The following is a 57,671-nucleotide window of genomic DNA, read 5'->3' as shown; positions in this document are numbered from 1 at the left end:
TCGTCTTCGTCGCCGTCTTTGCGGTGCTGTTTCTCGGGGAAAGGCTGTCATTGCCCAATTGGCTCGGCGTGGTCCTGATCGCCTGCGGCGCAGTGCTCGTGGCCTACAGGGGATAGAACGATGCCGGCCGGATGAACCGACCGGCAATATCTGCGGGAATCTTCAGCCGCGTGCGGCCGCGACCTTGTCGAGACCACGCTTCACACCGGCAAACAGCTCATCCAGCTGCTCCGCCGTGATGATCAGCGGCGGGCAGAAGCAGATGGATTCGCCGATCGGCCGGGTGATGACACCCTCCTCCTCGATGGCGGCGGCAATGGCGAGCGTCGTATCGCCGGCCTTCAGGCCTTCCCATGGCTTCACTTCCAGCGCGCCAAGAAGACCGACGCCGCGCGAGGAATGAATGAGCGGATGATCGGCAAGCGCCTTCAGATGATCGAGAAATTTGCCCTCCAGCCGGGCGACATTGCCGACCAGATCACGCTCCTGGATGATCTTCAGGTTTTCCAGCCCCACCGCCGTCGCGACCGGATGACCGGAAGCGGTGTAACCATGGCCGAAGGAGCCGATCCGGTCGGACTCATCGGCAATCGGCTGGTAAAAACTGTCATTCATGATGATCGCCGAAAGCGGCATGTAGGACGACGAAATCTGCTTGGAAACGACAAGCACGTCCGGCTTGATGCCATAGGTCTCGCAGGCAAACATCTTGCCGGTGCGACCAAAACCGCAGATCACCTCATCCACGACAAGCAGAATGTCGTATTTCTTCAGGATCGCCTGCACGCCTTCCCAATATCCTTCCGGCGGCAGGAGAACCCCGCCGGCGCCCATCACCGGCTCGCCCCAGAACGCGGCGACGGTTTCGGGGCCTTCGCGAAGGATCAGGTCCTCCAGCTCCTTCAGGATACGCGCGGTGAAATCCGCTTCGCTTTCCCCATCCTTGCCGAAATGCACATAGGAGGGGCAAGCCGTATGCAGCATACGGTCCAGCGGCAGGTCGAAGCTCTCATGGTTGCGCGGCAGGCCGGTGATCGAGGCTGATGCGATGGTCACGCCATGGTAACCCTTGATGCGGCCGATGATCTTCTTCTTGTCTCGTCTGCCGAGCGCATTGGAGCGATACCACACCATCTTGGCGGCAAGATCATTCGCCTCGGAACCGGACGAGGTGAAGTGCACCTTCGACATCGGCACCGGCGAAAGCTCGATCAGCAATTCGGCGAGATCAACGGATGGGCCATGCGTCTTGTAGGAGAAGGTGTGGTAATAGGGCAGCTTCTGCATCTGCTTCGTTGCAGCATCCACCAGCCGCTGTTCGCCAAAACCGAGCGCCACCGACCACAGCCCCGCCATCGCCTCGATATAACGCTTGCCGCTGCTGTCGGTGACATAGATGCCCTCGCCGCTTTCGATCACCAGACCGCCGGTCTTTTCGAATTTGCGCAGGTTGACGTTCGGGTGCATCTGATAGGCGATGTCGCGTGCCTCGACGGAATTCGGCAGGATGGTCATGGGTAGGGGCTCCGTTTCGGTTGGATTGGGCTTGAGGCGTCAGACGTGCTGGCCGCCATTGATGTGAATTTCCGCGCCGTTGATGTAGCGCGACTGCTCCGAGCAGAGGAAATAGATGGTCTGCGCCACCTCCGCCGTGGTGCCCAGCCGGCCGAGCGGCACCTGGGCTTCTACCAGCTCCGCCGTTCCGGGAGAGAGGATGGCGGTGTTGATCTCGCCCGGCGCAATGGCGTTGGCGCGTACGCCGCGCGGGCCGAATTCATGCGCCAGTTCCCGCGTCAGCGCCGCAAGCGCTGCCTTCGAGGTGGCATAGGCCACGCCGGCAAAAGGATGCACGCGCGAGCCGACAATCGAGGTGACATTGACGATGGAGCCTTTCGCGGCCTCCAGTTCCGGTAAAAGCGCGCGGGCGAGCAATGCCGTTGAAACGAGGTTGACGTTGAGCACCCGCGTCCAGATGTCAGCCGTGGTATCCGCCACACCAAGTCGGCTGCCGCCTTCGCCCTTCGGTGAAATACCGGCATTGTTGACGAGAGCCGCGAGTTTTCCTTCCGACAGGCGCGAACGCACCTCGGCCGCCAGATCTTCAATGCCGGATAAATCCTCGAGATCTGCCTGGATATGGCTCTCCCGCGCCGATGGCCAGCGGCACTCCTCCGAGAATGGTTGCCGCGATACGGTGAGGATCCTCCAGCCCTTCTCCTGAAACAGCTTGACGGTGGCATGTCCTATTCCACGGCTGGCGCCGGTCAGAAGCATAAAAGGAACCGCCATTGAAAACTCCCGTGCCATGCGGATCGTTGAGCCGATCGAACATTCAGCCCGCATGTTAGAGAGTTACAACCGGTGAACAAGGGCTTTTTTGTCGCGGCGCGCCGGCGGAAAAAACGCCTGGGCTAATCCCATTTGATAGGCGCCTTTCACCCGAAGGGAATATTTGAAGCCGGCCGTTTGCCCATAAAATGAAGTTTCCCGAATTTGTGATCTGTATTGGGAGGGGGCAAGAATGCGTATCGACATCATCGACACCGACGCCGGTTTCGAGGCGATCCGGCAAAACTGGGACGCGGTGTTCATGGCCGATCCCCATGCACGGCATTTCCTCTCCTGGGGCTGGCTCAGGGATTATATGCCACGCCGCAAGCGCTGGTTCATTCTGGCCCTGCGTGAACGCCCGGAAGGTTCGCCCTATGTGGCGTTTTTCCCGCTGCGCCTCGTCACCGAGCCGGACAAGAAAACCGGCCGCTTCCACGACAGCATCGTCATGGCCGGCAATGCGGCGGCGGATTACACCGGCTTCATCACCCTGCCGGAATACGAAAATCACGCCGTCGCCGGTTTCTGTTCCTACATTCGCCAGCAGAACTGGACCGAACTGAAGCTCGACTACCTCTCCGGCCCGCCGGAACGGCATAGTGCGATGGTCCGTGCGCTGCAGGGGCCGCTCGTCATGTTCCGCGACAACATGCCGACCAACCCCTATAACATCAACAATTGCATCTGCCCGGTGGTCGCCCTGCCCGACACGTTCGACGGCTATCTCGACAGCCATATGAGCAGCCAGACCCGCCAGAAGCTCAGGCGCTTCCTGCGGAAAGTGGAGGGTGGCGATGAATATCGCATCACCTTCGCAACGAAAGAAACGATCAAACGGGACATGGATATCCTGTTCGACTTCTGGCGCATCCGCTGGGCGCCGCACAAGGGCAAGGAACGCACGGAACTGTTGATCGGCGCAACACGGCAGATGCTGATGGATGTCTATATCCGAGGCGATCTGGAAGTGCCTGTCCTGTGGTTCGGCGACCAGCCGCTCGGTGCACTCGCCAACATCATCGACCGGCAGAAAAAGTCTGTGCTGTTCTACATCACCGGCCGCGACGAAAACTGGAAGACCCCCTCGCCCGGCCTCGTGCTGCACGGGCACTGCATCCGCAGGGCCATCGAGCAGGGTTTCAAAACCTATGACTTCCTGCGCGGCAATGAGCCCTATAAATATTTCTTCGGACCGGAAGAGCAGAAGCTCAGTTGCACGCTGTTCCGCACCCGCTCGGGCGAAAATCTCGGCGGCACGCTGCATCCACGCAGTATCCGTTTCGTCTATGAACAGGGTCTCAAATTTTACAAGACCGGCAAGAAACCCGCCGCCAACATCGCCTTTGCCCAGGTGCTGGCGGCAGCACCCGACCATTCCGGCGCGCAATTCGGTCTCGCCAACCTATCTTTCGACCGGGGTGAGTTCCGGGAGGCGGAAATCGCCTTTCTGGCACTTCTCGCCAGCGGTCAGGACCCGGTTCTGCTGTGGATGCGCATCGGTGAGGCGCGGCTGGCGCAACAACATTATCACGAGGCATCAGAAGCTTTCCGGCAGGTGACCAATCGCGCGCCTTTCCACCGCGAGGCGCTTTATAAATGCGCTGTCGCCCTCATCGCCGCCGAAAGGGCGGTGGAAGGTGCCGAAATCCTCGACAGGCTGCAGCACTACCATTCGGACGACGCCGCGCATCTGGAATATGCCGAGAAGGCACGCGCGGCCCTTGCACGGCTGGAATTGGCCAAACCAAAGGCCGCTATGCCTGCCGATGTCATCACCCTCGCCGCCAAGCCCAAAACAACCGGCAAACGCTGGCACCCGCCAAAGGTTTTGCATTGAAGGCAATGATCTGTAAGTTGCGGCAGGAAAAACCGGCCGCAACCCGCAGGGATTTTTATGTTTCTGACCAATAAGGACATGCTCGATCTCATCGAGCTTCGCCATGATCTCCATCGCCATCCGGAAATCTCCGGCGAAGAAAAGGAAACAGCCCGACGCATCCGCGCTTTCCTCGAACAGGCAGAACCCGACCGGCTTTATGCCGATCTGGGTGGCCATGGCGTCGCGGCGGTCTATGACAGCGGCAAAAGCGGCCCGGCGATCCTGATCCGCTCGGAACTTGATGCCCTGCCCATCCACGAAAAAAGCGGGGCCGAATACCGTTCCGGCACCGACGGCAAGGGTCACCTTTGCGGCCATGACGGCCATTCGACCATCTTGACGGCGCTGGCGCTTGGCCTTTCCCGCAACCGACCGCAAACCGGCAGCGTCATTCTCCTTTACCAACCGGCGGAAGAAACCGGCGCTGGAGCGGCCGCCGTCATCGCCGATCCGCGCTTTGGCGAGATAAAGCCGGATTATGCCTTTTCCCTCCACAATCTTCCAGGCCTGCCATTCGGCCATGTCAGCGTGGTGGAAGGGCCGGTCAACTGCGCTTCGCGTGGTATCAAAATCCGTTTTTCCGGCAAGACGGCGCATGCCTCCTCGCCGGAACATGGCGTTTCGCCGATGGGGGCGATATCGCAGTTGATGCCGGCCTTGACCGATCTCGGCTCCGGCTTTCCGCCAGAACCCGATTTTTCGATGGTGACCATCACCCACGCCTTGATGGGCGAAGCGGCCTTCGGCATCTCGCCGGCCGACGCGGAAATCTGGGCGACGCTGCGCACACTCACCGACGACCGGATGGAAAAGCTCTGCGCGGCTGCGGAAGCGCTCGCAAAAAAGCTGGCGGACGAACAGAAACTGACGCTCGACATCACCTACGACGATATTTTCCTGCATTGCGAAAATGCGCCTGACGCGGTCGATCACATCCTGCGGGCGCTGGATGAGGAGAAAATCTCCCATAGTTCGGAAGGGCTTCCCATGCGCGCTTCCGAGGATTTCGGCCGCTTCCGTGCCGTCTCGTCATCGGCCATGTTCTTCTTGGGCGCAGGCAAGGATTATCCCAACCTGCACAATCCCGACTATGATTTTCCGGACGCGCTGATCGGCATCGGCGCAGGCATTTTCATGCGCATCATCCGCAACCTGACGGATGCGGGATAACAGCGGCCATTTTCTGGCCGCCGCCTCCTGGCCCAACGTCAGCCGCCTTGCGGACCGTTGCTCGGCCGGGCCGCGCGCACCGCCGCCAGTCCGCGGATACCGTCCTTATTGCCGATGGACGTCAGGCTTTCGAAAATCTGGGTCGCTTCGCCGTAACGGCGCATGGCGAGATAGGAATAACCGCGCAGCACCATCAGATCCGCACGCTCATCGGCAAGCCGAGAACGCTGATCGAGCAGCAGCAGCGTCTCCGCATAGCGTTTCGACTGGAAGGCGGAAACCGCCCTGTCCGCCAGGATCGAGACCTGCAATTCGGTCGCGCGAGACCGGTCCATGCCCGATTTCGTCGCCGAAACGGCCGCATGGTCCGTCAGCCCCATGCGCAGATAAGCAAGGCTCTGGCCATAGGCCGCATCGCTTTTGACCGTCGACTGGCCACCTTCAATGGCGGATTCGAAGGCTTTCAGGGCCTCCGCCGGCCGGTTTGTCTCCATCAGGCACCAGCCAAGATCGAGCGCATGCTGCGGCGGCAGTCGCTGCGGATCGGGATAGGCTGTGCAGGAACGGGGGCGCGATGCGGCGCGGGCTTCCCGTTGCGCTTGCGCCGGGCGGCGTGCCTGCTTGCGCGAAGGCTCCGGAGCCGATTGCTGAACGGCTGGCTGGCTGTACACCACCGCTGTCTCCGCCTGCGGCACATAGGGCGCGGGTGCTGTCGTCGGAGAGGCCGCGGCAACAGGCGGTGAGGTTACCGGCGCCAGCGGCTGGCCGGACTGGTCCACCATGCGTGCGGTTCCCACATCGGCGATGCGCTGCGAGCGGCTTGCCCATTGCTGCTGGATGCCGCGCAGACCGGCAAGATTGCGCAGGTCATGATAGCTGAGTGCCACGCCATAGGCCGAAGGTTCGTCATCCGGTTTCCAGCCAAGCGCCGTACTGAACCATTGCAAGGCAAGCGGCGTCTGCCGGAAAGCGAGCGAATACCAGCCGAATTGCTGCGCCGTCGCCGCGTCCTTGCGCGCCACCGTTTCGGCGGCGATGCGTTGCAGCACATCCGGCACCAGCACGACAGGCGGTTCAAGCGCCAGAAGATTGGCCGTTGCGGCAAGATAGGTGGCGAGCGCGTCATCGGAAGAGGTGCGCCATTTATACATGACGTCCTCGGCCTCACGCGGCTCGTTGCGGTCGATCAAGGCGAGCGCCAACCCCTGCGAGGCAGACGCGCTGTCTTCCTCTTCCCGCGCCTTGCGGAACCATTTTTCCGCCTCTGTCATGTTCTTCTGGCGAATATTGTACCAGCCGAGCAGCAGGGCGTCGCTGGCCAGCTTGTCAGTCTCGGCAAGTCTTTCAAGCCGCATCAGGTAAGCGGAAGGAACGGCAATGCCTTCCTTCTCCCCCGCCTTTGCCACGAACTGGCGGGCGAGATCATTCTTGACCGGTTCGAATTCCAGCTGGCCATCGGCGCCGGGCTTTTCCTTGGCCAGCAGCTCGCTCATCATCTCCGCCGGCAAAAGCGCGGATGCCTTCTGCACCGTGGCCAGCCTGTCGCTTGGCATCGTGCAATTGTTGAGAATGTAGAGATAGGCGTCCCGCGCCCGCCCCATGCGGTCGGTATTGGCAAATGCATCGGCGACCCGCCATAAAACATCGACTTCGCTGCAGGTCAGCAGGCCGGGATTGTTTGCCGCCGCATCAACCACCGTCGCATATTGCTTGAGATCAGACGCATTGACGAGGCGCTGGCGCGCTTCGGCGAGAGACAGCATGCCGGTCAGATTGTCGGGCGGCTGCCAGCCGGGTTCCGTCTGCTGGCGGTCGGCAATCGCCTTTCGCACTTCGGCATAACGGCCGTCGGTATAAAGCTGCCACATGGCATCGAGTTTGGGATCGCCATTTTCGGGAATGGCGAGCGGATCGGCCGGCGGCGTCCAGTTCGGATAAAGCGTGCGCAGCCGGGCAATCTCGGCCTGAAGGCGCTGGGTATCGCCTCTGGCCGCAAAATAACGCAGCGCGCTGAGATCGACCTCGGGCATATTGGCCGCAGCCGGCTCAGCCGCCCGGGGGGTGGGCGCCTGCGCCATTTGCGGCTGTGGTGACTGCCAACCGGTCTGTGACGGCCGGTCCATCGCCGGCACCGTTACCGGCGGCGTTGCGGCCGGCACCGTGACGGGCGGCGTGACCTGCGCCATCTCGCGATTTTTCAGGAAGGCATTGATCTGCGCGGGATTGGCCGCAGCCGGGGATGGGCGCGGCACCGCACGGTTGTCGCCAACCGCCGACGTATGCACGTCAGACACCCGCCCGAGAATGCTGTCGCGCCAGTGGAAGGCGGCAAGCGCAATCAGGAGCAGGATGAGAGCCGAGGTCGACAGTGGCTTGTTCATCGGCATTCCCCGTTATTCCTTGCCAGAAACGACAATGCCAGAAGATGCAATGTGGAAGGATAATAAAGTGTTGGCTGGAAGCTTTTAAGTTCGGCGGGAATGGCGGGACCGCCGGCAACGCAGGCCGCCAGCGCCGGGATGATGCGGTAGCCGGGGTCCGACAGGACGTCCTTGACCGCTCCGCTCTTCAGGTCGAAAGTCCCTGCGGCACCGCTTTCCAGCATCATGCCATCCTTCAGCCGCGCAAGCAGTTCCGGCGCTCCCATTTTTGCCCTTGAGAGATAAAGCGGGATGCGCACCGCATTATAACCGAATTCGGGAGGAAAACCCGAAGCCGGCTCCGGCTTCGTCTTCACCGACACCCAGTCGGCCGGCAACTTTCTGTCGCTGAAGGCAAAAGCGCCGACCTGCGCCACGCCGTCATCGGCAAGCGCTTTCCACAGCGGTGATGGCGCAACCAGATCAAGGACCGGAAACGCCTCGAAAATGAGATAGGAGGGGTTGACCACCGGGCCATCGCCTCGGTCATCCTCACCAAAACCGCTGGCGGCCGGCAAAAGCAGCGTTCGCCCGCCGCGCTGCACCACGGTCTTCCTGAGGATGGCGGATGCGATGGCTGCGGATGCCTCGGCATAATCCTGCCGGTTCCACTGGCCGGCGGCGAGCGCCAGCGCATAGGCGATCAGGATATCGCCATCGGTCGCGTTATTGATATCAGTGACGTGCGGCCTTGTGCGCGGATCCCATTTCCAGGCGGAAAGTCCGTCGTCGCGCACCAGCAGTTCGGTGCGGGTAAAGCTCCAGATCAGTTCGAAATCGGCAAGGTTGTCGGAGAGCACGGCGAGCCACATGCCGTAGCCCTGCCCTTCGCTGTGGCTGATATTGCCGTTGCCGGTATCGATGATGCGCCCGCCGGGATCAAGGAAGGCACTTTTATACGCGGACCAGGCCTCCGGCGACACCGACGCGGCGCGGGCGACGGAGATGCCGGCAACCAATGCCATCATGGACAGGCAGATGATGCGGGCAAGTTTCGAAACCCCGCCCGTCATCGATGTCGTCCCATCAGGCGCAGCATCACGAAGGTGGCAAAGCCCAGAAGCGACACGAAGCCAATGAATGCCAGCGAATAGGAAAGCACATTGGAGGACAGCCAGTTGGCAGCGATCAGTCTCCAGTTGGAGAGCGAAAACGCCCCGGTAATATAGAAATACGGCCGTTCCACCTCAACTGTTTCGACCTTTCCAGCAGCCGCATCGTAAGCGGCAACCCGTCCGGTGACGTCGCCCCAGCGGTTCTCGCGCGTCATGGCCGACATGCCGTCGAGAAGCTCTGCCGACGTTGGCGCGGTGGCAAGCGTCCAGACGCCTTCTCCGGAGGGGCTGAGCCCCTGCGCCAGCATGAAGGAGGCGTTGGCAGGCGGGGCATAGGGCTGCTCGGCGGCCGGCAGGAAACGCAGCGTATCCGAACTCAGATCGAAATTCCGCTTCATCCAGTCCTCGAAGGACGAGACCTGCCCCTCCCAGACGCCGCCATCCACCCTCTCCCGCCAGTCGTTGAACAGGGTCTCGCTGTTTTGCGCGGGTGGCTGGACGCCGGTTCCGACTTTCCAGGATATCTGGCTGGAGGGGACGAGATTGAACTGGCTGATCAATGCCTGCGGAAATTGCGAAATCGTTCCGACAAACAGCGCATCTCGATCGCCGATGACCAAAGGCGAAGCGACGGTCTCAACATTGATCGGATGTCCCGCAACACTCGCAAGCCGGCTGACGAGGGTTGCCGCCGCCGACATGGTGTCGGTATCGAACCGATCCAGCGAAAGCGCAACCGGGCTTCCGGCAGCCCTGTAAGGCTGGCCGGCACCCGCCATCGCTGCGAGATCCGGTTTGCGACCGATCCGGGCGTAATCCGGAATATGGATTTCGGTGGTGTCGAACAGGGCAAACCGCGGGGTCGTGCTGGCCGGCGCACCCGGCGCGCAGGCCTGATCCTGCGCCGTCATCAACACCGCCTCGATCGTTATCTTGTTCGGTCCCGGTTTCAGATGGCGCATCGTGACATTGATGGGCAGATGCCGGAAAATACCGCCGCCATTGTTGGAGATCGGCACCGTCGAAGCAATCTCGTTATTAACGTAGATGTCGATATGGCTGCCGGGCAAGACCTGCGAGGAATAGGCAGCGTCGAGCAGCAGCGATGCCTCACCATAGGCGGACGCATAAAAATCGGCGGGCATGCCGATGTAGAACTCGTTGCGGAAACGGCGTCCGCTAAATTCGCTGCTTTCGAGACCAAGTTCGGAAAGCGCGATGCGGCGATCCGAGGTGATGAGCGGAACGTCCGGCGCATGCCAGCTGCGGGTCGAAAAAGCCGTTCTCTGGGAGCCAGGGGCGCGCGAGATCGAGGAAAACAGTGTCTCAATGGCCGCCTGCACCGCCTGCGGAGTGGGGCCGCTGACGAAAAGCGGCGAAAAACCGCCGGGCGCGGCACTGCCAAAACCGGCAAAAGCGCCCGCCGATGCTTCCGGCGGCAACGCCCCGGCGATACCCGCAATCTCACGGGCGGTGCCTACCAGAACCGTCAGCGTTCCGGGCTTGCGCTCGGAGGAAGGTGCCGTCACGAAGCGGATAGACTGGTTCGGCATCAGGGTTCGAAGCGCCAGCGCCTGCGAAAGGCGCAGGAGTGAATCCGCAAATGCCGGATTACCGAGCGACGGCGCGACTATCTCGATCGAGGTCGTGGCTTTACCATCAGGTCCAGTTGCCTGAATGTCGTCTATGTTAGTGAAAGCGCCGGCAACATCGGCATTGAAGCCGATATAGGTGTTCGCCGGACTGACGTCGGTCCACAGATCGTAGGTGGACTGGATCGTGCAATCGGTCCTGTGTCGCTGCTGCACGCCGAGCGTCACGACATTCGAGCCGACCTGCAGCACGCCGGGCGGGATTTTCAGGGAGACATTGCCCTCACCGTCAGGCGCTTCAATGCGCGCCACATCCAATGGAACATTGTTCAGGCTGACCTGAAAATTCGAGCTTTCAGGCGCAACCACAATGGCGTTCTGATACCCGATATTAAGCGAAACGGCGGCATTGGCCTGCTCTGGCGTCAGATAGATGCCCCATTGCCGCCGGTCAGTCTCGCCGGAAAGGCTGAGCTTCTCATAGGGCAAAATGTAACGGCGGCGGCTATCCGCAGGGGACAAGGGGGTCTGCACCGTAGCTGGTCTTGCTCCCTCCTGACGCGGAGGAACGGTAACCGGCGGAACGACGGGGCGCTGCGGCGGTTGCGCCCCGGGCGCCGGCTGAATCACAAAGGGCGGCTGCGCCGGTGGTATGGCCGGGGGCTGGATGGGCGCGGCCGGAGGAGTGGCAACGGGCGGCGACACCGGTGCAGGCGCAGTCTGCGTCGGCCTTTCCGGCGACATATCAAAGGGTGAGGACTGCGCCATCGCACCGGTTGCGGCGGCACCCCACATCAATGCTGTCAGCGAACCCCTGATCTTTTTACCGCCGGTCATTTTACAGCTCCGGCAGGTTTGACGTTTTTGGCCGCGGGCCGGAGCGCCTTGACCAGATAAAAGAGACCGCGCTGCGTCTGAAACAGCGATATGGCGAGGAAGATCGCCGTACCGCGAATGAGGCCGGGGTTCCTGCGGCGCACGCGCTGAAACTCGCTCCACTGTTCGGAATTGGCGAAGATCAGGTCGGCGATCAGGCGGTGATCGACGGCGCGCTGCGGTGAGAAAGTGCAGCCGATGGAAACCATTCCTTCGCCGCGCACCGTCCGGACCACCTTGACGGGCATGGTTTCCGGCACGCCCTCGCTGTGGGGCTTCACCTTCACGATCGCCGTCGTGTTCTTTTCGACGGTCGTGGCACTGTCGAACAGATTGATCAGCAGCCCATGCACCGATACGTTGTCGATGGAGGCCGGCACCCATGCGTCACTGCCCTCGAGCTTGACCTCGCAGCGCCGCTTGACGGTGATGCGGCGCGACGCCGACTTGTCACCGCGTTCCGAGACGACACCGAGCGCGCAGCCGGCAAAGATGAGGTTGAGCAGGTTCCAGCCGCCGACGACCAGCGTCACATCGGCCTTGTAGGGCTCGCTATAGATGCGCCAGATGGCAAAGGCCATCGCAACCACCAGAAGCGCGAAAATCACGAAGAAGGGACGGCTGATTTCCGATAGCCGCGCCTCCGCAATGGATTCGTCCTTGGCCGTCACCTTGAAGGTGGGTTTGCCGGGATTGAAGATCACGGAGACGACCGCAGGCAGAAGGTGGACCGTCTGCACATATTCGTAAAGTTCAGAAATCCACGGCCAGCGGAAGCTGCCATAGAGATAGTTCTGCATCATCAGGTTCACGAGCATGTAGGCGGCCGTATAGGCGAGGAATTCGCCACCCGAAGCCACGAAAATCTGAAGGTCGAAGAACAGGTAAAACAGCGGCGCGAACAGGAAGATCGTGCGCGGGAACGGAAACAGCCAGAACAGCGTCGACGACATGTAACAGAGGCGCTGCGTGAAGGAGAGGCCACGCTTGAACAAAGGCTGACGGAAGATCAGGATCTGCATCATGCCCTGCGCCCAGCGGCTGCGCTGGCCGATGAAGCTTGCAAACGTGGCCGGCTGCAGGCCGGCGATCAGCGGTTTGTCGACATAGATGCTGTTCCAGCCGCGCGAATGCAGCGCCAGTGCCGTTTCGCAATCCTCGGTGATGCTGACACCGCTGAAGCCTTCGGTATCCTGCAGCGCCTCGCGCCGCAGCACGGCGGCGGAACCGCAGAAAAACGCGCCGTTCCACTTGTCGAGACCACGCTGGATGATGCCGTAAAACATCTCGTTTTCGCTGGGCATCGTCTCGAAGGTGCGCAGATTGCGCTCGATCGGATCGGGATTGACGAAGAAATGCGGCGTCTGCACCAGGAAGAGCCGGGGGTCTTCCTCGAAATAACCAACCGTCTCCAGAAGAAAATCGCGGGCGGGCGCATGGTCGGCATCAAACACCGTCACCAGTTCGCCGGTGGAATGGGCAAGACCATTATTGAGATTGCCGGCCTTGGCGTGGACGTTGCGCTCGCGCGTCAGATAACGCACGTCGAGATCCTCGCAGAGCTTCTTCAGTTCCTCGTGACGACGCTGCGCCGCCTGCGCCTCAACGATGTTGCTGGAATTGCGCTTCTGCACCGAGCCGCCATCATCCAGCAGCCACACCGTGAACCGGTCGGCCGGATAATCCATGTTCTTGGCCGCCGCCAGCGTGTTGGCCAGAAGCTCGGCATCCTCATTATAACTCGGCACGAAGACATCGACCGTCGGCCGATAGTCCGGTGAGCCGGGCCGCGTCTTGCGCGACGGCAGCGGCATGGAAACAATGACAAGGCTGAGGCCCAGCATCACCACGCTGTACATTTCCGCCAGATAAAGCAGAAAGCCGGGAATGAAGTTCTCGAGCTGGTTGACGGGCGGCAGCGTGCTGGTGGTGCGCCAGTAGACGTAACGCAGAACGATGGCCGTGCCGAAACCCAGCGCCACCAGACGCCAGGCCCCCTGCCCGTTGAACCCTTTGATGGTCGCAAGAAGAACCAGCGAGATCGCGGTCGCGACCAGATGCGTCTGCAGGCTGACCGGCATCGTGACGATGGCCAGAACGCAAAGCGACACAAGCAACCAGACAATGACTGTGATGGCCTTGTTCATCCAGAAACTTTCCGTTCTCTTCCCCATCCGGAATTTCGGCCCGGAATTTCCGCTTTATTCCCGGTGATCATCTGCATCCCTGGGCCGCTCCCGAACCGGCCAGACATGCTGGCGAGGGAATGGACACCTGCGGAACCTGTGATGGTTGCTGGCCGCTCCTTGCCGTTCCGCTCTCGGCGCGCTGGCCCATTGCTGCTGGTCGTGCAGGCTGAACGGGGGCGCCAGCCGATGTGGGCGACGGAATATTGACAGCAGCAACGGGCGGCAGCGGCTGTGGTTCCGGCTGCACCGGCGGGGCGGCAACCGCGCGACGGACTGGCGGCGTTGTCGGCACGCTGGCAGTCACTTCACCGCCGGGCCGCATCGGCACCTCGTTTGTCTTCAGGGGATAGACCGGATTGCCCGGCCGTCCGAGGTTTTTGTCCACCGCCTGCGGCGTGCCGTAAGGGTTCCAGCTTTCAGAAGCATAGGTGCCGGTGATCGTGTAATTATACATGACCGCCAGAAGTCGCTCGACACTCGCGCCGGACTGGCAGAGGCGCAGCCGCACCTTGATGCGGCCGAGATTGCGGAAATCCTGCCGCATGCTTTCCGGCGAGCGTATATCCTGCCAGCCATAAAGGCAGGTATCATCACCCCGGCCGCTGCCGGCGGCATAAGAAAAGGCGCCATAGCCATTCTGCAGGTAGTTCGCCGACATGGCGATGTTTTGTCCCGGAAATTCGGTGCGGATTTCACGCGCGACTGACGCAGCCCGGAAACCGCTGAAACCAAGAGCGTCGCGATCGGTATCACCGGCCTGCTGCGGGCCGAAAAACTCCGCCTTGATGTAGTTCTGTCCGGGCGTGGCAGCCTCGGATCGCAATATGACCTGTTGCGCCACCGCATTGGAATAGGTGCGGTTGACCACGGTGACGATTTCCGGACCACCAGGCGGCGGGAAAACCAGCGCTTCGGACGGAGACAACATCTGTGCGCCCCCGAACGAGCGAACGCCCGCGGGAGTATTGCAGCCCGTAAGAACCACAATGGAGAACAGCAATGAAGTATAGGCAGAAAATCTCACTGCCTTGTGCCCCTCTATTTCCCCAACGCCGCCCATATTAAAAAGAGGCCGAATCACTAATGACGAGACCATTGCTACGAAATACGTGAGGACTACGAATAAGCAATCTCAAATTTTCGTTGTAATTTCTGACACTTTGTGGATTCCGAATCACCCTGGACGCGCTATTTGCCACTGAGGACCATGGAACCAAACGCACGAATGCGGGTTGGCTCAGGGTGAGGTCGATGATTTTACGGTTGCAGCGCAATATGTCCCATGGTCTACTTGCTTCTATAATCACGTATTTTTATTGATCTATTTTTTCATTCGACTGTAAAAACAGAGAGTTAACTGATGACAGTGCAATTTCCGAGTGCCGCCCAGGCGCTTGCCGAAGAGATCGGGACATTACGGAAATGGCTGGATGAGGATGCCCTGCCGCTGTGGTGGGAGGCGGGTTCGGCCCGCCCCGATGGCGGCTTTTACGAGCGCCTCGGCCAGGATGCCAAACCGGTTTTTTCCGATGATCGTCGCGCCCGCGTGCAGCCGCGTCAGGCCTATTGTTTCGCCGCCGCCGGCCAGCACGGCTGGCAGGGGCCCTGGAAAGAGGCGCTCCTGCATGGCCTCAGCTGGTTCGAAAAGGTCTATCGTCTCGATAACGGTCTTTACGGCAACCTCGCCGACCAGACCGGCAAACTGATCGATCCGTCCTTCGATCTCTACAATCAGGCCTTTGCGCTTTTCGCCGCCGCCCAGACTGCTGCAAGCCTGCCCGAGCGCAAGGACGAGATGCGCGGCCGGGCGCTGGATATTCTTGCCATCCTCAAGCGCGACTACAAACACCCCGTCGCCGGTTTCGAGGAGGCGAACCCGCCGCGCACGCCGCTCTGTTCCAACCCGCACATGCATCTGTTCGAGGCGATGCTGGCCTGGGAGGTGCAGGACCCGGAAGGCCCATGGTCGGCGCTGGCCGACGAGATCGCCGATCTGGCGCTCACCCGCTTCATCGATGGCGGCAATGGCGGCTTGCGGGAGTTCTTCGAGCATGACTGGACGCCGCATAAGAGCGACAAGGGCCGGATCATGGAGCCGGGCCACCAGTTCGAATGGGCATGGCTTCTGGTGCGCTGGGGCAGCCTGCGCAACAACGGTGAGGCGATCGACAAGGCAAAACGCCTGTTCGAGATCGGCGAAGAGCATGGCATCTGCCCGCGCCGCAAGGTGGCGGTGATGAGCCTCTACGATGATTTTTCGGTGCATGACGGGTTGGCGCGGCTGTGGCCGCAGACGGAATGGCTGAAGGCGGCCGTACGCCTTGCCAGCGTCACCTCCGGCGAGGAACGGCAGCGTTACCTCGCCTCGGGCCTCAGGGCCATCGGCGCGCTGCAGCCTTTCCTCGACACGCCGGTGAAGGGTCTCTGGTTCGACAAATGGCCAGCCGACAGGCCGATGCTCGACGAGCCGGCACCGGCCAGCACGTTCTATCACATCGTCTGCGCCATCTATGAGGCTGAGGCCGTGCTGGCGGTCAGCGGATAATGTCCGGGCGGGCGAGCGGGCCGGGCGTCCGCTCGGCCCGCTCCGGCCTCAATCAAGCCTTGGCCGGGCGCACCACGCGCCAGTCGGGCTTGCCGAGATTGTGCGGCCAGGGGTGCACGTCCTTGTCGTTGAAATAGACGACTTCTTCCAGCTTCGGAAAATCCGCCTGTTTCAGCGTTACGTCGTTCATCCATGGACGGACATAGGAATCGCCGCCTTCATAACCGAGTTCCGCGACCCAGACCGGCCGGTTGAAGGTTTCGACAAGTCCGTATCCCTTGCGCAGCAGATCGGAGAACGTCTTCGGCCCGCCATATTCGATCTTGTCGTAATCTTCGAGACCGAAGACCGAAAGGCCGACGAGATCGGCGTAGTTATCGCCGGGATAATAAGCCCGAAGGCCATCAAGACCCTTGGGCGACCACATAACCTTGACACCGGGAACCGCCCTGCGGGTCATGTCCACCATGCGTTTATAGGCCGTGATGTAGTCCCGAGGGTTCCAGCCGGACCATGAGAAGCGGCCGGACGTGTCTTCCATTTCCTGACCCCAGCGCAGGATCAGCGGGCTCTTCATCGCCGACATGCGTGCGGCTATCGCCTGCATGTTCTTGTCGTAGTCGCCTCCCAGCACCTTGCGGCGCAACTCGTCGGAGGAAAGCCGCCAGTTGACGTCCCATGACCACGGTTCGACGGTGATCAGCACATTGCGCTTGCGCTCCAGGGCATAGGCATCCGCGAGCGCAAGACTGTCGAGATCCACGTCTTCCCAGGGCAGGAACAGATGTTCCGTCGCCACCCCGGCCTGTCCGGTGAAATCACCATGCGGATCGTAAGCACCGAAACGGATACCATCCGCATGCAATGTCGGACGTTTGTCGGCAAGCGTCTTCATGCCCGTGGCGCCCATGGGTGCAACACCCTGCGCATCCAGTTTGAACATGGGGTACATGCTGGCCGAAAAAGCCACTGCAGCCCCGCTTGCGAAGAGAAGTTTTCTTCTTGTTATCTGCATGACACTTTCCTCCCTACCGCGTCGCCGTCATCGCCTTGCCATAGGCGGCGATCTGCGGGGTGACGTCGTCCTTGCGGACAAGTTTCAGGAATTCATCGCCGGGCCTTGGCGGGTTGTGCCGGAACACGTACCACTGGCCGCCCTGCTTGCGTTGATAGAGCACCTTGCCGATGCGGCCGTGGTCGAAGCAGGTATCGGCCTTGCCGCTTCCATTCTCGGCTTTCCAGGTGGCGCGCATGCACAGCGTGCCTTTGGCATCGACGGTCCAGATGCCCTCACCGACGGATTTTTTGCCTTTTTCTTCCGTCAGGGCGATGAATTTGCGGCCATCGGCAATGAAGCGTCCGCCGCCCGCATCCCATTTCCAGGTCTTGTCGAAGTACATCTCCACGACTTCGCTGGTTCTGAGCGGTTTCGGCGTCTTCGTGCCGCCTGCGGCGTGGACGGCACTGGGCGCGATCACCGCAAGGCAGAGTACGAAAGCGGAGAATCCGCAGTTGCTTATTGTTGTTTTCATCACAGCCTCCTCCTTCTATTGTCCGACCCTATTGTCGGCCAGCATGATTTCTCCGGTTGCCACTGTCGGCGACGGTGCGACGGCCGGTTCCGCCTGCATTTCCCGATGACCGGGCAAGCCCGGCAGGGTGATGCGCAGCTTCACGCGCACCGATCTCGCGCCCTCCACACCCGCACCGGCAACCGTAAAACGCGTTTCGGTGAAGGTGACGTAGGGCTGCCCGTGCGACAGGGCTTCAAGCCCACCGATCGCATGCGAGCTGAGTTCCGCGGCGCTGCCGGCGACGAGCAACAGTGAACAGGCCGCAGCGGTTGCGCCGCCGCGCATCGCCGGCAATCGCGGCAAGCCGTTTTCCATCACGTGGCGGATGAGCAGGAACACGGAAAGTCCCGCATAAATCGCCACATTGATCGCCCCGAAAATGAAGAAGCCTTCCGCTCCGCTATCGCGTGGCGCCAGCACCATGGCGAGAAAGCTCACCGCCGCCAGAACCATGTAGGGCACGATGACCCGCAGCGGCAGCGGCGGTTTGGCCTGCGTGCCCTTGGGCGTGATGCGGAAATCGACGAAGTCACCACGGATGGTGTCGCGGATCGCCGCCAGCACACCCATCAGCGACCAGGGCCAGCGCAGGAACAGAAACACCATGGCTTCCCAGCTGAAAAGCTTCGCATCATGAGGGCGGAAAGCCCCCGTTGCCCGCCAGAAGAAGGCGAACAGGATCATGATCAGCGAAATGGGCAGGAAATGCGCCAGGAACGCCGGATAGGACGCATTGACCAGCACTTGCCCACGCAACAGGGCAACGACGGGAAGCACGAACATCAGCGCCATGAAGCCGGAAAACAGCGGATACCAGAGCTGCGAAAACAGGAACTGGAATTTCAGCCGCAAAGGCAGCTTCGGCACATAATGCCGTGAATATTGCAACAGGATGGTCATCAGGCTGCGCGACCACTGGAATTCCTGCACGATGAGATCGGCAAAGGTCGCCGGCCCGTCGCCATGGGCTATGGCGTTGACGGCATGGACACCGCGCCAGCCACCGGCATTCATCAAAAGCGTGGTGGAATGATCCTCGGCAAGCTCGGGGCCGAGACCGCCTACCTCACGCAGCGCTTTCGTGCGCACGGCGTAGTGAGAGCCGATGCAGAGCGGCGCCCAGCCATTATTATAACCGAGCTGCAGCGCGCCGTGCAGGCTTGCCTCCGCATAAAGCCTGCCGCGCGCGGCCCAGCTCTCGCCGGCATTGGCATCACAGATGCTTGGGGCGGAGACATATCCAACCGACGGATCGGTAAAGGGACGGATGATCTCGCTCAGATAATCCGGTTCAGGCACATGATCCGCGTCGAACTGTGCGACAAAATCATAACGCTCATAGCCATAATGATCGTAGAAATAAGCGAGATTACCTTCCTTGCAGCGGGTGCGGCGCGGCCAGGTCTTGCGGTGATAATCAACGACGCCCTTCCGGGTCGAAACGAAAACACCATGTGCCCCACACCAGGCAAGCGTCTGCGCATCCGGATATTCATCAGCAAGCCAGACGTCGAATTCCAGGCCCTTCTGCTCCATGCCCCTTTGGTCCAGCATGGCCAGCAGCGTCTTGCGCACCACGGCGAAAGGCTCCGACGGGGCTTTGGTAACGACCATCGCCACCCGGCCCTTGGGCAAAGGGGAGCGCCGGTCGACCACGCGGGCGTTGAGGAATATGAAAATGAAATAGGACGGCAGCAGCGTGATCCACGCCAGCGTCAGGGTAACGACGGTATAATAGGGCCAGTCGATCACCCGGTCGCGGTCGAGCCACCAGACCCAGAAATAGCCAAGCGTCACCAGCCAGCCGCCGATGCCCAGACGATAGGCCATGCGGTTCCAGCCGGTGAAGACCGGTCGCATCCGCAATGCGCCTGTGGCAGCACGTACAGGTTGGACGAAAGGAGTGGAGCGCGCCGTCATGACCGCACCTCCAGTCCGAAACCGGGACCGGCCGTGCGGATGATCGTGTCGATATCGGAATGTTTCGGCGCAAAGCCGAGCGTCTGCCTTGCCCTTTCAATATCGGCGAACAGCGCCGGCGGATCGCCCTCGCGCCTCGCGCCGAAATGCACTGGCACTTCCTGACCCGTAACGCGATGGATAGCCCGGATGATATCGCCAACCGAGGTGCCGTGGCCCGAACCAAGATTGACACGCAGCGTCTCCCCGCCATCCGCCAGATAATTGACGGCGGCCACATGGGCATCGGCGAGATCGCTGACATGGATGTAGTCGCGAATGCAGGTGCCGTCCGTGGTGTCGTAATCCGCGCCGAAGATATCGAGTTGCGGCAACCGCGCCGCAGCCGCCATCAGTGCCCGGGGGATCAGGTGGGTCTCCGGCTCATGGCGTTCGCAAAGCTCGCCATCCGGATCGGCGCCGGCCGCGTTGAAATACCGCAGCGCCACGAAACGCAGGCCATAGGCCGCGGCGTAATCATCCAGCGCCATTTCGAAAATCAGCTTGGTGCGCCCGTAAGGATTGACCGGCATCTGCGCGGTTTCCTCGCGGATTGGTAATTGTGGCGGCACGCCATAGGTGGCGCAGCTGGAGGAGAATACCAGCCCGCCAATATTCTGGTCGAGACAGGCATCCAGCAGCGAAAGGCTGCCGCCGACATTGTTGCGGTAATATTTGCGCGGATCTTCGACGGATTCGCCGACATAGGCGTTGGCGGCGCAATGGATGACGAAGGCCGGCTGGAACTCCCTGAGCGTGGCCTTCAGCAGGCCACGATCAAGAATGTCACCCTCGATGAAAGGCCCCCAGCGAACCGCATCCGCATGGCCGGTCGAGAGATTGTCATATGCGATGGGCTTGAAGCCGGATTTTGCCAGCGCCTTGCAGATGTGGCTGCCTATGAATCCGGCCCCGCCCGTGACGAGGATTGTGCGGGCCATCTCATACGGCCTCCGCCACTTTCCTGCCGGACAGCAAAGCATCGAAATAGACGATGGTTTTTTCCAGTCCGATTTCGAGCGGCACGCGCGGTTGCCATCTCAGCTGTTCGTTGGCCCGCGAAATATCTGGGCGGCGCTGCTGCGGATCGTCGATTGCAGCCGGCAGATGCACGATGCGCGAGCGGGAACCCGTCATGCGAATGACGATATCGGCCAGTTGTCGGACCGGAATTTCGCTCGGATTGCCGAGATTGATCGGTCCGGTGCAATCCTTCGGCTTGGCCGAAAAACGCAGGAAACCGTCGATCAGATCATCGACATAACAGAAGGAGCGCGTCTGGCTGCCATCGCCATAAATGGTGATGTCGGCTCCCTTCAGTGCCTGGACGATAAAGTTGGAAACCACACGTCCATCATCGGGCCGCATGCGCGGCCCATAGGTGTTGAAGATTCGTCCCACCTTGATATCAACGCCATAAAAGCGGTGATAATCGAAAAACAGCGTTTCGGCGCTGCGTTTGCCCTCATCGTAACAAGCTCGCGGCCCGATTGTATTTACATTGCCGAAATAGCTTTCCGGCTGGGGATTGACGAGTGGATCGCCGTAGACTTCCGATGTCGAGGACTGCACTACGGTTGCACCGCATCTGCGCGCGACCTCCAGCACATTGACGGCGCCAAGCACATTGGTGAGCAAAGTGCCGACGGGATCGCGCTGGTAATCCGGCGGCGAAGCCGGCGAAGCGAAGTTGAAGATCAGCGAGACGTCGATATCATAGGGTTTGCGCACGTCGTGCTCGACCAGCAAAAACCGCTTATTGTCCCGTAAATGCTCCACATTCGCCGTCCGCCCGGTCGAAAGATCGTCGAGACAGATCACTTCGTGGCCGCAGGCCAGCAGACGCTCGCAAAGATGGGAACCAAGGAAACCAGCGCCGCCATTGACGAGAACGCGCTGGCCAGGACGCCATTCCGAGTAGATCGTGACGCCATTATCATGCTCGTTGGGAACGAAATTACGCATTACACACTCCTCCCCATGAGGAATCAGCCCGGCTGATTCATCTTGAACTGGATCAAACTCCCGATTGTGCGGTATCTTGAATATCATCCTCCGGTTTTTATTTCTTCTGGAGGTTTTAATATTTCGATTCGATAGTTTTCAACTTTTATGATAGGCGCGGTGAAAAACAGGTCAACTTCATTTTGTCGAAATATTACAATTGATTACCCTGAATTACTAAAAATAGCCCTTGGTTTAATACTTTTTAACTACGCCTCCTTTATGCCTTTCTTATTGAGCATTAGCGCAAGCTTCGCTCAACCAGTCGGGACTATCCTGGTTTTGTAAGGCTCGGTCCACCGGGACAAAACCGCCCGGCGAGATGCGACAGACAGTCGATTTCAGGGGACATACACGATGAATGAAATGCCTTATTCCAAGAGTGGCAAAGCGGCCAGACTCAATCATTTTGCGCTCGTTGCCGCAGCCCTTTCAGCACTCACTTTCGCAACGGCCTCGTGCGCCGTGGTCGAAGACGCTGTTTTCATCAAGACCGCATCAGCGGATACGACAACAATGAAGACGCGGGTTACTCCTACCAGGGCTTCCTACGGCTACGACAAGACAGGCAATGCAGCTGTAACGCTTGTTGCCGACGCGTCGTCCGAGGCACCGTCGATAGCGCGACATTCCTATTCCGGTTCTTCTCCCTATATTTGCTCGCCGAGCGGATTTGGCCAGAAGTCCCGCTGCTTCCTGAGACCGTAAGTCTCGGGCCGGAACATCGGCGGAAACCGGCGCCCGGGCGGCCTCGGCCTGCCTGATGCTTAGTTCTTCCAGCCGGATAACGTAGCGTCGTCGTCCTTGTTGAAGAAGCGCGATGCCGCCTCGGTTCGGTTGCGCACGTTCATCTTCTTATAGATGTTGCGAACGTGAACCTTCACGGTGTTTTCGGACAGATGCAGCTTGTCAGCAATGATCTTGTTTTGCGTACCCTTGCAAAGCAGGTCGAGGATTTGCACCTCCCGTGTCGTCAGCGCCGCCATTTCACCCCTGTTTGCCGCAAGGGCGTCGGCGCGGTTGGCAATAACGGCGTTTGTCTGAACGCTCTTGCCGCTGACGGCCTGGGAATAGGGTGTGAGCTTGCCGAGGAGAGCCGCGGGAAAATGTTCTCCGCCCTTCATCAAAAGATCAACAGCCGCCATGAACACGTCAAGCCGCAGATTGAGCGGCAACACGCCGTCGATGACGCGCATTCCCACCAACTGCTTCAGCGGTTCCTCAAACTTGTCGATGGTTTCGACCACCAGTGCGATCGGCGCATCCGGATGCTTTTCGTGGATTGCCGCGAGAAGATTATGGAGCCGCTCGCCGGACATGCGATAAGGCAGCACCAGCCGGACATTCGCCCCGTAGTCATCGTTAATAGTCGACGACGAGGTAACGCTCACCACCGCGAATGTGGGGAACTTTTTGCCCAACGCCTCCACGAGGCACTCGGAAAACAGGTCCGGATCCGCTATGATCAATAAAGTTCCATTTATAGGTGAAACGGCGTTTTTTTGTTTTGCCGCATAATCTGAAGTTCCCATGAACATTGACGCCTCCCTAAAGCGCTTACGCATTACATTCTTTTTGGTGTGCCGTCTGTCGTCCGCCAGGACGCCCCCAAGACCATGGGGGGCAATTCCTGCCTCAAGCCATGTCAACTATCATTAATTACCTGTTAATTTAGGAGGCTAATACGAAAAGCTGTGTAAATAAATGGCCCATACGGGTTATTTTTTACATTAGGCATACAAAATTGATTACGGTGAGAGAAAATCATTCACTTGGAAATCATCAAGGAAACAAAGGCGTTAGAAATGCCTCCGCTCCGGTTTTGTATTCCAAGAAAATATAACTTTTAGTTGAAAGACCTTTTCATATCTCGCATGCAAACGATCCCGGACGATGTGCCGTTTCGGGATGACGCCCTTTTCCCTTGCAAAAGCACGATGGTTTTAAGAAGCCGGTTTTTTGCCGCCAAATCTGCGGATATTTGCTGCAGCGGCCGCGAAAACGAGCCTTGGCCTACCCCTCCGGCATATATATTCCGGTTATGGGTGCCGATATGTTTAGCCCGAATTGATAGCTAGAAAGCGCAATTTTTCTGCGGCACAGTCTGACCGTCGCTGAACGGCGGCCGATGAAAAGACTATCCCGGCCTTAACGTGTGTTTGCCAACGCCGGTTCCTTTTCAAGAAAACACGCAAGCAAAAAGACGAAGCCACCGCGCTCCCTATTGGAGCGAGGAACGGATTTGTGCGCCTTTTTACCGAGTAGCGCACAAGGGGCTGAACGAAAAGAGCCCGGTCGCGGGCCGATGCCGAACCGCAGATGAAACGTACCGAGTGCATCTGCAAACATCAATCTTTGTGCAACACGGAGCAAGCGCGAAAAAATCCCGTTTGAGATGAGAGGGATTTCGAAAGCTGCTCCGAGCTTTTTCGGAGGAAATCGAAATGGGTTACAATTCACAGCCAGCCGGCGACGACATCACCAAGATCGGCGCTCTTTCCGAGGGTTTTGCCAACACCTCGACCAATGACGCCAAGGTGGAAGACAGCAATGTCGGCACCGCAAACGGTGAAAACCGCAACAACGACAACAGCGACAACAGCACCAATGTGGATGTTGACGCCAAGATCGATGTAGCAGTCGGCAATGGTGACAATCGCGACAACGACTATGACTGGAGCTATGACAGCAAGTCGTACAGCGACAACGACACGACCACCAAGACAAGCACCGAAACCAACACTGATATCAAGACGGATTACGACTGGAGCTACGAAAGCAAGTCGTACAGCGACAATGATACCAATGTGAAAACGATCACGGACACGGACAACAAGACGTTCTCCTACTCCGACAACGACACCTCCACCAAGACCACGACGACCTCCGACAGCTTCAACTCCGCCGACAGCTACTACAAGTCTGATGACGACTTCGGTAACATCGCCGGCGTCAAGGATGTCGGCAATCTCGGCATCGCCGGCGGGGACCTCACCTTCAACCTGGGTGACGACTTCTCCTTCACGCTCGATGTCGACAACATCCTCAACAGCTCGCTCAACGGCGACGGCAATGACACCGGCTTCAGCATGGTGCAGGCCAACCACCTGGCAGACCAGGATCAGGCCTACGACATCAAGATGCAGAATGGCGGTGCGGAAAACCACCTGAGCGCCAATGCCGGCGACGCCTATGGCGCGGAAGGCATGGACGGCAAGGGATGGGACCTCAAGGCCGGCGACGACGCAGCAGGCACCAGCACTGCGGATGCATCGGCAATCCTTGCAAATTCCGGCTTCCATCTGGAACTGGTGCAGGGCGCCAACATGCTCTCCAATGCCGTTGACGTCACGATCACAGGCGGTAACTCGCATGTATCCGACGTCGGTGAGGATCACTCCTGATACCCACCTCTTGACGAAAAGAGCTGCACCGGCACCCGCCGGTGCAGTTCGCGGTTGAAGGACCGGTCTGCGTAAGACGAAGCACCGCCTTTGAGACGGGTGCCCTGCGCAGCCTCAGGCTCTGCCGCGATGATCAGGGAGGGACCTTCAATGCATATCGACAAGATTTCCGACATGATCGCGCATTTCATCGGCATGTTCGACACGGTGGTCGAGGAAGCGCGTCTGAGAAGCAACTATAGCGAAGGCCCGGCGCATTCCGATCCGGACCGACTGCCGGACGATGAGGCAGCAAGGCTGCTCGACAAGAACTATGACGTCCCGCTCGAGGATTACGATCCCGGTGTCAAATATCGCTCCGGCTATTACGATTTCGATTACATGCGACCGCATTTCGCCCGCGCTGTCGAATACGACATGCAGCAGCTTGCAAATGCCATCCCGGTCGATATTTCCGGCGCGCATTTCCGTTTTCCCGGCCGCCTTTCCTTTGATGAGCGCGAACTGGTGGTTCATACGGGTCCAGGCTCGGTAGCCGGCCATCTTACCCAGGTCAATATTCTCCAGGACGATGACTATCTGAACATGACGGACGGCCCGAATGTGGCGCGCGACACGACCTTCGTGACCGAGCGCACCGTCGAATTCTACAACGAAGCCGCCGTCTTCACGCCCTTTTCCACCTTCCAGCGCACCGATAATTACGACGCGCTGCAGGCGCTTGCCAAATCCGCGCACGACTATATCGAACACGCCCGCGACAATGACGTGACCTCGCTTGGCACCGGCGCGGACCAGGATTTCGTTCTGGCCGGCAACGATATCAACGGTCTTTATATCAATGGCGCGGTGGCCTACGACAAGCCGACGCTCGACGACTTCATGCCGGACCGCGGCATTGCCAAACCCGCCGAGGCACCGGAAAAAAGCGACGTTTCCCTGCATGAAGACAGCCCGGCCGGCAACAGCCTCGATATCGCCGCTGGCGCCAATGTCGTCGCCAACATCGCCACGCTGGTCAATACCGGCGTCATGACCTCGGTCACCGCCGTCATGGGCGATTATCACCAGATCGACGCCATCACCCAAGCCTATATCTACAGTGACCGGGACGAGATTTCTTCCGTCTTCACGCACTCGGAGGATCAGGCGGCAACGGCCGCCTACAACATCGCCAGCTTTCAGCGCAGTGTCTATCCGGGCGCGGAAAATGCCGCGGCGGACAGCCATGAGAGCGGCGAGCCGCCGATATTCCCCACCGCCTGGCGCGTCAGCGTGCTGGAAGGGGATGTGTCCTTCGTCCACTGGATCGAACAATACCAGTTCATCAGCGACAATGACACGATGACCATCACCACCTCGGGTGCAAGTGTCAGCCTTTTGACCGGCGGTAACGCCGCGCTCAACATCGCCAATTTCCTCGGCATCGGCATGCAGTACGATCTGATCATCGTCGGCGGCAATGTGCTGGACATGAACCTCATCAGCCAGATTGCCGTGCTTTACGACAATGACTGGGCCCGCGCCAATCCCGATGCACCTGGTGGCGCCACCATCCAATCCGGCAATAACCTGCTGTGGAACGATGCCAGCATTCATAATGTAGGCAGCAACGACCGCTTCGAGACCATGCCGGACTATATGCACCAGACGGTAAATGCGATCAACGAACGCGATCCCAACATGCCGGATGCGCTTGCCCACGACGCCAACTTCGCCGGCTATCAGGGACTGAACGTCCTTTACATCACCGGCAACCTTTATGATGTCAGTATCATCAAGCAGGTGAGCGTGCTCGGCGATTCCGACGACGTGACCCAGGCCGCCGCCAAAGTCCTCGAAAACAACGACAATGCCACGGTCCATATCGATACCGGTAGCAACGCCGTCGTCAATATCGCACAGATCGTCGATTACGACAGCTTCGGCTCCACCACCTATGTCGCCGGCGGCGTTTATTCCGATGCCATTCTGATCCAGGGCGGCATCATCGAAAACGACACGTCGCAGCCGACACAGCACGGCCAGCTGGCAAACGAGGTCATCGCCTTTCTTCACGACGATCCCGCCACCATCCAGAACGAATCCGACGGCGTCATCAATGGCGGCCACGACCTCTCATGGTCCAATGCCCATCCATCCGACGTCATGCAGACGGTCGTTGCGTAACGTCCGGCAGGCGGGGCGGCAAACACGCCCCGCAATAGCCGAACCCGCAAACGCCGCAAGATCACCGGGGACCGATATAAAATGGATCATATCTCAAGGAAAACGATTGCCGACGGACGCTCGCTGGATTTGCCGCTGGATCAGGAAGCGGAAGACAGCAAACTGACGGACGCCTGTATTTCAGCCATCAACGAAGCCGTCGAAAATCTGCGCCAGTTATCCGGCGCGGAACAGGCGGCAAAAACCTTTACATCCCCCACCCAGCCAACACCCCCGCAAACTCCGTCCGAACCGCTTGCAAAAACGGCGCACCCCGAACAATTGCGGGACGTTCCCCCGGTAAGGCCGGCGCCACAGCCGGAGCGGCAACCCGCCTCCCCGGCGCAACCGCAAGCCAAGATCGACAATACAGAGCTGCCTTTCGTCAAAACCATCGACAATAATGACGGGCCGATCCGCGAAAACGAACGCCGGCCAGTGACGGGTGGTGGCGGCAAGGAGCCGACGGACAATGGTGGCGGCGGTGGCGGAGGTGGTGGTGGCGGAAGCCAGAGCGGCTTCCACAAGCGCAGCGAGCCGATCAATTTCGCCGCAAGTCTTGCAAAAGGCATCGCCGCCGTTCGCCGCAACATGGTGGTGGTGATGCTGTTCACCATCGCCATCAACATCCTGCTGCTCGCCATCCCGCTTTATCTGTTTCAGATATCAGACCGGGTGCTGACCAGCCGCTCGATGGATACGCTTGTCATGCTGACGGTGGCCGTGCTTGGCGCGGTTCTGCTGCAGGCCTTCATGGACGCCATCCGCCGCTTCATCCTGATGCGCACCGCCGTTGAGCTTGAAGTGCAGCTTGGCGCGCCAATCCTGTCCGCCGCCGCCCGCGCCTCCCTGCACGGCAACGGCAAGGACTACCAGATCCTGCAGGATCTGCAGCAGCTGCGCTCCTTCCTGACGTCAGGAACGCTCATTGCATTTCTCGATGCGCCGCTGATGCCGCTCTTCATCGTGGTGGTCTATCTCGTCCATCCGCATCTCGGCATCATCATCATGGTTTGCTGCGCTGTGCTGTTCATCATCGCCTGGCTGAACCAGCGTTTCACCGCAAGGCAGTTTTCCGAAGCCTCGGGTTACCTCAGCCGCGCCAATTTCCACCTCGATTCCATGTCGCGCAATTCGCAGATCATCAATGCACTCGCCATGATACCCGAGGCGGTAAAGATGTGGGGCCGTGAAACGGCCGGGTCGCTGAAGTCGCATGTGGCGGCGCAGGATCGCAACATCATGTTCTCCGGCGTCTCCAAGGCGGCCCGCATGATCACCCAGGTGGCGCTTCTGGGCTGGGGTGCGCATCTGTCGCTTTCCGGCGAACTGACCGGCGGCATGGTGATCGCGGCCTCCATCATTTCCGGCCGTGCGCTGGCGCCCATCGAAGGCGCGATCGAAGGCTGGCACCAGTTCAACAAATCCGCCGCCTCCTATGGCCGTATCAAGCAGCTTCTCATCAGCTCGCCGCTGAATTTCCCGCGCCTGCGCCTGCCCAATCCGGAAGGGCGTCTGGATGTGGAGCGTATTCTCTTCGTACCGCCGCCGCAGAAGAAGGTGATTTTGAACGGCATTTCCTTTTCGCTGAAAAAGGGGGAATCGCTCGCCATCATCGGCAATTCCGGTTCCGGCAAAACGACGCTCGGCAAGATGCTGGTCGGCTCCATCCTGCCCACCTCAGGCAATGTGCGCCTCGATCTCATGGATCTGCGCAACTGGGACCAGCGGCAGTTCGGTGAAAGCATCGGTTATCTGCCACAGGACGTGCAGCTTTTCCCCGGCACCATCAAGGCCAATATCTGCCGCATGCGCGACGATATCGACGATCGGCAGATTTACGAAGCGGCAGTGCTGGCCGATGTGCATGAGCTGATCGCCGGTTTTCCGCAGGGTTATGAAACCGTGGTTGCCGCCGATGGCGCGCCGCTGTCCGGCGGCCAGAAACAGCGCATCGCACTTGCCCGCGCCTTCTTTGGCGATCCCAAATTCGTGGTGCTGGATGAGCCCAACTCCAACCTTGATACGCAGGGCGAACAAGCGCTGGCCAAAGCGCTGCTGCACGCCAAGAAACAGGGCATCACCACTGTCACCATCACCCAGCGCCCGGCACTATTGCAATGCGTCGACAAGATCATGGTGCTGAAAGACGGATCGCTCGCCATGTTTGGTGAAAGGATCGAGGTGCTGAAAGCACTTTCCGGCAATGGCCGTCCGGCCAACCAGTCCCCGCAGATCGAGGGTTGAGGTTCGTCATGTTCAAGAAGAAAAACGCCATTGCCGAAATCAAACCGCAGGGCCAGCTGGAATGGTATAGCGAAGTGCCACGCTCCATCCGCCTGCATAGCTCCATCGGACTTGCCGTGCTGCTCGCCTCATTCGGCGGCTTCGGATATTGGGCCGGCACCGCACCGCTCTCTTCCGCCATCATTGCCCAGGGCAGCTTCGTCGCCACCGGCAACAACAAGATCGTCCAGCATCTGGAAGGCGGCATCATCAAGGAAATGATGGTCAGTGAAGGCGACACGGTCAAGGAAGGCGACGTGCTGCTGACGCTCGACAAGACGACGGCGCTGGCCAATGAACGCATGTTGCAGCTGCGGCGTCTTCGCCTTGAAACCATCGTGACGCGCCTGCGCGCCGAAGCACAGGGCGAAAAGACTTTCAAGGTGCCCGAAATCGTCATGAAGGAAGCCGGCGATCCTGACATCAATTCCATCATCCAGAGCCAGAACATCGTGTTCCACAGCAAGATCGTCAAGCTCGACGAGCAGCTGAACCTGATCGAAAAGAATATCCGTTCGCTGGAGTTCCGCTATGCGGGTTATGACGGGCAGAAACAGTCCTTCGACCGGCAACTCGCCCTTCTGACGCAGGAGCGCGATTCCAAGGAAAGGCTCGCCAAGGACGGCGTCATCCGCAAGACCGATATGCTGGCACTGGAACGCGCCATTGCCGACGCCATGGGTGATATCGCCCGTCTGACCGGCGAGATGAACCAGAGCGAGGCGGAAATCGCCAAGTTCAAACAGGAAGCGATCATTGCCGTCAACGCCAACAAACAGGCAGCGCTCGATGCGCTGGAAACGGCTGAATCCGATCTCGACAGTGTCCGGGAACAGGTGCGTGGTGCTGCCGAAGTGCTGGAACGCACCGTCATCCGCTCCCCCGTCAACGGCACGGTGGTGCGGGCCTATTATCACACCCCCGGCGGCGTCATCACCACAGGCAAGCCGATCATGGAAATCCTGCCCGCCCACGTTCCCCTGATCCTTGAAGCACAGGTGCTCAGAACCTCCATCGATCAGCTACATGAAGGCCAGATCGCCGCGATCCGTCTGTCAGCGCTCAACCGCCGCACCACACCGGTTCTGAACGGCAAGGTGTTTTACGTTTCCGCCGACAGCATCGAGGAAAATGCCGGCCTGCAGGTCAAGGACGTCTATATCGTGCGCGTGCAGGTTTCCGACGACGAGATCGCCAAGGTCCATAATTTCCATCCCGTGCCCGGCATGCCGGCCGACGTTCTGATTCAGACCTCGGAGCGCACCTTCTTTGAATATCTGACCAAGCCGATCTCCGACAGCATGTCCCGCGCCTTCAAGGAAAGATGAAGAAATATCAGTAGCCTATACTGTCTTTTCCGCAGCGCTCAGCTTATAATATCCAAATATATTTCGCCGGGGCGGGAGAAGCAGCATGGCGGTGATGTCGGATGTGTTGCTACTGGTCGGCAGGCTGAATTATGTGTGGACGAACACTGAAAGCCTGATGATCTATCTGATCGTCCATCTCCTGAAAGTGGAGAAGGAAGCGGCCATCGTCGTGTTTCTGACGCTCAATACCACACGGGCGCGCATGGACCTCATCGAGCGTCTGGCGAAACTCCCCTCAACGCCGACGCCGGACCGCAAGACCATTCTCTCCATCATGGCGCGGCTGAAGAAAGAAGCGCGGACGCGCAACAAATACAATCATTGCATTTATTCCTTCGACGAAAAGGGCGAAATCGCCAGCACCCAGCTGATGCGGCTGGTGGAGGACGACAGCAAGGTTCGTTACGGCAAGGTTGAACGCATGGATGAGAAGGAAATCGAGCACCTGGAAAAGTCGATTGCCGATATCGTCGATGTCAGCAAGGATATGTGGAAATTCATCCACGCCAGCCCGCATGTCTCGGCGGATTATCTCTAGGCTCTCGTCTGCAACCGCATACCGATCGCCGGGTGAGTTTCACCATTCTGCGCTGCCTTCACTGGCAGGCACAGTTTGCCGGCAGCGAAATAAAGCAGGAACGAGCCGATCTGGTACGGGAAGATGATATCGATCTCCACGAAGGAGCGCACCACGAACAGCGCACAGATCGCAAAGAGAATAACGCCCTGCGGATCGCTCCTGCGCATCAGCACCGAGCGCAGATGCCCGAGCAGCGTGCCGTAAAGCACCATGCCAAGCAGCACCATGCCGACGATGCCATTCTCTACCACCGTCTCGATATAGGTATTATGGAAATGGAATCCGGTGCGGCCGGTAATGAAGAAGTCGTTCCACAGGCGTTCGGCATCGGCAAAACCCGCCACCCAGAAACCCTGATAACCGACACCGAGGATCGGCGTCTGTTTTGTCGCCTCTATGCCCTGCTGCCAGAGATAGGTGCGGCCGGTAAGCGTCGAATCCTTTCCGAAAACACCCAGAATGGCATCGAGCAGGCCGAATTGCAGGGAGGCGACCACAAGCAGCCCGCCCAGGCCGCCGAGCACGAAAAACGTCATCTTGCGGTTGGCGGGAGACAGCATGCCGATAGGGATGAAGCCGATTATCAGTGCAACCACCGCCGCGGTGGTGATGGTGGATGTCGCCGATTGCGATGCAAGGAGGCTATAGGCCGATAAAAGCCCGGTAACGCCGGCGATTGGCAGCCAGATGCCTCTCTGTTTGAGAACCAGCACCGAGGCGGCTGCAAAAATGACTCCGAGAGAGGCATAAAAACCGAGCTGGTTCTTCGACGAGAAGGCGCCGACGAAACTATACGTGCCATCCAGCGCATCGAAGAGATAGATGCCGAACAGCAGCGAATATAAAAGAACCACGGCGATGCCGATCAGCGCGCCGCGCGTCAGCGTCCGAATGGATATCACCCGCATGGCGATCAAGGCGCAGACGATATGCGTCATGTACTGGATGGAGGCGCGCATGGTCACCGATGCTGCCTCCGACCAGAAGCTGGACAGCACGGTGAGGATACCGAAGGCGAAGATCCACAGATAACGCGGATAATTGCCAAGCACCTGCCGGTAGTTGACCACCACCAGCGGCAGCCACATGCCATAATAGGCCAGAACCGAGATCTGCCCGAAACGCGACGAGTAGGCGAACACGAAGAATGACAGCGCAATCGCCGCCATTCCGAAGATTTCATTGCGTTCGGGATCGATCAGCGCCGATTTGGCAATCCGCATGCGAACCTCACTGCATCAGGATTTCGGACGAAACCTTGATGACGTCGCCGGGCTGAAGTAGGGTGTTTTCATCCACCTTCACTTCCTTCGGTTTGCCGTTTTCCTCACGCACCACGAGATAGGTGATGGTCGCGGATTTACCCGACGGATCGAAACGGATCGCTTCGGCCGATTGCGCCAGCGCCTCTGACATCAATTCGCGGCTGGTGGTCAGCTGCAGATTGAGCTTGTCGAGTTCCGCTTCGGTATCCTGCAATTCCTTGGAACGCTGTGCCACCCAGTCGTTGCGCAGGTTGATTTCGTCCTGGGTCGCCTTGTTGATATCCTGCTTGGCGCGCAGCGACTGCGTGTCGATATCAAGCAGGGTGGATTCCACCTCCGCCGCGCGTTCTTCCGCCGAGATGCGCCGCTGTGACAGTGCAAGCCCCTGCTCGTTCAGCCGGTTGACGCGGTCGCGGTCCTCGTTGGCGAGCTGGAGCTGACGGTTTTGTGTTTCCGATTTTTTATTCAGCGATTCGACTTCGCTCTGCAAAAGGGCATGCAGATCCGTCAGCGCCTTCAGCTGAAGCGTATAACGCTCGGTACGGGATTTCATCAGCGCGCTTTCGCTGGCCAGAAGCGTATCGATTTCGCTGATCTTTTCCATTTCTGGCGTCTTGGCGATGGCCTGATCGCCCTTGACCTCGGCAACCAACCGCGCCTGACGGGCGAGCAGCCTTGCCCGCTGGTTGTCGTAGACGGCGGCATCGCCGCGTGCATTGATGAAGTCGCGGGCAAAACGCTGGCCGGCATCGGAGCGACGCAGGCCGCCGGCGAGACTGACGGCCTTCAGCACCGTGAGATTGGCGGCATAGGGATATTCTCCCGGTGTCTGCACGTCGCCGCTCAGAAAGATCGGCCGAAACTGGGCGATTTCGACGGAAGCCGAAGGCAGGTTGCGAAGCGCGAACTTGCTCTGAAGCTGGGCGCCGATCGCCTCACCGACTTCCGATGGCGTTTTCCCCGAAACCTCCAGCTGGCCGATAAATGGCAAGGACAGCGCGCCGGATGGGCCGACGGAATAATCGCCGTTGATGACGTCCCAGTTGCGGATGCTGCCATCGGCCGGCTGCCATTCGGCAACACGGATGCGCAGCTTGTCGGCAGTGCCGAGCTTATATTGCCCACCCTCAGCCGCCAATGCGCAGAGCGGTGCGGCCAGGGCGACGGAAGCGGCAAGCACGAGGGCGGCAAGCGGACGGCGGGGGGTGGCAAAAAGGCCGTTCATCGGGAGACTCCCTGTTTGCTGAGCGCCATGCAGGCGATCAGACGATAGGCAACCGGGCAAGGCCGGCTGCGCAGCGCCGCAGAAGCGGCCGCTATTGTTAGCACCAATGACGCACCCGAAGACCGGACTTGGGATCCCGGTCGGGTGCGTGTCGAAACGAAAATCGATAAAGCCGAACTCAATATTGATTTCAGTAGCTGCCGCGCGACAGGCACACGGCGGGAATGGTCTTGACGATGATGAAGACATCCTGCCGCATCGACCAGTTCTGCACATATTGCGTGTCGAAAGCCACGCGGGTCTTGTAGGAGACGTCGTTACGGCCGCTGATCTGCCACAGGCCGGTCAGGCCAGGGCGGGTGCTGAGATAATAAGCGGCAGCGCTTTCATAATAGCTCAGTTCCTCGTCAACGACGGGGCGCGGGCCAACCACGCTCATTTCACCACGGATGATGTTGAGGAGCTGCGGCAGTTCATCAAGGCTAAGCTTGCGCAGCACGGCACCGACGGCGGTGACACGCGGATCGTTCTTGAGCTTGCGGGTCGCGCGCCATTCTTCGGCGGCTTCCGGATTGGCGGCAAGATATTGCCGCAACATCTCGTCACCGTTCATCGCCATCGTCCTGAATTTCAGGCAATGGAAATAGCGGCCATTATGTCCCACACGCCGGTGACCATAAAAGATCGGGCCGGGATCGGAAAATTTCACCAGAGCGGCGATCAACAGGAAAATCGGGCTGAAGATGAGCAGCGCAAGTGCAGCCGATGCCATATCGAAGCTGCGTTTTGCGATGCCCCCGATAGGGAAACTGACATCGAAATCTTCGGAACTGCTGAGTGTCTGTTCAGCCGATTGGGTCGCGGACTTCATAGAGTGAACTCCATTTATGTTTTGCGATTGGTCGGTGCCCGAAGGCGCGTATTTCCGTCTAAAGGAGATAACAAGTCTGTGTTCGGAATTTGATGCTAATGGATTTTTTGTAAGGCACATTGCCCATGACCGTCTATGCGATTTCTTGCGGTGGCGGTCGATCAACCCCAGGGCAATATTAAGGGTTGCATAAAAAAGAAACAAATGCGCCTGCGGCCATGTGCGCAGAGCATGGGTGGCCTCCCGGCATGTATTGTATTTTCGACCACATGCAGTCTTTTCTTATATGTTTCTTATGACTTAATCGGATGAGACAGGAACGCCAAGAACAGCCATGCGTGTAACAGACTATTAAATTTTTTTGCGGCGCAGCAAGATTGCGGCAATGCATATAAAATTTGACATATTAGCCGGGATTTTTTTACCCGACACTCGGGCTTCGCCAAGAAAAAGCGATGGAAAAATTGCAAGAGCGGCGCAAAAGCGGCAAAACAATGGCAAAAATCCGCGCTTGAGCCGCGGAATATCTTCAAAATATTCGAGCCCTAACCCGGATTCGGCCCTGCCTGCGACAGGCAGAGCGCTTTCAGAACCTCACATCAAGCAAAACGCAGTGGAATCAGAAGGTGGGCGGCGTACAGGCGCTGATGACTTCGCACGGGACCGGCCCGATGCAACGGAAGCGATGCGGCCTGCGGCTTTCGAAATAATAGGCATCACCCGGCCCCAGCACCCGCCGCTCCTCATCAACCGTCACTTCCAGACGCCCGGAGAGGATGATGCCCCCCTCCTCGCCATCATGCACCAGCGGGACCTTGCCGGTATCGGCGCCCGGCTGGTAACATTCCTTCAGGATTTGCAGGCTGCGACCGAAGACATTGTCGCCCACCTGCCGGAAGGAGATCGGCCCCTTGCCGATCTCGACCAACTCATCCGCCCGATAGAAGGCCTTGCGATTCGTCTCCGGCTCGAAGGCGAAAAACTCGGCGAGACCAATGGGTATGCCATCGAGAATACGCTTCAGCGCGCCGACGGACGGGTTGGAGGTATTGCTCTCGATCAGCGAAATCGTTGAATTGGTCACGCCGGCGCGCCTTGCCAGTTCACGCTGGGAAATGTTGTGACGCAGCCGCAAATGGCGCAAACGCCCGCCAATATCCACCGACATGCTGCTGCCCCCGTTATCGTTGTTCGAAATATCGAAAATACTGCATTTCGCCTACAGCATTTTCAATGACTTGGCCACAGAGAGAAAAGGGCTTGTTCAGTCTGGAAAATAGCTTTCAATCATCGGCAACGAACAGGAGAACCATTATGGACAACCCCAGCCGATCCAATTCCACCTCGCTCGACAGCTACTGGATGCCGTTTACCGCCAACCGGCAGTTCAAGGCCAATCCCCGCCTGCTGACGAGCGCCGAGGGCATGTATTACACCAGCAATGACGGCCGTCAGGTTCTCGATGGTACGGCTGGCCTGTGGTGCGTCAATCTCGGTCATGGCCGCCAGCAGATCGCCTCCGCCGTCAAACACCAGCTTTCGACCATGGATTACGCACCCTCCTTCCAGATGGGCCACCCCGTCGCCTTCGAATTCGCCGAGCGGCTGGCGGAAGTCGCCCCCGGCCCTGAAGGGGCAAAGCTTGATCGCATTTTCTACACCGGCTCAGGCTCTGAATCGGTCGATACGGCGCTGAAGATCGCCATCGCCTATCAGCGCGCCATCGGCCAGGGCACCCGCAGCCGCCTGATCGGCCGTGAGCGCGGTTACCACGGCGTCGGTTTCGGCGGCATCTCCGTTGGCGGCCTCGTCAACAATCGCCGGGTTTTCCCGCAGATACCGGCCGACCATCTGCGTCACACCCATGATCCCGCAAAGAACAGCTTCGTGAAGGGTCAGCCCGAGCACGGCGCCGAGCTTGCCGACGATCTGGAACGGCTGGTCGCCCTGCATGGCGCTGAAACCATCGCTGCCTGCATCGTTGAGCCGGTGGCCGGCTCCACCGGCGTGCTGGTGCCGCCGAAGGGTTATCTGGAGCGCCTGCGTGCCATCTGCGACAAGCACGGCATTCTCCTCATTTTCGATGAAGTAATCACCGGTTTCGGCCGCATGGGCTCATCCTTCGCCAGCAACTATTTCGGTGTTACGCCTGATATCGTCACCACCGCCAAGGGGCTGACCAATGGCGCGATCCCCATGGGTGCCGTCTTCACCAGCCGTAAGGTGCATGATGCGCTGATGCATGGCCCGGAAAGCCAGATCGAGCTGTTCCATGGCTACACCTATTCCGGCCATCCCGTCGCCTGCGCCGCCGGCATCGCCGCGCTCGATATCTATCGCGACGAAGGCCTTTTCACCCGCGCATCGCAATTGCAGGATGACTGGCACGATGCCATCCATTCGCTGAAGGGTCTGCCAAACGTTATCGACATACGCACCATCGGCCTCATTGCCGGCATCGAACTGCAATCGCGCGACGGCGCCATCGGCGCACGCGCCTATGACATCTTTGTGGATTGCTTTGAGCGCGGCCTGCTTGTCCGGGTCACCGGCGATATCATTGCGCTTTCGCCGCCGCTGATCGCCGAAAAATCCCATTTCGATGACATCGTCTCGATTCTCGGTGATGCGTTGAAACGCGCAAATTAAAAGTATAAACTTCTAATATAAGAAAGGCTGCAATAGAAATTGCAGCCTTTTCTCATTTTTATCAAAAACATAGCGTACATAGATCATTTATTAAGCATGTTCTATTATTTTCCCGCAGTATAACCAACAGCGCGGGAACGTCCCCATGGCGTCGATTCAGAAAAAGATAATATTGGCAAGCATTGCGATCTTTTCCATCACCGGCGCCGCCACGGGCGTTGGCATGTGGGCAACGGAAACGCTGAACCGCAACAGTGAATATGTTGCACTTTCGGCCGAAGTGCTGCGCAACCACATGCAGGCGGACATGATGCATGATGCATTACGTTCCGACGTACTTGCCGCCATTCTCTCCACCAATGCCAGCATGGGCCTAGACCTCAAGACGGTTGAGGCTGACCTTGGCGAACATGAAGCCAGCTTCCGCGAAATGATCGAGGCCAACAGGTCCCTGTCAGCAGGCACAAACGTCAAGGCCGTGATCGACGGCGTCGAAAAACCGCTGCTTGCTTATATGGAAGCCGCCAATGCGGTTGTCGGCCTTGCGGGCTCCCGCCCGGAAGAGGCGATCAAGCTGATGCCCGAATTCATGCGGCAATTTTCGGCGCTTGAAAAAGCGATGGAAACGGCCGGCGACCAGATCGAGGCCCTGTCCGATGCCGCCTCTGCCGAAAGCGAAAAGACCAAGGCGACCATCAACCTTGCCTTGAAGGCCCTGCTGGTTCTGGCGTCAATTTTCTCCGTCGGGCTTTTCCTTCTCACCCGCAGATCGGTTATCCAACCCATCCTGCAATTGTCAAAGAATATGGAAACATTGGCGGGCGGCGATACGTCTCAGCCACCCTCCGGCATCGATCGCAGGGATGAGATCGGCTCCATGTCCGTTGCCGTCGAAGTCTTCCGGCAGGCGGCAATCGCCAACCGGGCGCTTGAAGAACAGGCGGCAGCGGCCCGCCAACAGGCGCAGGCCGATCAGGAGGCAACCCGCCAGCAGGCCGAGGAAGACGCCTCCGAACGGCTGCGCATCGCCACATCCGGCCTCGCAGCCGGTTTGAAGCGGCTGGCTTCGGGTGATCTGGCCTTCCAGCTCGATCAGGCCTTCGCCCCGCAATTTGAAGCCCTGCGGCACGATTTCAACAGTTCTGTCCGGCAGCTGGCCGAAACATTATTTGCGATTTCCGATGGCATCGGCACGATTGACGGCAGCAGCCGTGAGATTGCCGCCGGCGCCGGCGACCTTTCCCGCCGTACGGAAAATCAGGCAGCCTCGCTCGAACAGACCGCCGCAGCGCTCGAGGAAATCACGGCCAATGTTTCAAACGCCAACAAACGCACATCCGAGGCGCGGCTTGCCGCCACCGACGCCAACCACAGCGCCCTGAAATCGGTTGAGGTGGTCAGCCACGCCGAAGAGGCGATGCGCCGCATCGAGACATCGTCGCGGCAGATTACCGGCATCATCGGCGTCATCGACGAAATCGCCTTCCAGACCAATCTTCTGGCGCTGAATGCCGGGGTGGAGGCCGCCCGTGCCGGTGAGGCCGGCAAAGGCTTTGCCGTGGTGGCGCAGGAAGTGCGCGACCTCGCCCAGCGCTCCGCAAAGGCCGCAAGCGAAATCCGCGACCATATCCGCCAATCATCAGCGGAAGTGGAAAGTGGCGTGAAGCTGGTTCTCGATACCGGTACGGCGCTGAAGGATATTGGCGAACGCATCGCCGGCATCGACCAGCACATGACCGCGATTGCGACATCCGCCGCCGAACAATCGACGGGACTTGCCGAAATCAATGCTGCCGTGAACTCCATGGATCACGCCACCCAGCAGAATGCGGCCATGGTGGAACAATCCACCGCCGCTTCGGCAACGCTTGCCGCGGAAACGGCAAAGCTGCGCGCGCTGGTTTCACGTTTCCGTCTGGATATGGAAGATATTGGTGGGCATGACGTTATCCGTCACGTGGCCTGAGGCGAGCGCATTGCGCTGCAATTCGTCCATCGTTTCCAGCCGCTGACTTCAGCGGCTGGAAATTTTTTGTCTGTCAGTAGGTCTGAACCGGCTGCGACAGGCCGTCGCCAACCACGCCATTGCCATATTGGGCAACGGGCACGCCTTCCTGGCCGATCGGCACGCCCTGCTGCGCCGGGCCAAGCGCCGTCACCACGATCGGCGTACCATCCGGCACGCGATTATAGAGATCGACGATGTCCTGGTTGATGAGGCGCACGCAGCCTGATGATACCGACTTGCCGATGGTCCACCATTCCGGCGAACCGTGCAGGCGGTAGATCGTGTCCTTGCCGTCCTTGAAAATATAGAGCGCACGCGCGCCGAGCGGGTTCTTGAGGCCCGGCTCCATGCCGCCATTTCGGCTGCTATAGGGCTCCAGCTCCGGCTGGCGGGCGATCATTTCATCAGGCGGCGTCCAGCGCGGCCACTGGCGCTTGTACTGAATGACGCCGCGGCCGGCCCATTCAAAACCCGCACGTCCGAGGCCGACGCCATAACGCATGGCCTGACCGTTCTCATAGGTGAGGTAAAGGAAATGGTTAGCCGTATCGACGACGATGACGCCGGGGCGCTCGCCCGTCGGATTGGCCACCATCTGCCGCAGGAACTGGCGCGGAATCCGCTTATAGGGAATTTCCGGCAGCGGAAACTGCTCGTCCGGCTTAGGGCCGTACATCAGCGCATACATCGGATCTTCCGCGGGGGCGGCCGGCCGTGCGGCTTCACGCGCCGTGGTGTTGCAGCCTGCAAGGCCGGCAAGCGCCAACCCACCTGCTCCAAGCAGGAAACCCCGCCGGGTCGTTGTCGTCTCGTTCAATTGAAAAACCTCATTTACGTCATCTCACACTGGCAAAGGGGTCTGCCAGCGCCGCATCGGGGCGGCTGATAGGGTACTTCGTGCCGGAAACCTGCGATGCCATGGACTTGGCGCCGCTGGATTTCAGAATGGCACGGAAGCTCGGATGCATGCCGCCGTCTACATACGCGCTGAGTGGGGCGGAAGTTCCCTCGTTCATCGCAGCGGCAATTTTTTGTTGTTCCTCGGCCAGTTTCGATGCCACCGCCGGGTCCGGCTGATTGATGGCTGGCGGGCAGGCGGCCAGAGGATCGGCAGGTTCACCTTCGGCGAATTCGCTGTTGAAGACATAGCGCCGGCCGCAAACGGAGACCTTCGGCTGGCGGCGCGTCACCTCGAAATAGTCGTAGCCTTCCTTGAGCGTGCGCCAGAAGGGCATGTTGGGATCGTCGCGATGCGCCACCATGTTTCGTGCACTCATACGGAAGGGATAGGCCTGCACCTGGAAACGATCCTGCCCGCCCTGCAGCGCGCGCGCCACGACGGCGTAAATCTCGCCCACCTGTTGGTCGGTCATGGCGTAGCAGCCAGACGACGAACAGGCGCCATGCACCATCAGCGCTTCGCCGGTGTAACCGAGCGCCGATTCCAGCCGGTTGGGATAACCGAGATTGAAGGAGACGTAATATTGCGAATTCGGATTCAGCATGCCGGCCGAGACGTGATAAAAACCTTCCGGCGCCTGCCGGTCACCGGTCTTCATCTTCGGTCCAAGCTTTCCGGACCAGCGGCACATGGGATAGGTCTTCAGCAGCGCATAGCTTCCGGTCTTGTCGATCTTCCAGACCTCAAGTTCGCTTTCCTGCTTGAAAATACGAACGAGGACCGGGCTTTCCGGCCGCATGCTCTTGGCGGACATCTGCGCCATCATCTTGGACGACAGCTTCGGCGGGTCCTTCTTGACGCTATCGAGACCCATGGAGGTGCACGCAGCAAGACCGCCGCCGATCGCGACGACCGCAGCTACTCTTACCCCCGCCATCACCTTCAGCCGTAACCCCGCAACTGCGAAATCCAGCAATGCCTTCATGTCCATGGATCGTTCTGCCCGCCTGATTTGCCCGCCTTTCCGGCAGACGCTTAACTAGCGAAGGTGGCCATAACGCGGCAACCTCGCACATGGACAAAGTCTCGTGAACAGACGTTACCCTTTCGTTAATCATAGGGACACAAGCCCGTGAGGCACGCGTCAGCAGGGCAAATGGATCAACTTATCGAAGCAGCCCCTGCCCGCCATCGATCCATACCGGCGTGCCGGTAATGTGGCGCGATGCGTCCGATGCCAGAAAACCGATCAGCGCGGCGACATCGTCGCTTGACCCCGCCACACCACCGGTCACGGGAATATCGCCGGCCGGAAACCGAACCGGCACCTCGGTCTTTTCGCGTCCGCGTATATCGGTGTTTTCGTCGATTGCCGTTTCGATCTCGCCCGGACACACGGCATTAACGCGGATGCGGTGACGCCCAAGCTCCAGCGCCAGTTGCTGGGCCATGGCAAGCTGCCCCGCCTTCGTAACGGAATAAGCGGTAGCACCGGGGGAGGTAAAGGTTCGTGTGCCGTTGATCGAGGAGACGATCACGATGGAGCCGCCACCGGCCGCCTTCAGATACGGAACGCTGGCATGCACGGTGAGATAGGTGCCGCGCAGGTTGATGCGGATCGTGTCGTCCCATTCGGAAGGCTTCAACTCATCAATGGGCGCCCAGACACCGTTGACGCCGGCATTGGCCACCACGACATCAAGGCGACCGAAATCCTCCACGAGCGCTGCGACCGCGTGTCGCATGGCCTCCTCGTCCGAAACATCGGCGAGAAGAACTTTGGAAGAGCCGGATGCGGTCTTTATCTCCTCGGCCGCGGCCTGCAATTCGGATCCGGTGCGACCGAGCAAGCCAACCGAAAAACCAGCGGCAGCCAGATGCAGGGCGGCGGCACGTCCGATGCCGGAACCTGCGCCGGTGATGAGGGCAACTTTGCGATGAGCCAATGTCACACCCCGCCCTTTCTCGAAGCTATCGAGGTGACGGTGGCCGAAACCGGATCGCTGGCTGGAAAGCTGTCTTCCAGTCCATCGTCCAATTCCTCTTCCAGAATATCGCGATCCTTCGCGGTGCGGGCGCTGGCCTGGCCATGCGGACCATCATCCTGCGCCGTTCCAAGCGCTGAAAACTGCGACGACGCATCAGCGCCGTGGCGGGTGCCGAAAGCCGTCAGCTGAACCATGACTGCGCTGGCGCGCTTGATGGCCTCCGCATCATCGATGCCCTCCAGCCCATCGGCGAGGCGGACGGAGACCTGGTCACCATCGCTGCCGACGAACTCGACGGATATGACACCGTTATTGCGTTTTACATAGGTCGTGGAAAGTTGCATGACATGCCCTCCGATTTGACAAACATCGGCCTATCAATCCGATGCGGTAACACTGAAACCTGAATTCACAACGATGGCAGAGCGGAAGGGGTTCCAGATGAATCAGGCCTTTAGCCCGGAAATGCAGGCGAGTTTCTTCAAGCGAGACGCGCTGGATGTCGCCCGTGCGCTCATCGGCGTGGAATTTCGCGTCGGCAATGCCGGCGGCATCATCGTGGAAACCGAAGCCTATCATCCCGACGACCCGGCGTCCCACGCCTTCAACGGGCAAACCCCGCGCAACAGGGCAATGTTCGGCCCGGCCGGCCATCTCTATGTCTATCGGTCCTATGGCATTCACTGGTGCGCGAATTTCGTCTGTGCGCCCGGCTCTGCGGTGCTTCTGCGCGCCATCGAACCTCTGACCGGTCTGGACATGATGAAACTGCGGCGGGGAACCGACAAGCCAAAACTTCTGTGTTCCGGCCCCGGCAGGCTTTGTCAGGCCATGGCGATTACCGGCGACATGGACGGCATGCCGCTCGACGCCCCTCCGTTTTTTCTGCGTTTACGACAGGAAGCCGCCGCGATTACCAGCGGCAGGCGTATCGGCATCAGCCGCGCGGTGGATTATCCGTGGCGCTTCGGGCTTGCAGGCTCGGCCTTCATCAGCAAGAAGTTCGAAAATCCGGGAACGCAGGGCGTTTAAAGCACTTTCGGCGGCTGATCGTTTTCGTCGGGATTGGGGGTCGGAATTTCATCCGGCAGCCTGTCGGGTTCGGGCTCTTCCACCGGCGGAATATCCGGCTGCGGCGGCACCGGCATTGGCGGTTCGGGATGGGGTTCGACGGGAACGGTCGACATCGCGGCCTCCTGATATAAATGCGCGATCCAGACCGGATTGCGCTCTCATCTATCGGGACAACGCGCCTGCGCCGTCGCCATTCAGGCGGCGCAACACACAAATTCGCCCATCGGTCATATGCCGATCAGGTCCCTCCGGTCCGGTTGCGCCGCCCCGTGGTTGTACAGGGAAAACGCCGGGACCGGCGGTCCGTTCCGTTTTTTGAAGAAGCTTTTTTACGGCTCAGGCAAAACCGAGCGCGCTACGGGAGATATCGCGGTTTTCGCAATAGTCGCGGGAGTGGGCCTCATGGCCATGCTCACGGGCGGTCGAACGGGTCAGTTCCGGGCTTGGAACATTGAGCAGCGCGTCGGCATAGGTGCCGGTCGCTTCCACGTCATCGATCACTGGCTGCTGTTGCGGTTTTAAAAATTCAAACATCCATCGTCCTCCTTCGACACGTCCCCTCAACGCGCCGGCCCAAGTCCTGTTCCATAACGAACACGACTGCTTCGATTATACATGAGATGTCGCCGCCGTATAGATGACGAAAGACGAACGCTATCAACTGACGTTCACAAAATGGAGTGGAATCAGTGAGCTATGCCGACAAGTTCAGGCAGGCCCGACCGACTCCCGTAGGATCAGCTCCACCGGCCACAATTCCTGCACTTCGCGCACCGGCCTGCCGCCGATGATCTGCAAAAGCAGGTCAGTCACCCGCATGCCGGCCATACGCATGGGGGAACGGGTGGTGGAAAGCGGCGGCAGCATGCTCCCCGGGGTGAGATAGGGAAACACGTCATCATGGGCGATGACGGAGACGTCCCTGCCGATTGTCAGCCCCATCTGGGTTGCCGCACGATACACACCCTGCGCCGTCATCATCGCACCCGCAACGAAGGCCGTCGGGCGCGGTGTCTGCTCCAGAAGCGAGCGGGCGAAGCGAAACGCCGTCTCCTCGCTGAAATGCTCGCTGATCATGAAACGCGGATCCGGCGTGATGCCGTGGGTCGCCAGCGCATCGCGAAACCCCTGTTCCCGATCCTGCACGAAAGTACGGCCGACCGGACCGTTGATAAGGGCAATCCGCCTGTGCCCACGCTCCAGAAAATGGATCGTCGGACGATAGGTCACATCATGATTGTCGATATCGAGCCAGGCATGTTCGAACGGTGTCTTCGAGCGGCCATGCACGATGAACGGCACACCCAGCCTGTTGAGCAGCGCAATGCGCTCATCCTCCGGGCGCGGTGAATGCACGATGATGCCATCCACTCTTCCGCTCGACGCAAGTCGGCTGAAAATCGCCAGTTCCTCGTCAAGATCATTGTCGACAGTCACGCTGACGAGGATGTCGGTCTCTTCCCCTTCCAGCCGGGTCGCCATTCCACCCATGAACTCCGAGAAGAAATGCCCGCCGCCTGAACGGCCCATGACGACACCGATGGCACCCGCCCTGCCGGTTGCCAGCCTGACAGCGTTTGCATTCGGCCGGTAGCCGTATTTCAGCGCAGCCTCCATCACCCGCCGGCGCGTTTCCTCGCGCACCTCGGGGTAGCCGCCCAGCGCCCGGCTGACGGTGGTGGGCGAGAGCCCGACTTTCTCTGCGAATTCCTTGAGCTTCATAATTTTTTGCCAATTTGCCCCTGCATGCGTCGCCGCCGCGGATTTTTCAAGCCGACAAAAATTGAAAACGATTTCAATTTTCCTCCACCTGAAACCTTACAGTTGATTATTCTCAAAGGCAAACGCCGAAAAATTGCAGGCGAAAACGGCCGATTTCCGGTGAATTAGAAAGAGTATTGACAGATTGCTCGGCTTTTGAGAGCCTCGCGTCAGTCAAAAGCGCTTTCAATTTTGAGGACAATCGGAAGCGTCAACGGAGGAGTTTGACAATGAATATTTCCATGAAGACTTTGTTCCTGTGCGGAACCGTGTTTTCCGCCGCCGTTTCGGCTCAGGCGGCCGAGCTTTCCATCGCCGCCAATTCGACCGGCAAGAACGTCGCGTTCTTCCGCGAACGGATCGCGGCCTTCGAGAAAGAAACCGGTCACAAGGTCAATCTCGTCACCATGCCGTCATCATCAAGCGAGCAGTTCAGCCAGTACCGGCTGTGGCTTGCCGCCGGCAACAAGGATGTCGACGTCTACCAGACGGATGTGATCTGGGCGCCGCAGCTGGCCGACCAATTCGTGGATCTGACCGCAGCGACCAAGGATGTCATCGGCGATCACTTCCCCTCCATCGTCGCGTCGCAGACGGTTGACGGCAAGCTCGTCGCCATGCCGATGTTCACCGACGCGCCGGCGCTGTTCTACCGCAAGGACCTTCTGGAAAAATACGGCAAGCAGCCGCCGAAAACCTGGAAGGAACTGAGCGAGACCGCCAAGGAAATTCAGGACAAGGAACGCGCGGGCGGACAGAAGGATCTCTGGGGCTTCGTTTTCCAGGGCAGCGCCTATGAAGGCCTGACCTGCAACGCACTGGAATGGATCGCATCCGCCGGCGGTGGACACATCGTCGAAACCAACGGCGATATCTCCATCAATAACGAGAAGGCTGCAGCCGCCATCGAAACAGCCAAGGGCTGGGTCGGCACCATCGCGCCGCAGGGCGTGCTTGCCTACAAGGAAGAGGAAGCGCGCGGCGTCTGGCAGACCGGCAATTCCGTCTTCATGCGCAACTGGCCCTATGCCTATGCGCTTGGAAACGGCGCCGACAGCGCCATCAAGGACAAATTTGGCGTCACGCCGCTGCCGGCAGGCGAAGAAGGTTCGGCGCCTGCCTCCACACTTGGCGGCTGGAACCTTGCCGTTTCGAAATATTCCGACGACCAGGAAGCCGCCATTCAGCTCGTGAAGTTCCTGGCATCGAAAGACACCCAGAAGCTGCGCGCAATCCAGCTTTCCAACATGCCGACGATCGCTTCGCTCTACGATGACAAGGATGTGGCCGAAGCACAGCCCTTCATGCCGACATGGAAGCCGATCTTCGAGACCGCTGTTCCGCGTCCTTCCGCCTCGGCCAAGGTGAAATATAACGAGGTTTCGGCCAAGTTCTGGGGCGCCGTGCACAACACGCTCTCCGGCAATGGCACGGCGGCGGAAAATCTCGAACTTCTCGAGGTTGAACTGACCGATCTCAAAGGCAACGGCTGGTAATCCGGCCCGCGCGGGAGATGGTCTGGCCTGATCGTTTCCCGCGCCCCAACCGCGAGATATCCCCATGAACGACATCGCCCTTCAAAGACCGGTCGCGGCAGCCGGCACCGGCTCCGATCTGCAGTCGGAACGTCTGAAATCCGCCTGGCTGTTTCTTGCCCCCACATTTCTGGTGCTGGCGCTGGTGGCGGGCTGGCCGCTGGTGCGCACCGTCTGGTTCAGCCTCACCGACGCTTCGCTCACCAATCTCGAGGGTGCGCAGTTCGTCGGCCTCAAGAACTATCTCACCTGGATCACGCTCAGCAGCGGCCGCACCATCTATCGCGGCCTGCTTGCCGATCCCGCATGGTGGGGCGCGGTTCTCAATACGCTGAAATTCACCGTCGTCTCCGTCAGCCTCGAAACGGTACTCGGCCTCATCGTCGCGCTGGTGCTGAATGCCGAATTCAAGGGACGCGGCCTCGTGCGCGCCGCCATTCTCGTGCCCTGGGCCATTCCGACCATCGTCTCGGCGCAGATGTGGGCGTGGATGCTGAACGACCAGTTCGGCATCTTGAACGACCTGTTCCTCAATCTCGGGCTGATCTCCAACAAGATCGCCTGGACCGCCAATCCTGAAACCGCGATGGTGGCCGTGCTGATCGTCGACATCTGGAAGACGACGCCCTTCATGGCGCTGCTCATCCTTGCCGGACTGCAGATGGTGCCGAAGGACATGTATGAGGCAGCCAAGGTGGATGGCATTCATCCGGTCAAGGTGTTCTTCCGTGTCACCCTGCCGATGATCCGACCCGCACTCATGGTCGCCGTCATCTTCCGCATGCTGGATGCGATGCGCGTATTCGACCTCATCTACATCCTGACGCCGAATAATGCCCAGACCCGCACCATGTCGGTGCTGGCACGCGAGAACCTGTTCGATTTCGACAAGTTCTCCTATGGCGCCGCCGCCTCCACCATGCTGTTCCTCATCATCGCCTCGATCACGGTCATCTACATGTGGCTCGGGCGCGTCAACACCGATGGAGCCGCGCGATGACCCTGCCAAGCATCCTGAAAACCACCGCCTTCTACGCGCTGGTCGCCATCATCATGGTGATTTCGGTATTCCCGTTTTATTACGCGATCCTGACGAGCCTGAAATCCGGCTCGGCGCTGTTCCAGGTCAATTATTGGCCGCGTGACTTCTCGCTGACCAACTACAGCTTCGTCATCGGCAACGGCACTTTCCTGCGCAATCTCGGCAATTCGCTGTTTGTCGCATCTTCCGTCGTCATACTCTCGCTGTTCCTCGCGGTAACGGCATCCTATGCTCTCGCCCGCGTCCGCTTCCGTGGCCGCGCGCTGCTGCTGCTCACCATCCTGTCGGTTTCGATGTTTCCGCAGATCGCCGTTCTCGCCGGCCTGTTCGAACTGATCCGCTGGGCGGGCATCTTCAACACGCCGCTGGCGCTGATCTTTTCCTACATGATCTTCACCCTGCCCTTCACGGTCTGGGTGCTGACAACCTTCATGCGCGACCTGCCGATCGAAATCGAGGAAGCGGCGATCGTCGATGGTGCGACGCCCTGGGTCATCATCACCCAGGTGTTCATGCCGCTGATGTGGCCGGCGCTCGTCACCACAGGGCTTCTCGCCTTCATCGCGGCGTGGAACGAATTCCTCTTCGCGCTCACCTTCACCTCATCGAACGAGCAGCGCACGGTGCCTGTCGCCATCGCGCTCCTGTCGGGCGGCTCGCAGTTCGAAATACCCTGGGGAACGATCATGGCGGCCTCCGTCATCGTCACCGCCCCGCTCGTCGTCCTCGTTCTGATCTTCCAGCGACGCATCATCTCCGGCCTCACCGCCGGCGGCGTCAAAGGCTAGGAGAAAACAAATGACCACCATTCAACTGCGCGATCTTCGCAAATCCTTCGGCGCCTTCGATGTCATCAAAGGCATCGACATGGACATCCGCTCCGGCGAGTTCATGGTTTTCGTCGGCCCTTCCGGCTGCGGCAAGTCCACGCTGCTGCGCCTCATCTGCGGGCTGGAGGAAATTTCCGGCGGCACGCTTTCCTTCGATGGCGAGACGGTGAACCGCCTGCCGCCCGCCAAGCGCGGCGTCGCCATGGTCTTCCAGTCCTATGCGCTTTATCCGCATATGACCGTGTTCGAAAACATGGCCTTCGGCATGAAGCTATCAGGCGCGGACAAGGAACAGCGCAAAAAGCGCGTCGAAGCGGCAGCCGAGATGCTGCAGCTCACGCCCTATCTGGAACGTCTGCCAAAGCAGCTTTCCGGCGGCCAGCGCCAGCGTGTCGCCATCGGCCGTGCCATCGTGCGCGATCCCAAGGTGTTTCTGTTCGACGAGCCGCTTTCCAACCTTGATGCGGCATTGCGCGTTGCCACGCGTCTGGAAATCGCCAAGCTGCACCGCTCGATGCATGACACGACGATGATCTACGTTACCCACGATCAGGTCGAGGCCATGACGCTCGCCGACCGCATCTGCGTGCTGCGTGACGGCCGTGTCGAGCAGATCGGCACGCCGCTGGAGCTTTACGAAAGTCCGGTCAACACCTTCGTCGCTGGCTTCATCGGTTCGCCGAAGATGAACTTCCTGTCAGGCAAGTATGCCGAGACGGAAGGCGCAAAAACCATCGGCATCCGCCCGGAGCATATCACCATCACCACCGACGGCAGCGGCTGGAGCGGTGAGATCGTGCATTCGGAAATGCTCGGGTCGGACAGCTATATCTATGTCGAGATCGGCGCCGGTGAACCCGTCGTCGTTCGCGAAGAAGGCGTGACCGACCGTAAGGCGGGCGAGCGTATCGCCCTCGTGGCGGATGCGACGCAGATCCATCGTTTTGACGCCGAAGGCCGGGCGCTTGCCCGTAACCCCGCCCGGGGCGCTGCCTGAATTTTTCACTTTCGCCGGGATCACCCAAGGTCCCGGCTTTCACCGAGGAGCATGAAAATGACCATCAACACCGTTGTATGGGGCGAAAATATCCACGAACACATCAATGAGACGGTGCGTTCAATCTATCCAAACGGCATGCACAACACCATCGCCGATGCGCTGAACCAGAACCCCGAGATCAATGCCACCACCGCCACGCTGCAGGAACCGGAACACGGCCTGTCGCAGGAGCGCCTCGACAAGACCGATGTGCTGGTCTGGTGGGGCCACAAGGACCATGGCGCGGTGCAGGACGAGATCGTCGAGCGTGTTGCCAAACGCGTCTGGGAAGGCATGGGCCTCATCGTCCTGCATTCCGGCCACTTCTCCAAGCCGTTCAAGCGGCTGATGGGCACGCCCTGCGCGCTGAAATGGCGTGAGGCGGGTGAACGCGAGCGTCTGTGGACCATCAATCCGCGCCACCCGATTGCCGCCGGCCTGCCTGAGCATTTCGAGCTGGAAAACGAGGAAATGTACGGCGAGCAGTTCTCCGTGCCGGAGCCGCTGGAAACCGTGTTCATCTCCTGGTTCCAGGGCGGCGAAGTCTTCCGTTCCGGCCTCACCTGGCGTCGCGGCGCCGGCAATATCTTCTATTTCCGCCCCGGCCACGAGACCTATCCGACCTATCACGATGCCAATGTCCAGAAGGTCATCAGCAACTCGGTGAAATGGGCCTATAATCCGGTTGGCGCACTGAAGAGCATTCACGATGCGCCCAATGTTCCCGTCGACAAGGCGCTGGAGCCAATCGAAGAACGCGGCCCCAAGCTGCACAAGGCAGGCGAAGCAGGTTACAGGTAAAAAGCCATGAGACTTCTCATTCTCGGAACCGGCGGCATGGCCAACAACCATGCCACCTATTTCTCGCAAATCCCCGGCGTCGAACTGGTCGCAGCGGTGGATGTGGACGATGTGGTGGTGCGCGGCTTTGCGCTTCGCCACAATATCCCGCTCTCCTTCACCTCACTGGATGACGCCATTGCCTGGGGTGAATTCGATGCGGCGGCGAATGTCACGCCGGATGCCATCCACCACCCCACCAGCCTGAAACTGCTGGCGGCCGGCAAGCATGTCTTCTGCGAAAAGCCGCTGGCGGAAAACTACGCCAAGGCCGCCGAAATGGCCGATGCCGCCGAAAAAGCCGGCCTCGTCGCCATGGTCAACCTAACCTATCGCAACGTCGCCCCCTTGCAGGCGGCACGTGAGATGGTGCTGGCAGGCAAGATCGGCAAGGTGCGGCATCTGGAAGCCTCCTATCTCCAGAGCTGGCTCGTTTCCAAGGCCTGGGGCGACTGGATGACGGAGAGCAAGTGGCTGTGGCGGCTTTCCACCAAGCATGGCTCCAACGGCGTGCTGGGCGATGTCGGCATCCACATTCTCGACTTCGCCTCCTATGGCGCGGGCAGCGATGTGGAACGCATCTTCACGCGGTTGAAGACCTTCGACAAATATGAAGGCAATAAAATTGGCGTCTACGACCTCGACGCCAATGACAGCTTCACCATGACCGCCGAGCTGGAAAACGGCGCCATGGGCGTCATCCATGCCAGCCGCTGGGCGACGGGGCACTTGAACGAGCTCCGCCTGCGCATCCATGGCGACAAGGGTGCGCTGGAAGTCATCCACACGCCCGACTATTCCAGCCTGCGTGCCTGCATCGGTGAAGATGTGGAGAAGGCGATCTGGAAGACGATCGATGTCGACCCCGTGGCAACGAACTATGAAAAATTCGCCAAGGCCGTCATGGAAGGCGGCCCCGCCGATCCGGACTTCCGCCATGCCGCCAATCTGCAGAAGGTGCTCGATCTATCGATCATCGCGGATCGGGAACGGCGTGAGGTGGCTGTTTCGGCTTGATATGAAAGAACAACATGCGGCAAAACGTTGCCGCATGTTTCTTCTCCCCGAGGGGGAGAAGGTGGCCCGAAGGGTCGGATGAGGGGGCAACGTCCCCGGATTTCGGCGAGCAAGCCCCCTTATCCCGCTGCCGCGACCTTCTCCCCCTCGGGGAGAAGAAACAAGCGGCAACCGATCGCGTCTCATGGGCGCGAGATTTTACCTTTCCGCGCCGCCTCAAACCCCGCGCTTGTTCCCCCACAACAGCACATGCAGCTGTGGCAGCACCCGGGCCGAAAACCAGCGGTCTTCACTGACCTTGTCCACCAGCCACAACATCCGGTCCATCACCCCGTCGATATCCACACGCGCATCGTCATCATCCGGCGGCGGTGGAGTGTGGTTGCCGGGCTGCAGATAGACGGGCAAATGCGGGAAACGCGCGGATGCCGCCTTGGCATAGGCATAATCCGCATCGTCGAACACCACGATCTTCAGCGCCACCTGCGGCCCCTCGCCGGCGGCGGCAAGACAGTCCTCGAAAGCCTGCCAGTCCGTTTCCATGCCGCTTGATGGCGGCTTGGGACTCAGAACCAGATGGTCGAGATCGGCAAACCAGTCTTTCGCGATGCTGCCCTGCGTTTCCAGCGCGAAGCGATACCCCTCGTCCTGTCCCCTGGCGATCAGAGCCGCGAGCGGCTGGATGGCGGGGTTGCCGCCGGAGAGCGATACCGTGAGCGGCACGCCGCCCGAAAGCCGCCGTACCTCCTGCCAGATCGCCTCGACCGACAGCGGTTTCCACGTGTCGCGGTAGTCGCTATCGACCGCATGCAACGTATCGCACCAGGAACAGCGGTAATCGCAGCCGCCGGTACGCACGAAAACCGTTGGCAGACCAATCAACAAACCCTCACCCTGAATGGTCGGGCCGAAGATTTCGCTGATGCGGATCGTGGTTTCCTTTGCTGCAATCTTGTGTGCAGCCACCGTCATGGCCGGTATTCCGCCCAGGTCTTGGCGGTTTCGCTGACCCGCACGGCGCTGGTTTCCGGCAGGCGATCCTTGCACCAGTCATAAAAATGCTTCGCCAGGCATTCCGCCGTCACCCGGTCATGGCCGAGAACGTCGTTCAGGTGGCGATGGTCAAAATGATCGTCGATATAACGCTTCAGCGGCGCAAGCTCGTGATAGTCGCGCACGAAACCATGCTCGTTCAGTGCTTCGCCCTTCAATTCCACCTCAACGATGTAATTATGGCCGTGCAGACGGTTGCACTGGTGATCGGACGGCAGACTTTTCAGCTGATGCGAGGCGGAGAAGTGAAATTCCTTGGTAATGCGGAACATCAGCGCACCTCCTGTGCCGCAAAGGCATGGGTGGCCGCTACCCAGAAGTCCGGATCCTCATAATCGGTCGGATCGGTAACACCGGCCAGATGAAAGGCCTCGCGCCGCTCCACGCAGGTGCCGCAACGACCGCAATGACGCAAGCCGCCCTTGTAACAGGACCATGTTTCGCCAAACGGCGTGCCGTATTTCACCGCATCGGTAACGATTGCCGCCTTGGAAACCGTGACATAAGGCGCAAACAGGGTGACATCGGCATAACCTTCCAGCGCATGCGCCTGCATGGCATTGAAGCTGCCGATGAAGCCCGGCCGGCAGTCGGGATATATGAAGTGATCGCCGCCATGCACGGCAATCGCCACAGCATCCGCCTGCTGTGCAGCAGCCAGTCCAAAAGCGATGGTGAGCATGATGGCATTGCGGTTCGGCACCACGGTGGAGCGCATGGTCTCCTCCGCATAATGGCCATCAGGCACGTCGATATCGTCGGTAAGCGCCGAACCGGTGAGATGCGCCCCGATGGTTCTGATATCGATGATATGATGCGGCACGCCGAGCCGTCTGGCACAATCGGCGGCAAAATCCAGTTCCTTCCTGTGGCGCTGGCCATAATCGAAGGAGACGAGAGCGAGAAGTTCATGTTCCGCCGCGATTTTATGCGCAAGCGAAACGGAGTCCAATCCGCCGGAGCAGATGACGATGGTTTTCATAATTTTGGATCCCTTGTTTTGACCGGGTGGGCTGCGACCGGATACGGCGCGGCTTTAAAGCAAAGCGCGGGATTTGTGAAGGGCTGTGGCGAAAACACGAAAAGCGGCGAAGTCACCTTCGCCGCTTTTCAGACAATGTAAATGTCAGCGCAGCAGCGCCTGTGCCTCTTCAATGCCGAGTGCGGCCGGCTGGGTGCAGGTCGTCGTCATCTCGATGAAGCGGCCTTCTTCGCCTGATTTCAGGATCGAGGTCATCACATCGATGCCGTGCAATGAGCGGTCGAGCGAGCAGCGGGCGTCACGACCTTCAAGGATGGCAATCGCCATATCCGCAAGGCCGGCCGTGCGGTAATTCGCGCGCGGGCCGTTCGGGCTTTCCTGATTGGCAACACCGAAGGGATGCGCCCATTCTTCCAGCGGCTGGATGTTCTTGTCGCGGCCGCTGGCCTCCACCACACCGCCGAAGAAGTTCGGGTCCGGTACGTAGATCGAGCCTTCCGTGCCGTAAAGCTCCATATTGGCGTGGCGGTGCGACCAGACGTCCCAGCTGGCCGAAAGCGTTATCGTCGCACCGTTCACGAATTCCAAGAGCGCGTGGATATTGGTCGGCGTTTCCACCGGAATGATCTCGCCATTCATCGGCTGGCTGGTCACCGTGCGGGTGGGGTTCGCCATCGTCGTCAGCGCACCCACACGCTTTACCGGGCCAATGAGGTTGATGAGATTGGCAACGTAGTAGGGGCCGAGATCGAGGATCGGCCCGCCGCCCTTCAGGAAGAAGAAGCCCGGATTGGGATGCCACATCTCCATGCCAGGGCTCATCACATGGCACGTTCCTGAGGTGATGCGGCCAACCTTGCCGTCATCGATATATTGTCGGGCAAGCTGATGCGCACCACCGAGGAAGGTATCTGGTGCGCAGCCAACGGAAAGCTTCTTTTCGCGGGCGATGCGCCGTAGTTCTTCGCCCTCCTCCAGCGAGAGCACCAGCGGCTTCTCCGAATAGACGTGTTTGCCTGCCTCGAGCGCCGCTTTCGATACCGGAAAATGCGCGGCGGGAATGGTGAGGTTCACCACCACATCGATTTCGGGGTTGGCGAGCAGTTCCTCGATGGACTGCGCGACAACGCCGAATTCTTCCGCCCTCAGTTCCGCTGCATTGCGGTTGAGGTCGGCGCAGGCGAGCACCTTGATGCCCTTGAAGAGCGGCGCCAGCGAAAAGTAAGCAGACGAGATATTGCCGCATCCAATGATGCCGACGCCAAGATCTCTGGCCATGATAAAACTCCGAAATGTGAGACTTAGTAGGTTTTGAACGAGGCGATCGAGCGGGTGATCAGCCGGTCGATGTCTTTTGGATTATCGTGTTCGACCACGAAATGTTTCGTGGCGGATTTGGCCTTCAGCGCCGCGACAAGGCCCTTCCAGTCCACCGTGCCATGGCCGACATCCGCCCAGCCGTCCTCATCCGTGTTTTCGCCAGATGATGCGATATCTTTTACGTGCACGGCGGTGATGCGCTTGCCATAGCTTTCGATCCAGGCGAGCGGATCGGCATTGCCCCTGATAATCCAGGCGATATCCGCTTCCCATTTCAGGTCCGGTCCGCCGGCAAAGATCTGTTCCTGCGGGGTGGAGCCATCGGCAAGCGCCTTGAACTCGAAGTCGTGGTTGTGCCAGCCGAAGGTCAGCCCGGCATCCACGAAGGGTTTGCCGGCTTCCTGCAGCCGCTTGCCGAAGGCGAACCAGCCTGCGGCATCCGCCGGGCGCTGGTCGGGCATCAGGTACGGGCAATAGATCGCCTCCACACCCAGAACCTTGGCAATATTGAGCGCCTTTTTCGGATCGCCTTCCAGAAGATCGAGGCCGAAATGGCCTGTTGGCATGGAAAGACCGTTGGCATCAAGTTCGGCGCGCAGGCCCTTCAAACCGGCATCATCCAGAGAGGCATACATGGCGCCATAACCTTCGACCTGTTTGTAACCCGCCGCCGAAAGCTTCTTCAGAATGTTGGAAAAAGGCTGGAAATTGCGGGCGCTGTAAAGCTGGAAACCGAGTTCTGTCATTGTCTCCTCCATAGAGATGTTGGTCTTGGGATTGTGTGTGGGGGGAATAACCGCGCGCTTAAAGCCGATCCTCGCTCCCGGCGTCGAACAACGAGGCCATGGTCAGGTCGAGGCCGAGGCGAACCTTGGTGCCGGGCGAAAACCGCCGGTGACCGCCGACGCGCACCGACATGGTGTGGCCGGCATGTTTCAGCCAGATCAGATTGTCGGCACCCATCGGCTCCTCGATATCGACGATCGCCTCATGCACCTCGCCACCGACGATATCGGCATCGACACGCACATGTTCGGGGCGAACGCCGAGAACCACGGCGCGGCCCGCGGTGAGCGGTGCTTCCGGCTGATAACCGTCCAGCGAAAAGGTGACGCCGTTGGTGGCGAAGGCCACCTTGCCGTCCTTTTCGATCAGCTCGCCGCGCAGGAAATTCATTGAGGGCGAACCGATGAAGCCGGCAACGAAGAGGTTCTTCGGCTTGTTATAGATGGTGACGGGATCGGCAAGTTGCTGGATGACGCCGCTTTTCATGATGGCGATGCGGTCGGCCAGCGTCAGCGCCTCGATCTGGTCATGCGTCACATAGATCATGGTGTTCTTCAGCGACTGGTGCAGCCGCTTGATTTCCACACGCAGTTCCGAGCGCAGCTTGGCATCGAGATTGGAGAGCGGTTCATCGAACAGGAACACGTCGACATCGCGCACCAGTGCCCGGCCGATCGCGACGCGCTGGCGCTGGCCACCGGAAAGCTCGGCCGGCTTGCGCTTCAGCAGCGGCTCGATCTGCAGGATACCGGCCGCCCTTTTTACGCGCCGCTCGATTTCCTCTTTCGGCACCTTGGCGACCTGCAGACCGAAGGACAGGTTCTTCTCCACCGTCATCTGCGGATAAAGCGCATAGGACTGGAACACCATGCCGATGCCGCGATCCTTCGGCTCCTCCCAGGTGACGTTGCGGTCCTTGATGAAGATCTGCCCGTCGGTTGGCTCCAGAAGGCCGGCGATGCAATTAAGAAGGGTCGACTTGCCGCAGCCGGAAGAGCCGAGCAGGACGAGGAATTCGCCGTCGTAAATATCGAGATTGAGGTCTTTCAGCACGGTAACGGCACCGAAGGACAGGGATAGATCGCGGATGGAAACGCTTTTGTTCATATAGCTCAACCTTTTACTGCGCCTGCGGCAATGCCGCGGACGAAAAGCCTGCCGGAGACGAAATAAACGATCAGCGGCACGGCACCCGTCAGAAGGGTTGCGGCCATGTTGACGTTGTATTCCTTCACGCCCTGCACGGAGTTGACGATATTATTGAGCTGCACCGTCATCGGGTAATATTCCGGCCGCGTGAACACCACGCCGAACAGGAAGTCGTTCCAGATGCCGGTCACCTGCAGGATCATCGCGACAACGAAGATCGGCAGCGACATGGGCAGCATGATGCGGAAATAGATCTGCCAGAAATTGGCGCCATCAATGCGCGCCGCCTTGAACAATTCTTCCGGCAAAGAGGCGAAATAATTGCGGAACAGCAGCGTCAGGATCGGCATGCCGAAGATGGTGTGCACGATGACGAGACCGGTCAGCGTGCCATAAACACCCATTTCCCGCAGTACGATGACAATCGGATAGATCATCACCTGATAGGGGATGAAAGCGCCGATGATGAGGATCGAGAAGAACAGCTCCGACCCCTTGAACTTCCAGTTGGCCATGGCGTAGCCGCTGACGGAAGCGACAACGATCGAAATGACGACGGAAGGAACAAGAATGCGCACCGAGTTCCAGAAGCCGCGCGAAAGCCCGTCGCAATTCAGGCCGGTGCAGGCATTCGCCCAGGCTTTGACCCAAGGTTCGAAGGTGATTTCCACCGGCGGTGCGAAAATATTGCCAAGCCGGATTTCCGGCATGCCCTTCAACGAGGTGACGACCATCACGTAAAGCGGCAGCAGGTAATAGGCGGCGGCCACAAACAGCGTGCCGTAAAGAATGATGTTGCGGCGGGAAAAGGTTTTCCTCGGCTTCCTGCCGCGCGGGCCGGAAAGGTCTTTGGCAACCGCATCGGTGGCGGCCGCGACCGTATTTAATGTGCTG

General features: G+C 59.5%; 50 protein-coding genes (2 of these 50 cut by a window edge). 19 read left to right on the top strand and 31 right to left on the bottom strand.

Annotated features, from left to right (window positions below; translation table 11 throughout):
- A protein-coding gene (locus tag EXN68_RS21055) for an EamA family transporter (RefSeq protein ID WP_046800765.1) crosses the window boundary here: on the top strand, window positions 1-116 show its final stretch. 322 nt of this gene lie to the left of the window's left edge; only the last 116 of its 438 coding nucleotides appear in the window; its start codon lies beyond the left edge, outside the window; it ends in the stop codon at window positions 114-116.
- A gap of 46 nt (window positions 117-162) precedes the next feature.
- Here the strand turns inward: EXN68_RS21055 and EXN68_RS21050 are convergent, their stop codons facing one another.
- Together EXN68_RS21050 and EXN68_RS21045 are read right to left on the bottom strand one after the other, a co-directional pair.
- Window positions 163-1,515: an aspartate aminotransferase family protein gene (locus EXN68_RS21050; RefSeq protein ID WP_142842707.1), complete on the bottom strand. Its 1,353-nt coding sequence runs from the start codon at window positions 1,513-1,515 to the stop codon at window positions 163-165.
- 39 nt (window positions 1,516-1,554) lie between these two features.
- Window positions 1,555-2,289: an SDR family NAD(P)-dependent oxidoreductase gene (locus tag EXN68_RS21045; protein WP_161991427.1), complete on the bottom strand. Its 735-nt coding sequence runs from the start codon at window positions 2,287-2,289 to the stop codon at window positions 1,555-1,557.
- Window positions 2,290-2,521: 232 nt separating this feature from the next.
- Here EXN68_RS21045 and EXN68_RS21040 point away from each other — a divergent pair, with 232 nt between their 5' ends.
- Window positions 2,522-4,168, top strand: coding sequence for a GNAT family N-acetyltransferase (locus tag EXN68_RS21040; protein WP_142842706.1), 1,647 nt, complete (start codon window positions 2,522-2,524; stop codon window positions 4,166-4,168).
- Between the two features lie 57 nt (window positions 4,169-4,225).
- On the top strand, window positions 4,226-5,380 hold the full coding sequence (locus tag EXN68_RS21035; RefSeq protein ID WP_142842705.1) for an amidohydrolase: 1,155 nt from the start codon (window positions 4,226-4,228) through the stop codon (window positions 5,378-5,380).
- A 38-nt stretch (window positions 5,381-5,418) separates the two neighbouring features.
- On the opposite strand, the gene EXN68_RS21030 is transcribed toward EXN68_RS21035, so the two are convergent.
- From EXN68_RS21030 to bcsN, 5 genes are all read right to left on the bottom strand, one after another.
- Entirely contained in the window at window positions 5,419-7,767 is a 2,349-nt protein-coding gene (locus tag EXN68_RS21030) for a cellulose synthase (protein ID WP_161991426.1), read from the bottom strand.
- Window positions 7,758-8,813, bottom strand: a complete 1,056-nt coding sequence (locus EXN68_RS21025; protein WP_142842704.1) for a family 8 glycosyl hydrolase — start codon at window positions 8,811-8,813, stop codon at window positions 7,758-7,760. The genes EXN68_RS21030 and EXN68_RS21025 overlap by 10 nt, the downstream gene beginning before the upstream one ends.
- On the bottom strand, window positions 8,810-11,284 hold the full coding sequence (locus EXN68_RS21020) for a cellulose biosynthesis cyclic di-GMP-binding regulatory protein BcsB (RefSeq protein ID WP_142842703.1): 2,475 nt from the start codon (window positions 11,282-11,284) through the stop codon (window positions 8,810-8,812). Before EXN68_RS21020 ends, EXN68_RS21025 begins: the two co-directional genes overlap by 4 nt.
- A complete protein-coding gene (gene bcsA, locus EXN68_RS21015) occupies window positions 11,281-13,470 on the bottom strand; it encodes a UDP-forming cellulose synthase catalytic subunit (RefSeq protein ID WP_142842702.1) in 2,190 nt (729 codons plus the stop codon). Before bcsA ends, EXN68_RS21020 begins: the two co-directional genes overlap by 4 nt.
- 67 nt (window positions 13,471-13,537) lie before the next feature.
- Window positions 13,538-14,440 (bottom strand): cellulose biosynthesis protein BcsN, encoded by a 903-nt coding sequence (gene bcsN / locus EXN68_RS21010; protein ID WP_142842701.1) that lies wholly within the window; start codon window positions 14,438-14,440, stop codon window positions 13,538-13,540.
- A gap of 432 nt (window positions 14,441-14,872) precedes the next feature.
- Between bcsN and EXN68_RS21005 the strand changes: the two genes are divergently transcribed.
- Window positions 14,873-16,057 (top strand): AGE family epimerase/isomerase, encoded by a 1,185-nt coding sequence (locus EXN68_RS21005; protein ID WP_142842700.1) that lies wholly within the window; start codon window positions 14,873-14,875, stop codon window positions 16,055-16,057.
- Window positions 16,058-16,109: 52 nt separating this feature from the next.
- Here EXN68_RS21005 and EXN68_RS21000 read toward each other — a convergent pair whose 3' ends face one another.
- From EXN68_RS21000 to EXN68_RS20980, 5 genes are read right to left on the bottom strand one after another with little or no spacing between them, the layout of a single operon-like run.
- Window positions 16,110-17,072: a glycoside hydrolase family 26 protein gene (locus EXN68_RS21000; RefSeq protein ID WP_142842699.1), complete on the bottom strand. Its 963-nt coding sequence runs from the start codon at window positions 17,070-17,072 to the stop codon at window positions 16,110-16,112.
- Between the two features lie 13 nt (window positions 17,073-17,085).
- Window positions 17,086-17,589, bottom strand: a complete 504-nt coding sequence (locus EXN68_RS20995; RefSeq protein WP_142842698.1) for a DUF995 domain-containing protein — start codon at window positions 17,587-17,589, stop codon at window positions 17,086-17,088.
- A gap of 15 nt (window positions 17,590-17,604) precedes the next feature.
- Complete coding sequence (locus tag EXN68_RS20990; RefSeq protein ID WP_142842697.1) at window positions 17,605-19,551, bottom strand: glycosyltransferase family 2 protein; 1,947 nt, start codon at window positions 19,549-19,551, stop codon at window positions 17,605-17,607.
- Window positions 19,548-20,531 (bottom strand): UDP-glucose 4-epimerase GalE, encoded by a 984-nt coding sequence (gene galE, locus EXN68_RS20985; RefSeq protein ID WP_142842696.1) that lies wholly within the window; start codon window positions 20,529-20,531, stop codon window positions 19,548-19,550. The genes EXN68_RS20990 and galE overlap by 4 nt, the downstream gene beginning before the upstream one ends.
- 1 nt (window position 20,532) lies before the next feature.
- A complete protein-coding gene (locus tag EXN68_RS20980; protein ID WP_142842695.1) occupies window positions 20,533-21,555 on the bottom strand; it encodes a UDP-glucuronic acid decarboxylase family protein in 1,023 nt (340 codons plus the stop codon).
- Between the two features lie 396 nt (window positions 21,556-21,951).
- On the opposite strand from EXN68_RS20980, the gene EXN68_RS20975 reads away from it, so the two are divergent.
- Complete coding sequence (locus tag EXN68_RS20975; protein ID WP_142842694.1) at window positions 21,952-22,302, top strand: hypothetical protein; 351 nt, start codon at window positions 21,952-21,954, stop codon at window positions 22,300-22,302.
- 59 nt (window positions 22,303-22,361) lie between these two features.
- Here the strand turns inward: EXN68_RS20975 and EXN68_RS20970 are convergent, their stop codons facing one another.
- Complete coding sequence (locus tag EXN68_RS20970; protein WP_142842693.1) at window positions 22,362-23,132, bottom strand: helix-turn-helix domain-containing protein; 771 nt, start codon at window positions 23,130-23,132, stop codon at window positions 22,362-22,364.
- A 906-nt stretch (window positions 23,133-24,038) separates the two neighbouring features.
- Between EXN68_RS20970 and EXN68_RS20965 the strand changes: the two genes are divergently transcribed.
- The 5 genes from EXN68_RS20965 (at window position 24,039) to EXN68_RS20945 (ending at window position 31,400) form a co-directional block, all read left to right on the top strand.
- Window positions 24,039-24,998 carry a fibrinogen-binding protein gene (locus EXN68_RS20965; protein ID WP_142842692.1) on the top strand — a complete coding sequence of 320 codons (960 nt, stop codon included), beginning with the start codon at window positions 24,039-24,041 and terminating at the stop codon, window positions 24,996-24,998.
- A gap of 150 nt (window positions 24,999-25,148) precedes the next feature.
- The gene (locus tag EXN68_RS20960; RefSeq protein ID WP_142842691.1) at window positions 25,149-27,167 is read left to right on the top strand and encodes a hypothetical protein; all 2,019 of its coding nucleotides are present in this window, start codon (window positions 25,149-25,151) and stop codon (window positions 27,165-27,167) included.
- An 81-nt stretch (window positions 27,168-27,248) separates the two neighbouring features.
- Window positions 27,249-29,453 (top strand): type I secretion system permease/ATPase, encoded by a 2,205-nt coding sequence (locus tag EXN68_RS20955; protein ID WP_142842690.1) that lies wholly within the window; start codon window positions 27,249-27,251, stop codon window positions 29,451-29,453.
- Between the two features lie 8 nt (window positions 29,454-29,461).
- Entirely contained in the window at window positions 29,462-30,820 is a 1,359-nt protein-coding gene (locus tag EXN68_RS20950) for an HlyD family type I secretion periplasmic adaptor subunit (protein WP_142842689.1), read from the top strand.
- An 85-nt stretch (window positions 30,821-30,905) separates the two neighbouring features.
- On the top strand, window positions 30,906-31,400 hold the full coding sequence (locus EXN68_RS20945) for a hypothetical protein (RefSeq protein WP_142842688.1): 495 nt from the start codon (window positions 30,906-30,908) through the stop codon (window positions 31,398-31,400).
- Here EXN68_RS20945 and EXN68_RS20940 read toward each other — a convergent pair.
- The 4 genes from EXN68_RS20940 to EXN68_RS20925 form a co-directional block, all read right to left on the bottom strand.
- Entirely contained in the window at window positions 31,397-32,665 is a 1,269-nt protein-coding gene (locus tag EXN68_RS20940) for an O-antigen ligase family protein (RefSeq protein WP_142842687.1), read from the bottom strand. The genes EXN68_RS20945 and EXN68_RS20940 overlap by 4 nt on opposite strands.
- A 7-nt stretch (window positions 32,666-32,672) precedes the next feature.
- The gene (locus tag EXN68_RS20935; RefSeq protein ID WP_142842686.1) at window positions 32,673-33,932 is read right to left on the bottom strand and encodes a polysaccharide biosynthesis/export family protein; all 1,260 of its coding nucleotides are present in this window, start codon (window positions 33,930-33,932) and stop codon (window positions 32,673-32,675) included.
- A 190-nt stretch (window positions 33,933-34,122) separates the two neighbouring features.
- A complete protein-coding gene (locus EXN68_RS20930) occupies window positions 34,123-34,803 on the bottom strand; it encodes a sugar transferase (protein ID WP_142842685.1) in 681 nt (226 codons plus the stop codon).
- 619 nt (window positions 34,804-35,422) lie between these two features.
- Window positions 35,423-35,971: a cupin domain-containing protein gene (locus EXN68_RS20925; protein WP_142842684.1), complete on the bottom strand. Its 549-nt coding sequence runs from the start codon at window positions 35,969-35,971 to the stop codon at window positions 35,423-35,425.
- Between the two features lie 146 nt (window positions 35,972-36,117).
- Here EXN68_RS20925 and aptA point away from each other — a divergent pair, with 146 nt between their 5' ends.
- Both aptA and EXN68_RS20915 read left to right on the top strand, forming a co-directional pair.
- Window positions 36,118-37,452 (top strand): omega-aminotransferase AptA, encoded by a 1,335-nt coding sequence (gene aptA / locus EXN68_RS20920; RefSeq protein ID WP_142842683.1) that lies wholly within the window; start codon window positions 36,118-36,120, stop codon window positions 37,450-37,452.
- Between the two features lie 145 nt (window positions 37,453-37,597).
- The gene (locus EXN68_RS20915; protein WP_142842682.1) at window positions 37,598-39,418 is read left to right on the top strand and encodes a methyl-accepting chemotaxis protein; all 1,821 of its coding nucleotides are present in this window, start codon (window positions 37,598-37,600) and stop codon (window positions 39,416-39,418) included.
- 73 nt (window positions 39,419-39,491) lie between these two features.
- Here EXN68_RS20915 and EXN68_RS20910 read toward each other — a convergent pair whose 3' ends face one another.
- The 4 genes from EXN68_RS20910 to EXN68_RS27475 form a co-directional block, all read right to left on the bottom strand.
- Window positions 39,492-40,277: a L,D-transpeptidase gene (locus EXN68_RS20910; RefSeq protein ID WP_046801347.1), complete on the bottom strand. Its 786-nt coding sequence runs from the start codon at window positions 40,275-40,277 to the stop codon at window positions 39,492-39,494.
- A gap of 19 nt (window positions 40,278-40,296) precedes the next feature.
- A complete protein-coding gene (locus EXN68_RS20905; protein ID WP_161991425.1) occupies window positions 40,297-41,352 on the bottom strand; it encodes a L,D-transpeptidase family protein in 1,056 nt (351 codons plus the stop codon).
- 175 nt (window positions 41,353-41,527) lie between these two features.
- A complete protein-coding gene (locus tag EXN68_RS20900) occupies window positions 41,528-42,313 on the bottom strand; it encodes an SDR family oxidoreductase (protein ID WP_142842681.1) in 786 nt (261 codons plus the stop codon).
- Complete coding sequence (locus EXN68_RS27475; protein ID WP_161991424.1) at window positions 42,310-42,693, bottom strand: hypothetical protein; 384 nt, start codon at window positions 42,691-42,693, stop codon at window positions 42,310-42,312. Before EXN68_RS27475 ends, EXN68_RS20900 begins: the two co-directional genes overlap by 4 nt.
- A gap of 97 nt (window positions 42,694-42,790) precedes the next feature.
- On the opposite strand from EXN68_RS27475, the gene EXN68_RS20890 reads away from it, so the two are divergent.
- Window positions 42,791-43,381 carry a DNA-3-methyladenine glycosylase gene (locus EXN68_RS20890; protein ID WP_142842680.1) on the top strand — a complete coding sequence of 197 codons (591 nt, stop codon included), beginning with the start codon at window positions 42,791-42,793 and terminating at the stop codon, window positions 43,379-43,381.
- Here the strand turns inward: EXN68_RS20890 and EXN68_RS27690 are convergent.
- The 3 genes from EXN68_RS27690 to EXN68_RS20875 all read right to left on the bottom strand — a co-directional run bounded on the left by EXN68_RS27690 (window position 43,378) and on the right by EXN68_RS20875 (window position 45,145).
- Window positions 43,378-43,536, bottom strand: coding sequence for a hypothetical protein (locus EXN68_RS27690; protein WP_142842679.1), 159 nt, complete (start codon window positions 43,534-43,536; stop codon window positions 43,378-43,380). The genes EXN68_RS20890 and EXN68_RS27690 overlap by 4 nt on opposite strands.
- A gap of 223 nt (window positions 43,537-43,759) precedes the next feature.
- Complete coding sequence (locus EXN68_RS20880) at window positions 43,760-43,957, bottom strand: hypothetical protein (RefSeq protein ID WP_035243556.1); 198 nt, start codon at window positions 43,955-43,957, stop codon at window positions 43,760-43,762.
- A 174-nt stretch (window positions 43,958-44,131) separates the two neighbouring features.
- Window positions 44,132-45,145 carry a substrate-binding domain-containing protein gene (locus tag EXN68_RS20875; protein ID WP_142842678.1) on the bottom strand — a complete coding sequence of 338 codons (1,014 nt, stop codon included), beginning with the start codon at window positions 45,143-45,145 and terminating at the stop codon, window positions 44,132-44,134.
- A 269-nt stretch (window positions 45,146-45,414) separates the two neighbouring features.
- On the opposite strand from EXN68_RS20875, the gene EXN68_RS20870 reads away from it, so the two are divergent.
- The 6 genes from EXN68_RS20870 to EXN68_RS20845 all read left to right on the top strand — a co-directional run bounded on the left by EXN68_RS20870 (window position 45,415) and on the right by EXN68_RS20845 (window position 51,487).
- Window positions 45,415-46,680, top strand: a complete 1,266-nt coding sequence (locus EXN68_RS20870) for an ABC transporter substrate-binding protein (RefSeq protein ID WP_142842677.1) — start codon at window positions 45,415-45,417, stop codon at window positions 46,678-46,680.
- Window positions 46,681-46,744: 64 nt separating this feature from the next.
- Window positions 46,745-47,719 carry a carbohydrate ABC transporter permease gene (locus tag EXN68_RS20865; protein WP_137004722.1) on the top strand — a complete coding sequence of 325 codons (975 nt, stop codon included), beginning with the start codon at window positions 46,745-46,747 and terminating at the stop codon, window positions 47,717-47,719.
- Complete coding sequence (locus tag EXN68_RS20860; protein WP_003523786.1) at window positions 47,716-48,549, top strand: carbohydrate ABC transporter permease; 834 nt, start codon at window positions 47,716-47,718, stop codon at window positions 48,547-48,549. The genes EXN68_RS20865 and EXN68_RS20860 overlap by 4 nt, the downstream gene beginning before the upstream one ends.
- Window positions 48,550-48,559: 10 nt before the next feature.
- Window positions 48,560-49,588, top strand: coding sequence for an ABC transporter ATP-binding protein (locus EXN68_RS20855; RefSeq protein ID WP_142842676.1), 1,029 nt, complete (start codon window positions 48,560-48,562; stop codon window positions 49,586-49,588).
- Between the two features lie 57 nt (window positions 49,589-49,645).
- Entirely contained in the window at window positions 49,646-50,431 is a 786-nt protein-coding gene (locus tag EXN68_RS20850) for a ThuA domain-containing protein (RefSeq protein ID WP_046801358.1), read from the top strand.
- Between the two features lie 6 nt (window positions 50,432-50,437).
- Window positions 50,438-51,487, top strand: a complete 1,050-nt coding sequence (locus EXN68_RS20845; protein ID WP_142842675.1) for a Gfo/Idh/MocA family protein — start codon at window positions 50,438-50,440, stop codon at window positions 51,485-51,487.
- A 216-nt stretch (window positions 51,488-51,703) separates the two neighbouring features.
- Here the strand turns inward: EXN68_RS20845 and queE are convergent, their stop codons facing one another.
- From queE to EXN68_RS20810, 7 genes are all read right to left on the bottom strand, one after another.
- The gene (queE, locus tag EXN68_RS20840; RefSeq protein ID WP_142842674.1) at window positions 51,704-52,459 is read right to left on the bottom strand and encodes a 7-carboxy-7-deazaguanine synthase QueE; all 756 of its coding nucleotides are present in this window, start codon (window positions 52,457-52,459) and stop codon (window positions 51,704-51,706) included.
- The gene (queD, locus tag EXN68_RS20835; RefSeq protein ID WP_142842673.1) at window positions 52,456-52,812 is read right to left on the bottom strand and encodes a 6-carboxytetrahydropterin synthase QueD; all 357 of its coding nucleotides are present in this window, start codon (window positions 52,810-52,812) and stop codon (window positions 52,456-52,458) included. The genes queE and queD overlap by 4 nt, the downstream gene beginning before the upstream one ends.
- On the bottom strand, window positions 52,812-53,522 hold the full coding sequence (gene queC, locus EXN68_RS20830) for a 7-cyano-7-deazaguanine synthase QueC (RefSeq protein WP_142842672.1): 711 nt from the start codon (window positions 53,520-53,522) through the stop codon (window positions 52,812-52,814). Before queC ends, queD begins: the two co-directional genes overlap by 1 nt.
- A gap of 144 nt (window positions 53,523-53,666) precedes the next feature.
- Window positions 53,667-54,800: a Gfo/Idh/MocA family protein gene (locus EXN68_RS20825; protein ID WP_142842671.1), complete on the bottom strand. Its 1,134-nt coding sequence runs from the start codon at window positions 54,798-54,800 to the stop codon at window positions 53,667-53,669.
- A 23-nt stretch (window positions 54,801-54,823) separates the two neighbouring features.
- Entirely contained in the window at window positions 54,824-55,588 is a 765-nt protein-coding gene (locus EXN68_RS20820) for a sugar phosphate isomerase/epimerase family protein (protein WP_142842670.1), read from the bottom strand.
- Between the two features lie 58 nt (window positions 55,589-55,646).
- Window positions 55,647-56,735, bottom strand: coding sequence for an ABC transporter ATP-binding protein (locus EXN68_RS20815; RefSeq protein ID WP_142842669.1), 1,089 nt, complete (start codon window positions 56,733-56,735; stop codon window positions 55,647-55,649).
- A 5-nt stretch (window positions 56,736-56,740) separates the two neighbouring features.
- Window positions 56,741-57,671, bottom strand: partial view of a carbohydrate ABC transporter permease gene (locus EXN68_RS20810; protein ID WP_142842668.1) — the 3' portion only. It continues 11 nt past the right edge of the window; only the last 931 of its 942 coding nucleotides appear in the window; the start codon falls outside the window, past its right edge — the gene reads right to left on this strand; the stop codon is at window positions 56,741-56,743.

This window comes from Martinezella rhizogenes (assembly GCF_007002745.1).
Lineage (GTDB): Bacteria > Pseudomonadota > Alphaproteobacteria > Rhizobiales > Rhizobiaceae > Agrobacterium > Agrobacterium cucumeris.
The sequence above is the reverse complement of the archived record's forward strand: the minus strand, read 5'-3'. Positions and strand labels throughout refer to the sequence as shown.

Coding starts and splice junctions, on each gene's coding strand:
- EXN68_RS20850 (WP_046801358.1), top strand. CDS start 49,646: ATGACCATCAACACCGTTGTATGGGGCGAAAATATCCACGAACACATC.
- EXN68_RS20960 (WP_142842691.1), top strand. CDS start 25,149: ATGCATATCGACAAGATTTCCGACATGATCGCGCATTTCATCGGCATG.
- EXN68_RS20865 (WP_137004722.1), top strand. CDS start 46,745: ATGAACGACATCGCCCTTCAAAGACCGGTCGCGGCAGCCGGCACCGGC.
- EXN68_RS20970 (WP_142842693.1), bottom strand. CDS start 23,132: ATGTTCATGGGAACTTCAGATTATGCGGCAAAACAAAAAAACGCCGTT.
- aptA (WP_142842683.1), top strand. CDS start 36,118: ATGGACAACCCCAGCCGATCCAATTCCACCTCGCTCGACAGCTACTGG.
- EXN68_RS21040 (WP_142842706.1), top strand. CDS start 2,522: ATGCGTATCGACATCATCGACACCGACGCCGGTTTCGAGGCGATCCGG.
- EXN68_RS20925 (WP_142842684.1), bottom strand. CDS start 35,971: ATGTCGGTGGATATTGGCGGGCGTTTGCGCCATTTGCGGCTGCGTCAC.
- EXN68_RS20975 (WP_142842694.1), top strand. CDS start 21,952: ATGAATGAAATGCCTTATTCCAAGAGTGGCAAAGCGGCCAGACTCAAT.
- EXN68_RS20825 (WP_142842671.1), bottom strand. CDS start 54,800: ATGGCCAGAGATCTTGGCGTCGGCATCATTGGATGCGGCAATATCTCG.
- EXN68_RS20940 (WP_142842687.1), bottom strand. CDS start 32,665: ATGCGGATTGCCAAATCGGCGCTGATCGATCCCGAACGCAATGAAATC.
- EXN68_RS20870 (WP_142842677.1), top strand. CDS start 45,415: ATGAATATTTCCATGAAGACTTTGTTCCTGTGCGGAACCGTGTTTTCC.
- EXN68_RS20905 (WP_161991425.1), bottom strand. CDS start 41,352: ATGGACATGAAGGCATTGCTGGATTTCGCAGTTGCGGGGTTACGGCTG.
- EXN68_RS20955 (WP_142842690.1), top strand. CDS start 27,249: ATGGATCATATCTCAAGGAAAACGATTGCCGACGGACGCTCGCTGGAT.
- EXN68_RS20875 (WP_142842678.1), bottom strand. CDS start 45,145: ATGAAGCTCAAGGAATTCGCAGAGAAAGTCGGGCTCTCGCCCACCACC.
- bcsN (WP_142842701.1), bottom strand. CDS start 14,440: ATGTTGTCTCCGTCCGAAGCGCTGGTTTTCCCGCCGCCTGGTGGTCCG.
- EXN68_RS20965 (WP_142842692.1), top strand. CDS start 24,039: ATGGGTTACAATTCACAGCCAGCCGGCGACGACATCACCAAGATCGGC.
- EXN68_RS21035 (WP_142842705.1), top strand. CDS start 4,226: ATGTTTCTGACCAATAAGGACATGCTCGATCTCATCGAGCTTCGCCAT.
- EXN68_RS21030 (WP_161991426.1), bottom strand. CDS start 7,767: ATGCCGATGAACAAGCCACTGTCGACCTCGGCTCTCATCCTGCTCCTG.
- EXN68_RS27690 (WP_142842679.1), bottom strand. CDS start 43,536: ATGTCGACCGTTCCCGTCGAACCCCATCCCGAACCGCCAATGCCGGTG.
- EXN68_RS20950 (WP_142842689.1), top strand. CDS start 29,462: ATGTTCAAGAAGAAAAACGCCATTGCCGAAATCAAACCGCAGGGCCAG.
- EXN68_RS27475 (WP_161991424.1), bottom strand. CDS start 42,693: ATGCAACTTTCCACGACCTATGTAAAACGCAATAACGGTGTCATATCC.
- bcsA (WP_142842702.1), bottom strand. CDS start 13,470: ATGAACAAGGCCATCACAGTCATTGTCTGGTTGCTTGTGTCGCTTTGC.
- EXN68_RS20890 (WP_142842680.1), top strand. CDS start 42,791: ATGAATCAGGCCTTTAGCCCGGAAATGCAGGCGAGTTTCTTCAAGCGA.
- EXN68_RS20845 (WP_142842675.1), top strand. CDS start 50,438: ATGAGACTTCTCATTCTCGGAACCGGCGGCATGGCCAACAACCATGCC.
- EXN68_RS20930 (WP_142842685.1), bottom strand. CDS start 34,803: ATGAAGTCCGCGACCCAATCGGCTGAACAGACACTCAGCAGTTCCGAA.
- EXN68_RS21000 (WP_142842699.1), bottom strand. CDS start 17,072: ATGCAGATAACAAGAAGAAAACTTCTCTTCGCAAGCGGGGCTGCAGTG.
- EXN68_RS21025 (WP_142842704.1), bottom strand. CDS start 8,813: ATGACGGGCGGGGTTTCGAAACTTGCCCGCATCATCTGCCTGTCCATG.
- EXN68_RS20855 (WP_142842676.1), top strand. CDS start 48,560: ATGACCACCATTCAACTGCGCGATCTTCGCAAATCCTTCGGCGCCTTC.
- EXN68_RS20980 (WP_142842695.1), bottom strand. CDS start 21,555: ATGCGTAATTTCGTTCCCAACGAGCATGATAATGGCGTCACGATCTAC.
- EXN68_RS21045 (WP_161991427.1), bottom strand. CDS start 2,289: ATGGCGGTTCCTTTTATGCTTCTGACCGGCGCCAGCCGTGGAATAGGA.
- queE (WP_142842674.1), bottom strand. CDS start 52,459: ATGACGGTGGCTGCACACAAGATTGCAGCAAAGGAAACCACGATCCGC.
- EXN68_RS20820 (WP_142842670.1), bottom strand. CDS start 55,588: ATGACAGAACTCGGTTTCCAGCTTTACAGCGCCCGCAATTTCCAGCCT.
- EXN68_RS20995 (WP_142842698.1), bottom strand. CDS start 17,589: ATGAAAACAACAATAAGCAACTGCGGATTCTCCGCTTTCGTACTCTGC.
- EXN68_RS20815 (WP_142842669.1), bottom strand. CDS start 56,735: ATGAACAAAAGCGTTTCCATCCGCGATCTATCCCTGTCCTTCGGTGCC.
- queC (WP_142842672.1), bottom strand. CDS start 53,522: ATGAAAACCATCGTCATCTGCTCCGGCGGATTGGACTCCGTTTCGCTT.
- queD (WP_142842673.1), bottom strand. CDS start 52,812: ATGTTCCGCATTACCAAGGAATTTCACTTCTCCGCCTCGCATCAGCTG.
- EXN68_RS20935 (WP_142842686.1), bottom strand. CDS start 33,932: ATGAACGGCCTTTTTGCCACCCCCCGCCGTCCGCTTGCCGCCCTCGTG.
- EXN68_RS20880 (WP_035243556.1), bottom strand. CDS start 43,957: ATGTTTGAATTTTTAAAACCGCAACAGCAGCCAGTGATCGATGACGTG.
- EXN68_RS20990 (WP_142842697.1), bottom strand. CDS start 19,551: ATGACGGCGCGCTCCACTCCTTTCGTCCAACCTGTACGTGCTGCCACA.
- EXN68_RS21020 (WP_142842703.1), bottom strand. CDS start 11,284: ATGACCGGCGGTAAAAAGATCAGGGGTTCGCTGACAGCATTGATGTGG.
- EXN68_RS21005 (WP_142842700.1), top strand. CDS start 14,873: ATGACAGTGCAATTTCCGAGTGCCGCCCAGGCGCTTGCCGAAGAGATC.
- EXN68_RS20945 (WP_142842688.1), top strand. CDS start 30,906: ATGGCGGTGATGTCGGATGTGTTGCTACTGGTCGGCAGGCTGAATTAT.
- EXN68_RS20860 (WP_003523786.1), top strand. CDS start 47,716: ATGACCCTGCCAAGCATCCTGAAAACCACCGCCTTCTACGCGCTGGTC.
- galE (WP_142842696.1), bottom strand. CDS start 20,531: ATGGCCCGCACAATCCTCGTCACGGGCGGGGCCGGATTCATAGGCAGC.
- EXN68_RS21050 (WP_142842707.1), bottom strand. CDS start 1,515: ATGACCATCCTGCCGAATTCCGTCGAGGCACGCGACATCGCCTATCAG.
- EXN68_RS20915 (WP_142842682.1), top strand. CDS start 37,598: ATGGCGTCGATTCAGAAAAAGATAATATTGGCAAGCATTGCGATCTTT.